General features: G+C 62.8%; 48 protein-coding genes and 2 pseudogenes (2 of these 50 only partly in view). 20 read left to right on the plus strand and 30 right to left on the minus strand.

The window, feature by feature from the left end:
- On the plus strand, window positions 1-275 hold the end of the coding sequence (locus AC3D24_RS08830; RefSeq protein WP_489029894.1) for a hydrogen peroxide-inducible genes activator. It extends 616 nt beyond the left edge of the window; 275 of the gene's 891 nt are visible here — the last part of the coding sequence; its start codon lies off the left edge, out of view; the stop codon is at window positions 273-275.
- Between the two features lie 307 nt (window positions 276-582).
- Window positions 583-2,808, plus strand: a complete 2,226-nt coding sequence (gene katG / locus AC3D24_RS08835) for a catalase/peroxidase HPI (RefSeq protein ID WP_489029896.1) — start codon at window positions 583-585, stop codon at window positions 2,806-2,808.
- A 387-nt stretch (window positions 2,809-3,195) separates the two neighbouring features.
- On the opposite strand, the gene AC3D24_RS08840 is transcribed toward katG, so the two are convergent.
- The 7 genes from AC3D24_RS08840 to AC3D24_RS08870 form a co-directional block, all read right to left on the minus strand.
- Complete coding sequence (locus tag AC3D24_RS08840) at window positions 3,196-4,185, minus strand: amidohydrolase family protein (protein ID WP_489029898.1); 990 nt, start codon at window positions 4,183-4,185, stop codon at window positions 3,196-3,198.
- Window positions 4,186-4,526: 341 nt separating this feature from the next.
- On the minus strand, window positions 4,527-5,696 hold the full coding sequence (locus AC3D24_RS08845; protein WP_489029900.1) for a pyridoxal phosphate-dependent aminotransferase: 1,170 nt from the start codon (window positions 5,694-5,696) through the stop codon (window positions 4,527-4,529).
- Window positions 5,697-5,725: 29 nt separating this feature from the next.
- Window positions 5,726-8,113, minus strand: coding sequence for a TonB-dependent receptor (locus tag AC3D24_RS08850; RefSeq protein WP_489029902.1), 2,388 nt, complete (start codon window positions 8,111-8,113; stop codon window positions 5,726-5,728).
- A gap of 135 nt (window positions 8,114-8,248) precedes the next feature.
- Complete coding sequence (locus tag AC3D24_RS08855) at window positions 8,249-9,478, minus strand: dipeptidase (RefSeq protein ID WP_489029904.1); 1,230 nt, start codon at window positions 9,476-9,478, stop codon at window positions 8,249-8,251.
- On the minus strand, window positions 9,475-9,942 hold the full coding sequence (locus AC3D24_RS08860) for a hypothetical protein (RefSeq protein ID WP_489029906.1): 468 nt from the start codon (window positions 9,940-9,942) through the stop codon (window positions 9,475-9,477). Before AC3D24_RS08860 ends, AC3D24_RS08855 begins: the two co-directional genes overlap by 4 nt.
- A 17-nt stretch (window positions 9,943-9,959) precedes the next feature.
- A complete protein-coding gene (locus tag AC3D24_RS08865) occupies window positions 9,960-12,050 on the minus strand; it encodes a penicillin acylase family protein (protein ID WP_489029908.1) in 2,091 nt (696 codons plus the stop codon).
- Between the two features lie 8 nt (window positions 12,051-12,058).
- Window positions 12,059-14,845, minus strand: coding sequence for a TonB-dependent receptor domain-containing protein (locus AC3D24_RS08870; RefSeq protein ID WP_489029910.1), 2,787 nt, complete (start codon window positions 14,843-14,845; stop codon window positions 12,059-12,061).
- On the opposite strand from AC3D24_RS08870, the gene AC3D24_RS08875 reads away from it, so the two are divergent.
- Both AC3D24_RS08875 and AC3D24_RS08880 read left to right on the plus strand, forming a co-directional pair.
- Window positions 14,846-15,634 carry an RNA polymerase sigma factor gene (locus AC3D24_RS08875; protein ID WP_489029912.1) on the plus strand — a complete coding sequence of 263 codons (789 nt, stop codon included), beginning with the start codon at window positions 14,846-14,848 and terminating at the stop codon, window positions 15,632-15,634.
- On the plus strand, window positions 15,567-16,556 hold the full coding sequence (locus AC3D24_RS08880) for a FecR family protein (protein ID WP_489029914.1): 990 nt from the start codon (window positions 15,567-15,569) through the stop codon (window positions 16,554-16,556). Before AC3D24_RS08875 ends, AC3D24_RS08880 begins: the two co-directional genes overlap by 68 nt.
- 159 nt (window positions 16,557-16,715) lie before the next feature.
- Here AC3D24_RS08880 and AC3D24_RS08885 read toward each other — a convergent pair whose 3' ends face one another.
- The gene (locus tag AC3D24_RS08885) at window positions 16,716-18,326 is read right to left on the minus strand and encodes a M28 family peptidase (RefSeq protein WP_489029916.1); all 1,611 of its coding nucleotides are present in this window, start codon (window positions 18,324-18,326) and stop codon (window positions 16,716-16,718) included.
- 270 nt (window positions 18,327-18,596) lie between these two features.
- Between AC3D24_RS08885 and AC3D24_RS08890 the strand changes: the two genes are divergently transcribed.
- The 3 genes from AC3D24_RS08890 to AC3D24_RS08900 all read left to right on the plus strand — a co-directional run bounded on the left by AC3D24_RS08890 (window position 18,597) and on the right by AC3D24_RS08900 (window position 20,353).
- On the plus strand, window positions 18,597-18,695 hold the full coding sequence (locus AC3D24_RS08890) for a hypothetical protein (RefSeq protein WP_489033112.1): 99 nt from the start codon (window positions 18,597-18,599) through the stop codon (window positions 18,693-18,695).
- Window positions 18,696-18,774: 79 nt separating this feature from the next.
- Window positions 18,775-18,981, plus strand: a complete 207-nt coding sequence (locus AC3D24_RS08895) for a hypothetical protein (protein WP_489029918.1) — start codon at window positions 18,775-18,777, stop codon at window positions 18,979-18,981.
- A 109-nt stretch (window positions 18,982-19,090) separates the two neighbouring features.
- The gene (locus AC3D24_RS08900) at window positions 19,091-20,353 is read left to right on the plus strand and encodes a PQQ-dependent sugar dehydrogenase (protein ID WP_489029920.1); all 1,263 of its coding nucleotides are present in this window, start codon (window positions 19,091-19,093) and stop codon (window positions 20,351-20,353) included.
- Window positions 20,354-20,362: 9 nt separating this feature from the next.
- On the opposite strand, the gene AC3D24_RS08905 is transcribed toward AC3D24_RS08900, so the two are convergent.
- Window positions 20,363-20,602, minus strand: coding sequence for a hypothetical protein (locus AC3D24_RS08905; protein ID WP_489029921.1), 240 nt, complete (start codon window positions 20,600-20,602; stop codon window positions 20,363-20,365).
- A gap of 197 nt (window positions 20,603-20,799) precedes the next feature.
- Window positions 20,800-20,991, minus strand: a complete 192-nt coding sequence (locus AC3D24_RS08910; RefSeq protein ID WP_489029923.1) for a hypothetical protein — start codon at window positions 20,989-20,991, stop codon at window positions 20,800-20,802.
- A 140-nt stretch (window positions 20,992-21,131) separates the two neighbouring features.
- On the opposite strand from AC3D24_RS08910, the gene AC3D24_RS08915 reads away from it, so the two are divergent.
- On the plus strand, window positions 21,132-21,344 hold the full coding sequence (locus AC3D24_RS08915) for a hypothetical protein (RefSeq protein WP_489029924.1): 213 nt from the start codon (window positions 21,132-21,134) through the stop codon (window positions 21,342-21,344).
- Between the two features lie 477 nt (window positions 21,345-21,821).
- Here AC3D24_RS08915 and AC3D24_RS08920 read toward each other — a convergent pair whose 3' ends face one another.
- From AC3D24_RS08920 to AC3D24_RS08945, 6 genes are all read right to left on the minus strand, one after another.
- Window positions 21,822-22,046, minus strand: a complete 225-nt coding sequence (locus tag AC3D24_RS08920) for a hypothetical protein (protein ID WP_489029926.1) — start codon at window positions 22,044-22,046, stop codon at window positions 21,822-21,824.
- A 1,400-nt stretch (window positions 22,047-23,446) separates the two neighbouring features.
- Window positions 23,447-23,581: a hypothetical protein gene (locus AC3D24_RS08925; RefSeq protein ID WP_489029928.1), complete on the minus strand. Its 135-nt coding sequence runs from the start codon at window positions 23,579-23,581 to the stop codon at window positions 23,447-23,449.
- A 115-nt stretch (window positions 23,582-23,696) separates the two neighbouring features.
- Window positions 23,697-24,725 (minus strand): OmpA family protein, encoded by a 1,029-nt coding sequence (locus tag AC3D24_RS08930; RefSeq protein WP_489029930.1) that lies wholly within the window; start codon window positions 24,723-24,725, stop codon window positions 23,697-23,699.
- Window positions 24,726-24,862: 137 nt separating this feature from the next.
- Complete coding sequence (locus AC3D24_RS08935; RefSeq protein ID WP_489029932.1) at window positions 24,863-25,510, minus strand: TadE/TadG family type IV pilus assembly protein; 648 nt, start codon at window positions 25,508-25,510, stop codon at window positions 24,863-24,865.
- Window positions 25,507-26,103 carry a TadE/TadG family type IV pilus assembly protein gene (locus tag AC3D24_RS08940; RefSeq protein WP_489029934.1) on the minus strand — a complete coding sequence of 199 codons (597 nt, stop codon included), beginning with the start codon at window positions 26,101-26,103 and terminating at the stop codon, window positions 25,507-25,509. The genes AC3D24_RS08935 and AC3D24_RS08940 overlap by 4 nt, the downstream gene beginning before the upstream one ends.
- Complete coding sequence (locus tag AC3D24_RS08945; RefSeq protein WP_489029936.1) at window positions 26,100-28,031, minus strand: pilus assembly protein TadG-related protein; 1,932 nt, start codon at window positions 28,029-28,031, stop codon at window positions 26,100-26,102. The genes AC3D24_RS08940 and AC3D24_RS08945 overlap by 4 nt, the downstream gene beginning before the upstream one ends.
- A gap of 824 nt (window positions 28,032-28,855) precedes the next feature.
- Between AC3D24_RS08945 and AC3D24_RS08950 the strand changes: the two genes are divergently transcribed.
- The gene (locus AC3D24_RS08950) at window positions 28,856-29,485 is read left to right on the plus strand and encodes a hypothetical protein (protein ID WP_489029938.1); all 630 of its coding nucleotides are present in this window, start codon (window positions 28,856-28,858) and stop codon (window positions 29,483-29,485) included.
- Window positions 29,486-29,717: 232 nt separating this feature from the next.
- On the opposite strand, the gene rlxS is transcribed toward AC3D24_RS08950, so the two are convergent.
- The 8 genes from rlxS to AC3D24_RS08990 form a co-directional block, all read right to left on the minus strand.
- Entirely contained in the window at window positions 29,718-31,682 is a 1,965-nt protein-coding gene (rlxS, locus tag AC3D24_RS08955; protein ID WP_489029940.1) for a relaxase/mobilization nuclease RlxS, read from the minus strand.
- Between the two features lie 267 nt (window positions 31,683-31,949).
- On the minus strand, window positions 31,950-32,327 hold the full coding sequence (locus tag AC3D24_RS08960; protein WP_489029942.1) for a hypothetical protein: 378 nt from the start codon (window positions 32,325-32,327) through the stop codon (window positions 31,950-31,952).
- Between the two features lie 242 nt (window positions 32,328-32,569).
- A complete protein-coding gene (locus AC3D24_RS08965) occupies window positions 32,570-33,139 on the minus strand; it encodes a lytic transglycosylase domain-containing protein (protein WP_489033113.1) in 570 nt (189 codons plus the stop codon).
- Between the two features lie 23 nt (window positions 33,140-33,162).
- A complete protein-coding gene (locus AC3D24_RS08970; protein WP_489029944.1) occupies window positions 33,163-33,747 on the minus strand; it encodes a S26 family signal peptidase in 585 nt (194 codons plus the stop codon).
- Window positions 33,740-33,973: a helix-turn-helix domain-containing protein gene (locus tag AC3D24_RS08975; RefSeq protein WP_489033114.1), complete on the minus strand. Its 234-nt coding sequence runs from the start codon at window positions 33,971-33,973 to the stop codon at window positions 33,740-33,742. The genes AC3D24_RS08970 and AC3D24_RS08975 overlap by 8 nt, the downstream gene beginning before the upstream one ends.
- 157 nt (window positions 33,974-34,130) lie before the next feature.
- Window positions 34,131-34,430 carry a DUF736 domain-containing protein gene (locus AC3D24_RS08980; RefSeq protein ID WP_489029946.1) on the minus strand — a complete coding sequence of 100 codons (300 nt, stop codon included), beginning with the start codon at window positions 34,428-34,430 and terminating at the stop codon, window positions 34,131-34,133.
- Between the two features lie 974 nt (window positions 34,431-35,404).
- A complete protein-coding gene (locus tag AC3D24_RS08985) occupies window positions 35,405-35,863 on the minus strand; it encodes a DUF2958 domain-containing protein (RefSeq protein WP_489029948.1) in 459 nt (152 codons plus the stop codon).
- Window positions 35,820-36,794: an ArdC family protein gene (locus AC3D24_RS08990; protein WP_489029950.1), complete on the minus strand. Its 975-nt coding sequence runs from the start codon at window positions 36,792-36,794 to the stop codon at window positions 35,820-35,822. The genes AC3D24_RS08985 and AC3D24_RS08990 overlap by 44 nt, the downstream gene beginning before the upstream one ends.
- 412 nt (window positions 36,795-37,206) lie before the next feature.
- On the opposite strand from AC3D24_RS08990, the gene AC3D24_RS08995 reads away from it, so the two are divergent.
- The 5 genes from AC3D24_RS08995 (at window position 37,207) to AC3D24_RS09015 (ending at window position 44,687) form a co-directional block, all read left to right on the plus strand.
- A complete protein-coding gene (locus tag AC3D24_RS08995; protein WP_489029952.1) occupies window positions 37,207-37,458 on the plus strand; it encodes a hypothetical protein in 252 nt (83 codons plus the stop codon).
- Window positions 37,459-37,526: 68 nt separating this feature from the next.
- Window positions 37,527-38,060, plus strand: coding sequence for an RNA polymerase sigma factor (locus tag AC3D24_RS09000; RefSeq protein WP_489029953.1), 534 nt, complete (start codon window positions 37,527-37,529; stop codon window positions 38,058-38,060).
- A gap of 12 nt (window positions 38,061-38,072) precedes the next feature.
- Window positions 38,073-39,077 carry a FecR family protein gene (locus AC3D24_RS09005; RefSeq protein ID WP_489029955.1) on the plus strand — a complete coding sequence of 335 codons (1,005 nt, stop codon included), beginning with the start codon at window positions 38,073-38,075 and terminating at the stop codon, window positions 39,075-39,077.
- Between the two features lie 82 nt (window positions 39,078-39,159).
- A complete protein-coding gene (locus tag AC3D24_RS09010) occupies window positions 39,160-42,249 on the plus strand; it encodes a TonB-dependent receptor (RefSeq protein WP_489029957.1) in 3,090 nt (1,029 codons plus the stop codon).
- A gap of 2 nt (window positions 42,250-42,251) precedes the next feature.
- The gene (locus AC3D24_RS09015) at window positions 42,252-44,687 is read left to right on the plus strand and encodes a S9 family peptidase (protein ID WP_489029959.1); all 2,436 of its coding nucleotides are present in this window, start codon (window positions 42,252-42,254) and stop codon (window positions 44,685-44,687) included.
- Window positions 44,688-44,689: 2 nt separating this feature from the next.
- On the opposite strand, the gene AC3D24_RS09020 is transcribed toward AC3D24_RS09015, so the two are convergent.
- The 3 genes from AC3D24_RS09020 to AC3D24_RS09030 all read right to left on the minus strand — a co-directional run bounded on the left by AC3D24_RS09020 (window position 44,690) and on the right by AC3D24_RS09030 (window position 48,318).
- The gene (locus AC3D24_RS09020; protein WP_489029961.1) at window positions 44,690-46,483 is read right to left on the minus strand and encodes an asparagine synthase-related protein; all 1,794 of its coding nucleotides are present in this window, start codon (window positions 46,481-46,483) and stop codon (window positions 44,690-44,692) included.
- Entirely contained in the window at window positions 46,480-47,154 is a 675-nt protein-coding gene (locus AC3D24_RS09025; protein ID WP_489029963.1) for a lasso peptide biosynthesis B2 protein, read from the minus strand. Before AC3D24_RS09025 ends, AC3D24_RS09020 begins: the two co-directional genes overlap by 4 nt.
- A 282-nt stretch (window positions 47,155-47,436) precedes the next feature.
- Complete coding sequence (locus tag AC3D24_RS09030) at window positions 47,437-48,318, minus strand: GntR family transcriptional regulator (RefSeq protein ID WP_489029965.1); 882 nt, start codon at window positions 48,316-48,318, stop codon at window positions 47,437-47,439.
- On the opposite strand from AC3D24_RS09030, the gene AC3D24_RS09035 reads away from it, so the two are divergent.
- Window positions 48,317-48,883: a helix-turn-helix domain-containing protein gene (locus AC3D24_RS09035; RefSeq protein ID WP_489029966.1), complete on the plus strand. Its 567-nt coding sequence runs from the start codon at window positions 48,317-48,319 to the stop codon at window positions 48,881-48,883. The genes AC3D24_RS09030 and AC3D24_RS09035 overlap by 2 nt on opposite strands.
- A gap of 24 nt (window positions 48,884-48,907) precedes the next feature.
- On the opposite strand, the gene AC3D24_RS09040 is transcribed toward AC3D24_RS09035, so the two are convergent.
- On the minus strand, window positions 48,908-49,417 hold the full coding sequence (locus AC3D24_RS09040) for a DNA -binding domain-containing protein (RefSeq protein WP_489033115.1): 510 nt from the start codon (window positions 49,415-49,417) through the stop codon (window positions 48,908-48,910).
- Between the two features lie 568 nt (window positions 49,418-49,985).
- On the opposite strand from AC3D24_RS09040, the pseudogene AC3D24_RS09045 reads away from it, so the two are divergent.
- Window positions 49,986-50,242, plus strand: a pseudogene (locus tag AC3D24_RS09045) (transposase); the annotation flags it as partial.
- 412 nt (window positions 50,243-50,654) lie between these two features.
- On the opposite strand, the gene AC3D24_RS09050 reads toward AC3D24_RS09045, so the two are convergent.
- A complete protein-coding gene (locus tag AC3D24_RS09050; protein WP_489029968.1) occupies window positions 50,655-51,413 on the minus strand; it encodes a class I SAM-dependent methyltransferase in 759 nt (252 codons plus the stop codon).
- A 666-nt stretch (window positions 51,414-52,079) separates the two neighbouring features.
- Between AC3D24_RS09050 and AC3D24_RS09055 the strand changes: the two are divergent.
- Window positions 52,080-53,318 (plus strand): annotated as a pseudogene (locus AC3D24_RS09055) (IS3 family transposase).
- Between the two features lie 299 nt (window positions 53,319-53,617).
- On the opposite strand, the gene AC3D24_RS09060 reads toward AC3D24_RS09055, so the two are convergent.
- Window positions 53,618-55,030, minus strand: coding sequence for an MATE family efflux transporter (locus tag AC3D24_RS09060; protein WP_489029970.1), 1,413 nt, complete (start codon window positions 55,028-55,030; stop codon window positions 53,618-53,620).
- A 168-nt stretch (window positions 55,031-55,198) separates the two neighbouring features.
- Here AC3D24_RS09060 and AC3D24_RS09065 point away from each other — a divergent pair, with 168 nt between their 5' ends.
- The 3 genes in view from AC3D24_RS09065 to AC3D24_RS09075 are tightly spaced (at most 32 nt apart) and all read left to right on the plus strand, a layout consistent with a single transcriptional unit that may run on beyond the window.
- Window positions 55,199-56,233 (plus strand): STELLO glycosyltransferase family protein, encoded by a 1,035-nt coding sequence (locus AC3D24_RS09065; protein WP_489029972.1) that lies wholly within the window; start codon window positions 55,199-55,201, stop codon window positions 56,231-56,233.
- Window positions 56,226-57,221: a hypothetical protein gene (locus tag AC3D24_RS09070; protein WP_489029974.1), complete on the plus strand. Its 996-nt coding sequence runs from the start codon at window positions 56,226-56,228 to the stop codon at window positions 57,219-57,221. The genes AC3D24_RS09065 and AC3D24_RS09070 overlap by 8 nt, the downstream gene beginning before the upstream one ends.
- 32 nt (window positions 57,222-57,253) lie before the next feature.
- On the plus strand, window positions 57,254-57,671 hold the 5' end (the start) of the coding sequence (locus tag AC3D24_RS09075; protein WP_489029976.1) for a WcaI family glycosyltransferase. The gene runs 842 nt beyond the window's last position; only the first 418 of its 1,260 coding nucleotides appear in the window; the start codon lies at window positions 57,254-57,256; its stop codon lies beyond the right edge, outside the window.

Raw genomic sequence — 57,671 nt, forward strand, 5'->3', positions numbered from 1 at the left:
GCGGCCTGCCAAAGGCCCGTCCCTCGGCGATGGTAGCGACATCGCTTCATACGCTAGTGGAGCTTGTAGAAGCAGGTCTGGGGACGACCTTCCTGCCCCAAATGGCCATAGACGCCGGACTGATAGACGGTCGACGAATTGACACGACGCCACTGCCACTAAGGGCGGACCGGAAGGTCGTACTGGCTTGGCGCGTTGGCAGCGGCCGGGGGGACGACATGCGCGCCTTGACGCAAACGATCCAGAATAGCCTGCCCTTCGATACCAACCGTTAGACAACTGCGTAGGCGTCGCAGCAGCAAATCCGCCACACCGAGTTGGCATGCCAAGGTGGCTTTTGAGAAGGTTCCGAGTCGGCATGTGATCAAAGGTGTCTAGGAGCCTGCAGCGAGACATCCATCGCCTCATTGGTATCACCGCCGACAGCATGGCGGCTGCACGCGCCGTCAAACAGATTGCTAGAAAGCCGTCGTTGATCGAGTAATATGATCGATCTTTCCCGAATAATCGATTGGACAAATGTCCTTAGATTCCTGCATCCTGATCGTAATACTATCGCACCTATCGAGAGAGGACACCGAGATGGCCGATTACGAACAGCCCAAGAGCAGTGGTTGCCCAATGGGTCCGAACGGTGGCGGCCAGGTCAAGGCCCGCTCGCTGCTCGGTCGCACGAACAAGGATTGGTGGCCGGATGCGCTGCCGATCGACATGCTGCACCAGCACGGCGTTTCGCCCGACCCGATGGGCGAAGAATTCGACTATGCCGAGTCGTTCCAGCAGCTCGACTATGCCGCATTGAAGGCGGACCTGACCGCGCTGATGACCGACAGCAAGTCCTGGTGGCCTGCCGATTACGGTCACTACGGCCCGTTCATGATCCGCATGGCGTGGCACGCCGCCGGCACCTACCGCGTGACCGATGGTCGCGGCGGGTCGTCGTCGGGCCAGCAGCGTTTCGAGCCGCTCAACTCGTGGCCGGACAACGGCAACCTCGACAAGGCACGTCGCCTGTTGTGGCCGCTGAAGCAGAAGTACGGCAAGAACATCAGCTGGGCCGATCTGTTCATCCTCGCCGGCAACGTCGCGATCGAGAGCATGGGCGGACCGATCTTCGGCTTCGCCGGCGGCCGCAAGGACGTCTTCGCCTCCGAGGGCGACACGTTCTGGGGTGCCGAGGAGCTGTGGGTCAACGAGGGTGCGCAGACGCGTATCAGCGAAGACATGCCCGAGCTCGAAGGGCCGCTGGCTGCGATCCAGATGGGTCTCATCTACGTCAATCCGGAAGGCCCGGGCGGTGATCCGAACCCGCTCCTGTCCGCGCGCGACATGAAGGCAACCTTCCTGCGAATGGCGATGAACTCCGAGGAAACCGTCGCGCTGACCGCTGGCGGCCATGCTTTCGGCAAGTCGCATGGCGCCAAGCCCGCCCCGCATTTCAAGGCACCGTCTTCGGAATCCGTGCACATGCAGGGTCTCGGCTGGCTGACCGACAGCGAGGAGATTGGCCAGGGCCACATCACGACCTCGGGTATCGAGGGCGCATGGTCGAACAACCCGACCAAGTGGACCGGCGATTACCTGCGCCTGCTGTTCAAGTACGACTATGAGCTGACCGAGAGCCCGGCCGGCGCAAAGCAGTGGCAGCCGGTCAACCCGGCACCCGAGGACATGGCACCCGACGCACGCGATCCCAACAAGCGCGTGCCGACGATGATGACCACCGCCGACATGGCGCTGAAGATGGACCCCGAGTTCCGCGAGATCGCGCTGCGTTTCCGTGACGATCAGTCGGCACTCGACGACGCGTTCGCACGCGCCTGGTTCAAGCTGACGCACCGCGACATGGGTCCCCGGGTCCGCTACCTCGGGCCTGAGGTTCCGGAAGAGACGCTGATCTGGCAGGATCCGGTTCCCGAGGGCACCGCGCCGTCGGACGCCGACGCCGCTGCGTTCAAGGACGCCGTGCTGTCGAGCGGGCTGACGATCGGCGAGCTGGTCAAGACCGCCTGGGCGTCGGCATCGAGCTATCGCCGGTCTGACCACCGCGGTGGTGCGAACGGTGCGCGCATCGCGCTGGCGCCGCAGAAGGACTGGCCGGTCAACGAGCCCGAGCAGCTGAGCAAGGTCCTGACCAAGCTCAACGAGCTGCGCGGCGACATGTCGCTGGCCGATGCGATCGTGCTGGCCGGTTCGGCAGCGGTCGAGAAGGCGGCGCGCGATGCCGGTCACGACGTGTCGGTGCCGTTCCTCGGTGGACGCGGCGATGCGACGCAGGAGTGGACCGATGTCGAGAGCTTCGTATGGATGGAGCCGCAGGCCGATGGCTTCCGCAACTACCTGAAGACGCGTCATCCGGTGAAGACCGAAGAGCTGCTGCTCGACAAGGCTTCGCTGCTCGGCCTGTCCGCGCCGGAGATGACCGTGCTGGTCGGTGGCCTGCGCGTACTGGGTGCGAACTTCGGCGATGCGCCCGAGGGCGTCCTCACCACGCGTCCGGGCCAGCTGACGAACGACTTCTTCGTCAACCTGCTCGACAACGACACCTTCTGGGATCTGGTCGATACGTCGAGCGACGAGAAGTTCATCGGCTACGATCGTGGTGGTCGCGAGAAGAAGTGGCAGGCGACCCGCACCGACCTGATCTTCGGCTCGAACTCGCAGCTGCGCGCGACCGCCGAAGTGTATGCCGAGAACGGCCACGAGCAGAAGTTCGTTCGCGACTTTGTCAAGGCGTGGGTCAAGGTCATGAACGCTGACCGCTTCGACGTCACGGCCAAGGCTGTATCGTCCAACCAGGCGACGTAAACTACGTTGGCATGCGGATAGGCCGTGTTGATCTGGGCAATGTTCCAGAGGACTATGGCTTATCCGCCGCTGGCCGGAGTTACATGATGTAAAATCCCATCATCTCGCTGTTTGTTGCTGCCGGTTTAAATATCCATGCTCCAGCAGATATTGTTACGGTCATTTGTACAATTCACTGTAACCTTGGTCCGCCAGCCCATCGGTAGCTGCGCTCGATTACATTCTGAGCAATACCGCCTACGGCCATAATAGACGTGTACGGTCTAGCCAGGCAGGGTAGGTGACCCAGTTCCGGTCGCTCACCTTGTCCTAGCAGCTTCCTTAAACCCGCCGCCCATTCAGCTTGGCTTGCCGACGTCATGCATCTTCGAATGGGTGCTGTCTGGCCTAGTTGCTTGCCGCCCCAGTCAGTCGTTCCCAGTTTGCATAAGCGAGCCCGCGTCGCGCCGCATCGTCGAGGTCGACGGTCTCGATGAACCGCCGCGGCTCGCCGCCTGGACGATACTGGTAGGGAAAGTCGGTCGAGAAGAGCAGGCGATCCGGCCCGACGATCTCCAGGCAACGACTGAGGTACGGCTCGCTCCACATGCCGCTACCCGTCACATAAAGGTTGCGACGCGCGTACTCGCTAAGTGGCCGATCGAGCTCAAGGGCGCGGCTCAGGACGGCGGCAGTGCGCTCGAGATAGAATAGTACCACCTCGCCCCAGTGGCCGAGGATGATCTGAAGGCCGGGAAGCTGGTCGAAAATCCCTGCCGCCGCTAGTCGCACCCATTCCAGCCCTGCCTCATAATGCCAGCCCAGGCCGAAGGCGGCGAGTGCGAGGTCCGCCCGCTCACCGATCCCCGAGTAGCTGGCCTCGCGGACCGCCGGCGACGGGGTCTGGGGATGAATAAAGAGCGGGACGCCGAGTTCCGCCGCCTTCGCGAGCATAGGCCTGAGGGCGGGATGGTCGAGATGTCGGTCGCGCGTGCGCCCGCACAGCAGTGCACCCTTCAAGCCGAGATCGCGGACGGCACGCTCAAGCTCGCGCGGCGCAGTCTCTGGATCGGAGGTCGGCAAGGCCGCGAAACCCTGGAAGCGACTGGGATGCCGGGCGCACGTCTCCGCAATCAGATCGTTGACGCGGCGGGCCGCCTCTACGGCTGGCCCGGGCTCCAGATTGTGAAGTCCTGGCGTGGTGAGGGAGAGCACCTGTATGTCCACGCCCTGCTCGTCCATCAGCGCCAGACGACCTTCGCCGAGATCGGCTAGACGATCGCCAGTTTCGCCCCCGTCCGCGATGGCAGATACCGGGTCGTGTGGCGGCGGGGCAGACGCCCAAGCCTCCCGGACGTTCAGCGGGAGAATGTGTTCTTCGATCGCAATCAGGCGCATAAATGTCTCGCAGTTAGTCCGCCGATAACTGCTGTCCATGGCGCAAGGTTTCCGAGGTTCGTGTTAGCCTCGCGTGTCAGAAACGGTGGGACATCCCCTCACGGGATCACCGTTGAACCTATCGGTCGTCCTGGCCCATAGTCGGTCATTCGCGGGGCAATTCTCGTTCCCAAAGATCGGCCACTCGTTCATGTTGAGGCGTTCGCTGAATTCGGGGAGTACTGCCAGGGGACCCGGTCCTTGGCAGCGCAGAACGAAAAATTAGTTACGGACTTCTCGGAGGCGACCGTTAGTAAACATGCATGCCGCACGGGGGACGTAGCCCTAATGCATGATGTGACTCAGGCCATCACCTTGTCCAGCGCCATACAGAACGCCTTCATTTCAGGCATCGAGCCGACCGTAACTCGTGAAACCGTCGGCCAGATGGGCCACGACCGCCCAATCTCGATGCTCTGCGTACGAAATGCAGTTTGCACGTCCTTTGCCGAGCGCGTTTTCCAATCGATCATAAACATGTTCGCGTTGGTCGGCTTGACGACGATGTTCCGTGCGCGGAGGTGATCGAGCGCTATCCCCCGCGCCTGGACCATCTCGGCGCGGCGCGCGGCGAGCAGCGGTGCCGCGACCAGGCTCGCCGTGGCGCACGCCAGCGAGGGCAGCGGCAACGCACCCGACTGCATGCCCCCGTCATAGCGGACCATCTTCGCCAGGATGTCCGGCCGCGCCATCGTGAAGCCCATCCGCATGCCGGCCATCCCGAAGATCTTCGAGAAGGTGCGCAGCACGATCACGTCGCGTCCTGCCGTCACCAGCGGCGATGCCACCGGCACGCCCGCAAAGTGCGTATAGGCCTCGTCCACCAGCACGATCGAGCCGGTAGGCTTGTTCGCGATCAGCCATTCGATGTCGGCGATCGGCGTGATCGTCCCGGTCGGGTTGTTGGGCGTGCAGATGTAGTACAGCCCCGCGTTCGGATCCGCCGCGAGCATCGCGCGGACGTCATGTGCATATTCGGCCGTCAACGGCACGCGCTTGACCGGCGCACCGAGCCAGTCCGCGGTTCGCCCGGCAAGCTCGAACGTGGGATCGGCGGTCACCAGACCCCGTTGCGGCGAACAGAAGCTGACGATCGCGCGCGACAGCGGATCGCTCGAGCCCGGCCATGGCGCGATGTGATCGTACGGCACGCCCTCGACCGCCATCACCGCCTTGAGGAAATCGTTGCGCTCGTCCTGCGGCGCATAGCGATTGCTGTTGGCGATGATCTTCTGTGCCGCACGCTGGCCCGGCAACAATGGCCCGGTCCAGCATTCGTTCGCGCCGATCCGCACCTTCGCAGTTGGTGCAGGATCGGGCACGCCGCCCGACGCCCAGGCCGGGCGCCCGAGCGATGCCGCCACCGCGCCTGCGCCGAAAATCCCCGCGACCCGCGCGAGTTGTCGCCGCGAATAGCCGCGGTCGAGCAGGTCGGCGCTGGCTTCGTCGGTGAAAGAGGTCCGTTCGGTCATGGCAAAATCCTCGCTGGTAACGGATCGGGTCACAGATCGACCGACAGGCTGAGCTGTACGGTCCGCGGGCTCAAGGGGCGGAACAGACCATCGCCGGTGATCGCGGGCGAGATGAAGGAGAGTACGTCCTTGTCGAACAGATTGTCGACGTTGACCCGGATCTTCGCGTTCTTGATCGGCCCCAGCGAGAAACCGTCGCCGATATCGGCATAGGCGGAGAATACCGTGAAGCCGGGAACGGACGATCCCGCACTGTTATCGAACGTCGAGAAGCGCTTGCTCGTATATTTCGCGGTCAGATTGGCAACCAGCCACGGCGACGGTTCGACGGTGATGCCGCCCGAGACGATCCACTTCGCGCTGTCGGGCAGGAACTTGCCCTTGGTTCGATAGGTCAGCGTCGGACTGGCAACGATGTCATCTTCGAACTGCGCGTGATTGTACGTCACGTTCGCGTTGAAATACGCGAACCCCTGCAACGCGGTCGGCTTGAAGTTCGCCAGCAGTTCGGCGCCATATGCCTTCACGCTGCCGACATTCTGATAGAAGGTCTCGGTGACGTTGCTCGTGCCCGGCAGGATCGAGGTGATCGACTGGATTCGATTGTCGAACTTGGTGTAATAGCCCGTCAGCGACGCGAAGAACTGCGACCGTGTCGTGCGGACGCCCAACTCGATGTTCTTCGAGCGCTCCGGTGCGGGTGCCGCGACGAGCGCCGCCGAGCTGTTCAGCGACACTGACAGGATGTCGTCCATCCCCTTGGGCAGCGCCATGTTCTCCGCATAGGACGCGAACAGCTGCGAGCGACCATCGGGCAGCTTGAACAGGATGCCGGCGGTCGGCAGGAAATAATCCGAATAATGCGCGCGATTATATTGCGGGCCCCAGCCAGCGACCGCGACACCGTTCACAACCCGCGCATAATCGTTGAAATCGCGGTAGCCGCGGTGCTGGTAATCGAGATCGAGCATCTTGTTGCCGAGATCGAGGATGAAACTGTCCGTCAGCGAAATCCGGTCGCGAATGTAGAGCTGCGTCGTCTGGCGTTCGGTGCGGTAGTCGCGGCGCAGATACACGGGCTCGCTGTAGAGCGGGTCTGCCGCGGGCGAGCCGCCAACCGTGTTGTAGCGCAGCTGCGTGCGGCGGTATTTGTCCTGCTCGGCCCAGATTCCTGCGTCGAGCGCATGACGACCGACGTCGGCGTGAAGCGACTGGACAATCCCGATCCGGTCGCCACCGACGCCCGATACGCCGAACTGCGTACCCCGCGGTGCCGTGAGCGCGATCCCTACCGCGGCTTGCTGGCGATAGCGGGTGAGCGAGTTGGCGTAGCTGTCCGGCGACACGCCGTAGCCGTCCTTGTCCTCCCAATAGAGCGTCGTCTCGGCATACACGTTGTCGGCGATCCCCGCGTGGAAGGTCGCTCCGTACAGTTTGTCTTTCCGCACGTTGATCGCGAGGTTGGAGACGTAGGTATAGTTCGCGTTGGAATATTGCGGACCGCCCGCGACCGGCGCGTAGACCGGCACCGTCCCCAGATAGCCGCGATACCGTCCGACATGGCCGGCGAGATCGGGCGTGGTGGAATTGTATTCGGCGCGGGTCAGCGACGGGGAATCGTAATCGAAGAAGTCGTTGGCGACGAACTTGAACCGGGCCCAGCTGGAGCCGCCGAGATCGACGTGCGCCATCGCCTCCCAATGCTCGCGGTCGACCGAGCCGGCCCCGCGCCAGAGATCGGTATCGAGCTTGGTGCGGCTGACATACGCCTTCAGCGGACCGACGCGGCCGGTGCTGACGCGCACGAACGTCCGCTTCATGTCGAAGTCGCCGAAGCTTTGCGACACGAACACGCCGAGGTCCTCCTGCGGCTCGATCGAGCGGTAATTGACGATTGGACCAAGCGAGGAATAGCTCGGCATCGTCACCCCGCCTGCGCCCGGCGAAGCCTCGACCACGCCCAGATTCTCGTTGTCGACATAGCGGAATACCGGGCTGCCACCGAATGCGTCGCTGCGCCCGGTCGGGATGCCGTCGACGATGAAGCCGATCTGGTCGAGGTTGAACGCGCGCACCTGGACGCTGTTGCCGAATTCGTAGAGGCCGAGCGCACCATCGGTCTGGACGTTGAAGCCCGGCAGCGACTCCAGCATCTTGAGGCCCGAGATCCCCGAGGGCGCGGACAGCAGCGCCTCGCGCGTGACCGCCACCGTGCTGGTGACCCGGTCCTGCCCGACCGCCTCGTCCGCCTGCGAGATGCGACGTCCGCTGACGACGATGTCCTGGCCGGCCTCCTCCGTCGTCGCCTGGGGCTCGGCAGTCTCGGCCGATGTCGCCTGAGCCTGCGCGGTCGTTGGCACGGCGAAAGCGATCAGCAGCGCGAGGGCGGTACCGGTGGAATAGCGGGCTGTGTTCACTGCAAGGCTCCCTTTATGGCCGGCGAACCGGCCGTTGAGTGCCTTCAGACCGACCGGCCACCGTCTAACGGCGTCCCGGTCCCCTCCCCTTAATTCAATCCGCGGCGGCCTTTCTGCGGCTCGCCGGCCTTGCGATCACTGCGTCACGGGTATTACCGGTTTCACACCCGGCTCGGCCAGCCGCTGCGCCGCATCGAGCACGCGCAGCGCGTTGCCGCCCCACACTTTCGCCACGTCCGCCGCGCTGAACCCGCGTGCGAGCAACGCCGCGGTGATCTTCGGATAGTCCGTCACGTCGTCGAACCCCTCGACTCCGCCGCCGCCGTCGAAATCGCCGCTCATCCCGACATGGTCGATCCCAGCCACCTCGATCGCGTGGAGAAGGTGCTTCATCACGTCGTCGAAATGCGCTTTCGGCACCGGCCATTTCGCGTCGATTGCTTTCCGCCCCGAGACCAGTTTTCGGCGATCCGCATCGGTCATCTTCTCGAAGTCGATGCCGGTCATCAGCGTCTTAATCGCCGCATCGCGCTCCGCGATCTTCGGCTGCGGCACCATGTAGCCGTTGAACGCATTGACTTGGACCACGCCGCCCTTCGCCGCGAGCAGCCGGAGGTCGGCGTCGGTCACGTTGCGTGGATGGTCGAAGATCGCGCGGACGCCCGAATGCGACAAGATGATCGGCGCCTTCGACAGCGCGATCATCTGACGCAGCGACAGGTCCGAGCTGTGCGAGGCGTCGATCACGATCCCCAGCCGGTTCGCCTCCGCGACGAACGCGCGCCCCTTCTCGCTCAGGCCGTTCCATTCGGGCGTGTCGGTGGCGCTGTCGGCGAGGTCGTTGTTCTTGAAATGCGCGGGGCTCATCATCGTCACGCCGAGCCGCTGGAACGTCCGCATGAGGCTCAGGTCCGCCTCGAACGGATAGCCGTTCTCCATGCTCATGAACACGAACCGCTTGCCGCCCGCGACCGCCGCGCGCGCCTCGGCCGAGGTCGTCACCAGCCGGAACACAGTTGGGTGCGCCGCAACCATCTCGCGGATCTGGACGGCACGGACCAGCCCGGCATCGCGCGCGGCGCGGTCGCCGTCGGGCGTGCGCGGCCCCTGCCCGATATAGATCGCGAAGAACCCGCCATCGACGCCGCCCTCCACCATCCGCGGATAGTCGACCTGATCGCCCGTCACCGCGACGTCGTGGCGATCCATGATGCTCCACCCCGCGCGCCCGAGATTGGCCGGCGTATCGAAATGCGTATCGAGCACGATCGCGCGCTCGTGCACCGCGCGAGCCGTCTTGGGATCAGGCGCCGCGCCGACGATCAGCGGTGCGGCAAGGAGAACGGTGACGATCTTGCGCATCATTTTACCCGATCGAACCATTCGAGGAACGCCTTCGACTTGCCGTCCGGCGCCTTGCCGATGCCCCAGCGCACCAACGACTTTCCGTCCTTTGCAAACCGCCAATATTGCCCGACGATGACGTCGCCGTTCTTCTGCTCAAGCACCTGCAGCGTATCCGCATCGAGCGGCTTGATGCGGATCTCGTTGAAGCGCGCATTGTCCATCGGGCTGACGCTATCGTCCAGCGTCGCGACGAAATCGTTGATGTACGGCGTCTCGGGCCGGGTCGTGTTGACCGCGTGATAAATGAGCTTGTTCGGCTCGAATTTCATCTCGATCGTCAGCTTGAAGCCCTTGGGAAACTTGCCGTCGCTCCAGTAGCTCTTCGCCTCGTTCGATACCCAGGTCCCACTATGCGCATCCTTTGCCATCGCCGGGGTCGTCATCACCGCGGCCAACACCGCCGCCATCCAGAATTTCGTCATTCGCCGTCTCCCCAGAGCTAGAATTTGGTCGTCTCTTCGACATGCTTCTCGACTTCCGCGCGCGTCGTCCAAAGCGTCCGGAACGTCTTGTTCGCGAGGTAGGGAAGCTGGTCGGCCTTGTGCCTCGACCCAGGCTGGCTCGAATTGCCGTAGCTCATCAGCCCGACCGCCTTCATCGGCGTGCCGAACTCGACCATCGAGACCCAGGTCTCACCATGGACAGGCGTGCGCTGGCCGTTCTTCATCGGCCCCCACGTCATCGTCCGGAACACGCCGGTATTTCCGAACCCGCCATTCCCCGGTAGGTCGATCGCGCCGAGATGGAAGCGCGAGACCTCACCGAACGGCCGATCGACCGCGCCGTACAGCGTCCGCGTCTTCGCCACCGCCGCCTTCAGCATCGCCAGCGCCGCCGTCGGATCCTTCAAGCCCGTCGGCGTCTCGAGCGGCCGGTCCGCCGACCACGTCTCGCGGTAGTTCTTGAGCGTCGTGAAGTTGGTCGGCGAGAACAGCAGCGCCCAGGTCTCGAACAACAGCGCACCGCGCGCGTCCGGTTCGAACCGGTGGTCCCAGCCTTTCAGCAACGCCGCCGCGCTTTTGAGTTCGGGGTCGCCGCTCGCTTCCGCCAGCGGCACGAGTTCGGGCAGCAACCGGTCCGCCATCAGCGACCGCGTCGTGACCTTCTTGGCGACGAAATCATCGAAGCTGATCTTCGGCCCCTCGGCGAGCAGCTTGACCGACATCTGCGCACGCTGGCTCATCGGCCCGCGCACCGCGACGTAAGCAGGGAACTTGGCGGGATCGAGCACCTGCGGCCATGTCGACACCCACGGCGGATCGTTCGCATTCTGGACAAAGCCGGACGCCGGATCGAGCACCTTGGGCAAATCGTCATAGCCGTGCACGTCGGTCCACAGGGTCTTCGACGTATCGCCCGCCACCGGCCGCGACCATGTCCTGAAATCGCCGTCCGGATGCTTCGGCAGGATACCATTGTCGAGATACAGGATGTGCCCAGCACGGTCGCCGTAGACGATGTTGAACATCGGCACCTGCACACGCCGCACCGCCCTCTGGAACTGCGCCCAGTCACGCGCGCGGCCCATCTCGTAATATTGCGAGAGCACGCCCGGCCGGCCGAGTCCCGCCACCTTCAGCGCGATCGTGCGCCCGTCTGGGGTCGCGAACACCGGACCCTGCACGCTCGATCGCTGCTCGAACGCGACCGTCTTCAGCGTACCGTCGGGCTGGCGCACCTTGAAGCTCTTGCCCACCGTCTTGAACGGCAGCGTCTTGCCATCGAAGCTGTACCCGCCGTCCGCCAGCTTCAGATTGTACGCGGTAAAGCCGAGGATCGTGTTGACCGTGTTGGTGAACCCCAACTGGTCGTTGAATCCGAACCGCAGGATCGGCAGCCCGACCTGCGTCGCGCCGTACAACGACAGCCCCGGCCCGTTCAGATGCGCCTCGTAATAGGTGAGTAGGCTCGGCGACCACGGCAGATGCGGGTTGGCGAGCAACAGGGTCTTGCCGCTTGCCGAGCGCGACGGCGCGACCGCCCAGGCGTTCGACCCGCCCGCCTCGTTCGCCTCCGGGTTCGCCAGCACCTTCTGTTCGGACGCGATATAGACGTAGTTCATCAGGCGGTGCGCATGCGCCATGACGTCGACGCCGCGGATCGGCAGCACCTGCAGCACGGTCGGATCGAGCGTCTCGCGGTGCGCCTCGGCATAGGCGTTGATGCCCGCAGCGAACGCATCTAGGTCAGCGCGGAACTGCGGCGTCTGCTGCGCGTACCAGCGCGCCGATCGCTCGGGCACGTCGTTGGCGATCAGCCATTTGTCCGACGCCGCGTATTTGTCACCCCAATATTCCGCCGCCCGCGCGCGCGCCTCGCCGTACAGATGCAGCAGCAGATTGCCGTGGCTCTGCGCCTGCGCATAGCCAAAGCCGTGGAAGATCCCCGCCTCGGTCTTCGCATAGACATGCGGCACGCCGAAGCTGTCCCACAGGATCTCGCCGCCTTTCGCGACAGGCGTCTTCGAGGTTGCGGCGGGTGCCGCCAGGCCAGCCGCGATCACGGCACTCACGATCATAAGGTTGCGCATGCTCATCCTCAGAACTCGACCGACACGCGGCCGTAATAGAAGCCGCCGGTGAATCCGTAGGCGCCGCCGGTGGAATAGAAGCCCGCGCCGGTATTGACGTTGGTCGCGGTGTCGTTGCGGTCGGGGTAGGTATTGAACAGGTTGTTCGCGCCGACCGCGAGGTTCAGCTGCTCGGTCGCCTGCCACGCGACTTCGAGGTCGGTGATCCACTTCGCGCCGAACGACCGATCGCTGACGACCGCGTTGCCATACGCCTTGAACCCGCCGTAGCGGACGACGCGCGTGCTCAGCGAGAAGTCGCCCGCGGTCGCGACGTTGCCGATGAACAGCTTGGTCCGCGGCAGGTTGACCGTCAGGTTGCTCCGCGACAGCCGGTCGAACAGCACGTAATCCGCGCCGAGCGACGCCAGCGCCGCCGGGTTGTCCTTCACCCCGGTGATGATCGTCTTGTTGTAGTTGTAGCCGAGGTTCCACGCCAGGTTCGCGACCTCGAACAGCGGATGGCGATAGGTCGCGACGACGTCGATGCCGCGCGTCCGGGTGTCGATCGCGTTGGTGTAGTACTGCGCGCTGATGTCCGGCGACTGGCCGTTCGTGACCAGGATCGCCGACACGGCCGAGCCGGTCAGCGTGCTGGTGATCGCGATCCGGTCCTTCACCTTGATCTGATAGCCGTCGATCGTCACCGTGAGCCGCTCGAGCGGCTGCAGGACGATCCCGCCGCTGAAGTTGGTCGATTTCTCCGGCGTGAGCGGTTCGGCCCCCAGCGCGACCGCGGCAGGCGATCCGACCGGCAGCGTCTTGATCTGCAACAGGTTCAGCACCGGCGGATTGCCAAGATTGCGGAATTGCCCCGTCGTCGACGCATAGATCTGCTGTGCGAGCGCCGGCGCGCGGAACCCCGTGCTCACCGCACCGCGCAACGCCACCCACGGCGTGATCGCATAGCGCGCGTTCAGCTTGGCGATCAGCGTATCGCCGCTTTCGTCGTCATAATGCTCGTAGCGCACCGCGCCGCCAATCGTGATGTCGCGCGTCGGATCATAGGCGACGTCGAGATAGCCGGCGAAATTGTTGCGCTTGATGAAGCCTGCATCGTCGGGCGTGAACCCGGCCGCGCCCGACGCGCCGGGCGATGGTCGGCCGAGGCTGCTGGTGTACGTTCCCGCCGCATAGCTCGCGGGTTCGCCCTGCTTGATCTGATAGCTCTCGATCCGGTGCTGGATGCCGGTCGAAACCTGTAGGTTGCCGCCGCCGACCTTGTAGCCGCGCGTCAGGTCGAGCGAATTGACCGCCTCCTTCGACACCAGCGTACCGACATAGAATTCGGTCTGGCTGGTCGGCCCGAGCGAGGCGTTGATCGTGTTGTCGGCATTCTGCCGCGAGCGGTTCTTGCCGAGCGTGCTGCTGAAATCCCAGTGCCAGCCGGCGACGACGCCCTTCGCGCCGACCGCGAACTCGTAATCCTCCTCGGCGATCACGACGCGGGGATAGAAGCCGTTGGGGTAGACACCCGGCAGCGCGTTGGCGTTGGTTGCCGGGCGGTACGTGTAGTTCAGGTCCGACTTGCGCTGGCCGTACGTGCCAAACGAATAGAGCGTGATGTCGCCCAGATCATAGCCGGCATTGTAGCTGCCGTTGATGCTCTCCTGCGGCATTGCGCCATAGTTCGACGTCACCTGACGATCGATCGTCGCCTCGCGCGGATCAAGCTGGCCACCGACCAGGGGGTAGAGCCGGATCGTCGAGGCGATCGGCTCGGCGCGATTGGAAGCGAGCTGCTTCTTGGCGCCGACCGCGACGTTGAGAAAACCGTTTTCCCCCAGCTTGGTGCCGATATCGAACTCGGCACGGTAAAGTTCGCCGTCACTGCGGTCCATGTTCTGGCCTGCGCTGGCGGTCGCGAAGCCGCCGCTCGACGACTTCTTCAGAATGATGTTGATGACGCCGGCGATCGCGTCCGAACCATATTGCGCCGCCGCACCGTCACGCAGCACCTCGATATGGTCGACCGCCGCGGTCGGGATCATGTCGAGATCCGCCGGTACCGAGCCGTTGTAATATGTCGACACCGCGTTGATCAGCGACGTCTTGTGGCGCCGCTTGCCGTTGACCAGGATCAGCGTCTGGTCGGGGTTCAGCCCGCGCAGGCCGCCGGTCGAGATCACCGTGGACGTGCCGCCGCCCGCACGAGACGGCAGGTTGAACGACGGGATCAGCGTATTGAGCGCGGCGAGCACGCCAGACCGTCCAGTGCGTTGTAGGTCGGCGCCGCCGATGACGTCGATCGGCGTCGGGCTGTCCGCGACCGTCCGCGGCTGGCCGCGCGATCCGGTGACGACGATATCGCTGCCGGCATCCTCCTGCACCTGCGTCTCAGGGCGCGCGGGCGGCGTCGGCGCGGCATCGCGACGCTGCACGACCTGCCCCGCCATTGGCCGCGTCATCGCCGCCGCCAGCGCGACCGGCCGCACTGCAGCCGTGTCGGCGCGCAACGCGACATAGCCGTCCTTGATGACGACGATCTTCAACGAGGTGCCGCGGATCAGCCGTGTCAGCGCATCGCGTGGCGACATCGCTCCGCTGACGCCCTGCGATCGCAGTCCGATGACCTGTTCATAGGGGTAGAGCAGACGCAGCCCGGATTGCTGCGAGAATTGTGCGAGCGCGGCCTGCACCGGCTGCTCGGCAATCCTGAAGCTGACCTCTTGCGGCTTGGCGATTGCGGCGGTCGGCAGTCCGACGACGACAGCACATCCGGCCAGGCTGCGTGCGACAATAGAGAAGGCTGGCATGTGGCGAAGATCCCCCGATCCGTAGCGTCCTGCCCCTTCGAACGAGTTGCCGATAAAAACCCGCCACCCGTCGTTCACGAAATTTTCAGACTGTCTCGCCGCCTTTCACGGGTCTCCACGCACTGGACAGGATCGCGGCGGCGTGGTTTGTTACGAATCGAAGACGCTTTTAGGAGAGGCAACTCGAACGCCCGGGAGTGCGTCGTGGCTGCCGATATCGATCGATATACCTGGTTCAAGACCGTCGTGCTGCCGCACGAACCGGCGCTGCTAGCACGGTTGCGCCGGATCGTCCGCAACCGCGACGACGTCGAGGATCTTGCCGCCGAGACGATGGCGCGTGCCTATGCCTGCGCCGATTTTACGCGGATCGACCGCGGCCGCGCCTTCCTGTTCCAGATCGCACGCAATCTGATCATCGACATCGCGCGGCGCGACAAGATCGTCTCGTTCGACGTTGTCGCCGATCTCGACCTTCTTCATGTCGACAACAGCGTAGAAGCCGGGCTTCATGCGCGCGACGAACTCCGCCGGCTGAAGGTGATCGTCGACACGCTGCCCCCGCAATGCCGCCGCGTGTTCCTTTTGCGGCGCGTGCACGATCGTTCGATGACCGAGATAGCGGAAGAATTGGGTCTGTCCGTTTCTACAGTCGAAAAGCACCTGACCAAGGCGATCACCCGCATTATGCAGGCGATCAGGGACCGCGAGGAAGTTGCCGTTGAACGTTACGACCGCGCAATCGAAGAGGTCCGAGATCGACGCGGAGGCGGCGCGACTGGTCGCTAGCCTCTCATCGACCCCTGATCCCGCGCGCGAACGGATCGCGATGGATTGGGCGGGCCAGAGCCCTCTCCACGCGATCGCCCTAGCCCGGGCGGAGAGCGCGTGGGAGACCGCAGGTCGGCTACGCGCGGTCGCTCCGCAGGGCGACGCCGTGCGCGAAAGCTCGCACCCTACCGGCCACTGGATCGCCAGGCCGACGCATCGACGTACGCTGCTCGCCGGCCTGCTCGCCGCGAGCGCGGTAGGCGGTATCGCGACGACGCTCGCACTCGGATCACGCGACGAACGCTACACCACCGATATCGGCACGCGCCGATCGGTATCGCTCACCGACGGCAGCCGGATCGACCTTAACACCGGCTCGGTCATCGCGGTCGCGTTCGAAACCAGCCGCCGCGTCGTCCGCCTGTTGCAGGGCGAGGCGATGTTCGATGTCGCGCATGACGCGGAACGCCCCTTCTACGTGCAGGTCGGCGGCAGCCTGCTCCGCGTGCTGGGCACCGCGTTCAACGTACGGATCCGCCCCGAACTGGTCGAGCTGACCGTCTCCCGCGGTGCCGTCGGCGTCAGCTACGGCGCGAAGATGCTGCGCACGGTAGCTGCGGGCTACGGCGCCGCCATCCGCGGTGGGGTCGCGGAAACCAACCATCTGGGCGAAGCCATCATCCAACAACGCACTGCCTGGCAAGAAGGCGTGATTGAACTTGACGGCGATACCCTCGAACAAGCCATCGCGGAATTTAACCGGTACCGGCGTGCGCCGATAGTTCTTAGTGATAATCGCCTTGCCGCACTACGCGTCGGAGGACGTTTTGGCACATCCGATTCGAAGCAGTTCATCGACGCCGTTCAACAAAGCTTTCCTGTTCGAATGATCTCAAATAACGATGGCTCGATACTTCTCACCCCACTACCAATGAGTTAGGTGCAACGTCCCATCGCTTGTAATTTTAACTTACCTAATTTCCTATGCGACCCAATACCGGAATTTAACGCGAGTCCACGCGCTTACTAACAGCAGACACTCGTTCAACTTGCCAGTTATGCGTCGCAAGCAAGCGTGGCTGCGAGATTCTTCTTTTAATTAAGGCTGTCGGGCTGCTTGCGACTTTGCTCGTTCCGCAGCAAACAGCTCAGCCGCGGACCAGCTGGGCCAACTGCGTCCCGTGGCGATTTCGCGACCGAGCCCATAGGCAACGCTGCCCTCCTGCGCGGCGCCCGTCATGTCCCAGCGGGGATCGAATTCGTCGCAAGTCTGATGATAGCATGCCGCGTTGTAGCGCGCGCGCACCCGCTCCCCGGCAACCAGACCACCATTGATAAGATCGCGGCCTGCACGGAAATACACACCGGGCACGCCCTTCTGCGCCAAGGCGTAGTGATCAGACCGGTAGTACCAGCCTGCCTCGGTGTTCTCCTCGGGCACGATCTTGAGCCCTTGTGCGGCAGCGACGCGCGCTAGGTCGGTTTCCAGCGGCGTCCTGCCGACACCGATCAGCTCGAGATCACGCGTCCGGCCCAAGACCACATGCGGATCGAGATTGAACTGCGCCGCCGTGATTGCGAGCGGCAGTACGGGGTGATCGGCATACCAGCTTGCGCCGAGCAGCCCCTTCTCTTCTGCCGTCCACAGGGCGAATACTACCGAACGCCGGGGTCGCTTCGCATTCGCGAAGGTGCGAGCGATCTCCAATAGTGTCGCTGTCCCAGTACCATTGTCGATTGCGCCGTTGCGGACGCGGTCCGCGGGCGGATCGAAGGCGTTCTCGCCATATGCATCCCAATGCGCGCCGTAGAGCACACTGCCAGCGGCAGGATCAGTGCCGGGCAGGATACCGACGATGTTATGGCTGACGACACGGTCAAGCGAGACAGTCGTCGACGCGGTGAGATACGCGCCCTTGAGTTCGACTGCCCCAAAATCGGCCTTCTGAGCGGCGAGCTTTGCGGCGGCGTAATCGAGACCACCCTGTTTGAGCAGCGCGATGCCGATGTCATTGCGCATGGTTCCACGTAAACCAAATGCAGCGGGCACGCTGCCGTTGTCGAGCGCATATCCCGGGACGGCATCGCCCTTTGCAAGTTGAAGCCAAGGGTAGCTCGACGGGAACGTGTCGTGGATCTGGAAGAACGCGGCAGCACCGCGTTTCTGCGCCTCGGCAAGCTTAGTACGCGCTGCGGGAGATGAAGCCCGGCCACCGAAGCCGAGATCGCGCCCCGCCTCGACATCCGGATCGCCCGCGAGCGCCACGACCACCTTACCGCGCACATCCACGCCGCGATACGGATCATAGCCGAGACGCGGTTCGACAACGCCATAGCCAATGAAGACGATGGCTGCGTGGTCCAACCCGGCGGTACCGACGATCCGCGAACTGGCCGCGACGTCGGTGCCGGGTGTGAGCGCCCGCTTGGCGCCTCCCAGATCAAGTGTGAAACTGGCACGATCGCGAGTCCAGCGGAGCATCGGTACGGTCTGGCGATATCCCTCATCGCCGCCCGGCTTCAGGCCAAGCTGCTTGAAGCGAGCATCAAGGAACGCGAGCGTTACTGTTTCGCCCACCTGCGTCGGTCCACGGCCATGGAAATCATCGGCGCTGAGCGTGCGAACATCCGCCTTGATCCGGGCGGCGGACAGGATCGGTGGTGCCGGATCGGTCGCGGCGGTGAGGCTGAGGAGGACGAGGGGAAGCAAGCGTTTTATTACAACAGGATGACCGCGAGCCGGCACTGACACAAGCGCGAGACGACAATGAATCGGACTTCATCACCGCGCCGTTCGTTCGGCACATGAACTTTGCGAGGTACGCAATCATGGACTACACCAAACTCGGTACCACCGGCCTTGACGTATCGCGGTTGTGTCTCGGGTCCATGACCTTCGGAATCCCCAGCCGCGGCAATCGCCTGCACACTCGACGAGGAAACCAGCCGCCCCGTCCTACCGGCAGCCGTCAACGCGGGGATCTACTTTTTTGACACTGCCAACGTCTACTCGGATGGTACGTCGGAAGAGATCGTCGGTCGCCCAGCGCACATCTACTCGTCCCCCGGTTTCACCTGAACCGGCATGACTGTGCGTGCCGCCACCCAGCACCCCCCCCCCAAAAAAACCCGACGCAGCATGGACGCCGGAGCAGGTCGTGGCGCTGCTGTTCGAGCGGGTCGCGGCAGCTGATTTCTACATCCTTTGCCCGGACAATGAAACCATGCCCGAACAAGATGCGAACCGTATCGCCTGGGCGGCCGGCGACCTGATCGAGAACCGTCGGGCGTTGTCGCGGTGGCGTTCGCCTGGAAGGACGCATTTGAGCGGTTCATGCAAGACTGACCGGCCGTCGCTTTCCTGAACCGGTCAGAATTTGCCAGCCGACGAACGCATACTACAACACCCGCGGAACCCCCTGCCCGTTCCTCGAAACCGATCGCCATAACAGCCCCCCTATCGAAAGGTCGACGATGCTCCGTCTCACTCTGATCGGTTTCGCCCTGGTATCGCTCGCGGGGTGCGGCTCGTCCGCCACGACCGCGACGCCCGAAGTGCAGCCGGCTGCCCCGCCGGTAAACTATGGTGCATCGACGCCCGCCAAGGTCAAGCCGTTCAAGGCGACACCGGTCGCGACATTCGACACTCCCTGGGCGCTCGCGTTCCTACCCGACGGCGCGATGCTCGTCACCGAGAAGCCCGGTTACCTTTGGATGATTCAGGCCACCGGTACCAAAACCGAAGTCCGCGGCGTACCGGCGGTGCATGCCAAAGGCCAAGGCGGGCTGCTCTTCGTCGCGACCGCGCCGACCTTTGCTCAGGACCGCAACGTCTACCTTACCTATTCCGAGCCGGGCGAAGACGGGGACGGCCTCGCGCTTGCGCGCGCAACGCTCGGAACTGTGGCTGGCAAGCCGGTGTTGCAAGGACTTCAGGTGATCTGGCGCCAGCTTCCTCGCGGTGCGGGCGGCCAGTTCGGCGGGTACATCGCCTTCTCGCCCGACGGCCAATGTCTGTTCCTCACCTCGGGCGAGCGCCAGCGCTTCAGTCCTGCGCAGGACCCGGACCAGGCGCTTGGCAAGATCCTGCGCCTGACGCTCGACGGCAAGCCCGCACCGGGCAATCCCGGCGCGGGCAAGACCGGCAGGACGACTATTCCCGTCTTCGATCCACCGGCCAATACCGGATCGGTCGCTACAGCCCCAACCCATAATGTGACGATCCCCGCCCTCAATCTGACTCCGGCAGAGACCTGGTCGACGGGTCATCGCAACGCCTACGGTCTCGCCTTCGACGCACAAGGACATCTGTGGGAGACCGAGATGGGACCACAGGGCGGAGACGAACTGAACCTCATCGAACCCGGCAAAAACTACGGCTGGCCGATCGTGTCCTACGGCAAAAACTACGACGATACGCCCATCACGTCGCCCGCCGGCCGGCGCGAGTTCCAGGAACCCGCGCTGTACTGGAACCCGGTTATCGCGCCCGCTGGCTTCACGTTCTACTCCGGCAACATGTTTCCTCAGTGGCTCGGGTCGGCCTTCGTCGGCGGCTTGGCCAGCACCGCGCTGATCCGCATCGCCTTCGACGGCACGACGCCACGTGAGGCCGAGCGCTGGGACATGGGCGCACGGATTCGTGCGGTGATGACTGGCCCCGATGGCGCGCTCTGGATACTCGAGGACGGCACTGGCGGCCGGTTGTTGCGGCTTACAACGACGCGGGGCGCGTGATTAACTGAGTCACGTCCGCCCCGAAAAGCGCAGGTCCGACGCTGCCAGGTCGCTGCGAATTTGGGTCAGCCCCTGCAATCGGCCGTACAGCCCGATGTTCGCAGCCCCGAGCGATCCGCTCGGGTTCAGTTCGGTTTCCCAGCGGGGCCGCTCGCGGGTGCCGGTCAGCGTGTCGCCATCCAGAAAGTCCAACGCCGGTAAATCACTCCGCAACGACAGGCGATCGTCGAGCCGCCACGTAGTGGTCATCAACACTAGATTTGCGGCCTTCGCTTGGGCGCAGCAGGCGGCGGGCTGTCATTCGTTGCCGCGCTACGGGCGGCTGCGGCGGTGGGCCTCGCCTGGCGCACCTGTAGCTTCATCCGTGCCGGTACCGGCCACGTCGGTCGCATCGGCTGCGAAGAAGTAATCCAACGCCGCGAGCCAAACAGCCCGCGCCAACGCTCTCAGATTGGCTTCGCACCGGGCGTGCCGCACTTAGCGAACTTGCCGTTGGCCGCCTTGCACCGAACCGTCTTGGCTGGGTCTCGGCGCGGGCACTTGGTGAAGCGGCCCTTTGCGTCCTTACGCGGCGCGGCGAATGACGGCGCGCCAGCTAGCAGCGACAGCGTGGCGGCAGCGAAGAGCAGTTTACGCATCTGGCATTCTCCTGCCCGAGTACCGGGCTAGGTAAAACTGCGTCGCTCGGTGCCGGCCGTCATCCGTCGCGGCCGAAACACCGTGGACACTTATACTTCCGTCGGCCGTTGCCACCATCCACGCCGGGAGAGCGACGTTGATGAAAGATCGGATTGTAGCCGTAGGCCTGCTGACCCAGCGGGATCTGGACGTTCTCGGCGCTGGGTTTCACCGGCTGTTTTCAGTCGCCGATGATAACGACGAAGAAGACGGATTTGCTGACCTGCTAGCGCAACTCGACAAGATCGACGCGATAAGGCTTGATCGAGAGGCGCCCAACGAGATCAAGACGCATTTACCCAACAACCGATAGGCTACTCGACCGACGGCGCGAGGAGCTTCGTCGGTTGCACCTCTGGTCGCCGGGGGTCTTTCAACAGCTCAACGAGACCTTGGCCTTCGAAGATGAACGGAGGAACCCGCCGGTCTGGCATCGAAACCCGCACTCCATTCAGCGCGCCAGTCCGGAGGGTTCGCAGCCCGGCAACTAGCGCTGCTAACGTGCCCTCGCCGATGATGACGGTCTCACCCTGCCGGCGTTCGACAGCGACTGCGTTCTCGTTCCACAGCGGCATATTGATCCCCCAAACCGATTTTCTGATAGGTCCGAGGTCTAGTCGAAACGGAGCCGGAATGGTTTTAATTCGTGCTGATCTGTAGCAGGTCCCGATACTGTCATCTCGTGGTGCACGCGCGTCTATTGCTGCGTCTCATCCGACGGGACCGCACCCATCGTCATCGCCAGCAGCGACGGGCCGCGTTGTTCGTCATCCAGCTTCAAGGGCCGAACTCAGTGCGAGATGTGTTTCCCGGCGGACTCCACGCGTTTGCGCTTCAGCTGTGGGATCGTCAGGTTGGTGTCGTTCTGGATTACCGACGCGATCGACAGCGCGAAGAAGTCGATGATGTCGCCCGCGACCAGCTCTTGGTCGGCCGATTTTGCCGCCAAGTACTGCATCACGATGGGCATGATCTCCTGAAACAAGTCGATCTTGGCTTGGTCGTCTACGGTCATGATGGTGCGGGCATGCTAGCGTCCTGCGTTCATGAGATGTATTGCTCAACGCGGGGAAGCGAAAGGCGCGGTCGATCGGTCCCGCCAGTATCGGAGCCACGATGAACCACCCTCGGGAATGGTTTCGGCCCAAGGTCGTAGGCATCGGCTGGACATCGCGCACTTGGGAGGGCTGGGCGATCATCGTTGCCGTGGTTGCAATCGGTGTAATTGTCGGGCGATTAGATCCGTGAGCCAGAGACCTGCGTCGGCGCGGCTGTTCCGACTCTTCCTCATCAGGACAGAGCGATAGGGCCATCACATGTCAGTTCCGACCAACTCTGCGGCGCTCCGGGTCCGAACCAGCTTCAGCCGCGTTCGGTGATTGATCGGAAATTGAATGGCGGACGACAGCGAGCGCAGAGCCACGAACGTTGTGAGCCAGAACGGTGTGGTATTCATAAGCGGGGCCGTCATCCCCTTATCGATGTCGCCAGAAGATGCTCTGGCCCTGTCGGATCAGTTATTCAACGCGGCCACTACAGCTGTTGGGCAGCAAGCGATTGCCAAGCTTCGTTCCGGCGTAGAGTGGATATGATCAACCCTCGGTCGGAGCCAGATTAAGTTCACGGTGACCCAGTCGCGCATCATCGGCAAGCGCTAGCAGCGCGGCTCGCATTGATTTGACTGCCTCGCGCTTCCCGGTAGCGTTGTCGCGCGCGCCCAAGACACTAACCAATTCATCGCTCGTCAGAGCACGGCCCAACAGGCGCTCATAGTGCGGAACGAATTTGCTCGGCTTCATCGCCGTGACATATGTCAGCGCCGCGCAATAACCTAATGTTACGCGCCGAACTCAGGCCCTCCTTGCCCGGAATACAACTGGCAAAAAAATGGCCGGATTCACCCGGCCGAAGTTCTTAGGAGAGGATGCCTGAAAGGCCTCACCTTAATGCTGCAACGCAGTACGTCGCACAAACGCAGAAATTGAAACCGAGCGTTGCTTTTTTTCGTTTTGCCCCAAGTGATTGACCTGTGGGTCTGTCCGTGCGTTCGTCGGATCGTCGCGGCGAGCTTTCTCTTTCGTGCTCGTCACACGCGTTCGTCGCGACAATGTTTCAATCTGGGATTCCTGGGTATTGCTTCCCGCACAGGTAACTGACAATAATCAGTCACTGCAGCGGGTTGAGCTTTCCCAAGACGCCTCCCCGCTGCGGTGCTCCCATTAGCTGGCTTCCTGCCGGGCATCGATCGCGGCAGTCGTGGAGTCTACCTGCTCCAACGCAGCGAGTCGCTCAGCTGGCGTTGGTGCATACGCGCTGCCAGTAGATCGCGTTCCGCCGGCGACATGGTGAGGCGCGCGCGCGGCGCGTTCCGGCGAGAGGAACGGGAGCGCTGCCTCGGCAGCCCCGGCGATCTGGTCATACGTGGCCTGTGCCCGATCGATCGCCGCCCCGATCTCCCCCAGAATGCCCGGTCGACGCGGTCGGCATCGTCGCGCAGCTAGCGAGCATCATCGACGCCGCGCTCAAGGCAGCGGTCAGTGATCTGTTCATGGCAATCCTTAGTGAGCTTGAGCGCGCTTACAAAAAGACTGGGCCTCAAGCAGTCCGCCGCGCATCCACGCGGCAAATACGCAGGCAGCAACTACCGTGACAATGCTGCGAGATGTCAGACCTTGATCAGCTCGACGCGACGATTGGCAGCCTTGCCGGCCTCATCGGTGTTCGCGGACGCCGGGTTCAAGCGCCCGAAGCCCTTAGCCTGAAGCCGGTTCGGCGCGATGCCACTTGCGACGAGCGCGGCCAGCACGGCCTTTGCGCGACCGTCCGACAGCGTGACGTTGTGGCCGTCCGACCCGGTGTCGTCGGTATAGCCGTTGATTGCAAGCTTCAGCGTCGGATCGGCCTTAAGCAGCGCGGTCACTGCATCCATCTGGTCTTTCGAGGTCGGGAGGATCTCAATTCGGTCGGTCGCAAAATTGACGTGGATGATGGCCTTTCCGGTCGTATCCAGCGCGGTCTTCAACTGATCCGCGGGCAACAGCGCCGCGGTCGTCACGAAGGGCTTGGTCTGGACGACGGCCAGCGACCCTTGCGCGGTGTTGGTCGTATAGTGGATCCAGATCGCACTGTTCGGCCGGCGGATCACCCAGGTCTCGGCCGGATCGTTCCAAACGTCGCCGAGACCCATCGCCATCTCCTGGCGGGTGGCGCTGGGCAGGCCGTCGAGAAGCGTCTTCGGGATGTCGGACTCAGTGATTTTGACCGCACCGGCCTGCTGAAACAGCGCTTCGAGATTGCGCTTCAATTCGTAGGTCGAGAACGCCTTTTCGTCATGATTGACGATCGTGGCCATATAGGTTCGACCTTCGACATCCTCGAACGCGGTGCCGGTCCAGAACAGGAAATGCCCGAAATCGAGCGACCGGGCCTTGTTCTGCGGTTCGTATCCGGCGGGCAAGCCGAAGAACGGGAACTTGCCGAGCGGTGCGTTCGAAATCGGGACATTGTCGATCGAGAAGCCCGCCTTGGTCGGCGCAGGCGCGGGGACGGGGACGGAGTCAGCGGTTGCAGTGGCGTTGGCCGTTGCCGCCGAAGCACCCGCGGTGTCGGCGATCTGAGCGCTATCGGACGCCTTTTGTCCGCAACTGGCAGCGAGAAACGCAACAGGTAGCAAGGCGAATGTAATCTTGTTCATACGGCTCCACCTTGTTCGGACGCCGGTAAAGCCAATAACTAAGCGGCGAGCAAGCCGAGAAGCTCGGTCGTTGCTCGCCGGTTTCGATCATGAAGTGCTTCTGCCGCCGTGCAATACGGCGAAGCCGCAGGTGAGATCTAAAGTCCGCTTTGCGTCAAGCAATTGCTTTTGGCAGGGAATTTCGTGTCCGGCGTCGGTGTCTGGAAGTCCTTGCTGCGCGCCTGGAACATCGCGATGCGGGTGAAGTCGACCGGCAGCGACAGCATGCGGAACGGGATGTCGCTGAAGATCGGGCGGTATCGGTATGTCACCTGGACGTGGAACAGGATCTCGTCGAGCAACAGCTTGCGGTCATTCGGCAAGGTTGCGAGCGCGACAGTACGGTTGCAGCCGACCTGAGGGCTGACGATGTACCCACCGTCGAAACGCTGCCACAGCATGCGGTTCTCGATCGTGCCGTCGTTGTTCGTGTCCGTGCCGCGCACGCCGGTGATGACGATCCGGCCGTAATTGCGCAGGTCGAAAGGGCGCGCGGTCAGATCCAGCGCGCTGAACAGGTCGTAAATCTGCGCTTCGCCGATGCCGACGTCGCCAGTGCCGCTCTGCGCGACCAGATCGGCGCTCATCGCCGCCAGCCGCTGCACGCGGTTGTTGGCCATAATGTAATTGGCGAACTCCACCGCGGTCAGCACGAAGCCGAGGAACAGCGGCAGCATCAGCCCGAATTCGATCATCGCGACCGCACGGCTGTCGCGGACCGCACGCAGGAACGAGCGCCGAATCACGACGCCGCCTGTACGACGGCCTCGTTGCGGACGACCGTCGACGCGGACAGCGGGATCACCCCGCCGCTATAGCCCATCAGATTGCCGACGAACCCGAACAGCACGCGCTTGGGAAATCGCACCGTATAGCTCACGACGTCGCCCGGACCGCCGAGCGTACTCCCGCTGACGGGCTTCGCGGTATCCCAGCTGCCGCTCTTGTTGCGATCGACATAGGGTTCGCCGAAATCATAGCGACCATTGCCGTTGGTGTCGGTGTAGATCTCGGGAAACGCGGTGCTGAAATCGCGGTACACGGTTGCCGTGATCGTGATCGCCTGGTTCGGCGCAGTGCCGAAATCGCTCATCGTCTTGGCGATGCTGGCCCGCATGACGGTGTCGCGCTTCGCTTCGCCGGATTCTAGCGACGCCGTCGACAGCCGTGCTGCCTCGGTCACCGCGCCCTCCAGGACGACGCGGGCGAACAGCATGTGGCCGAGCTCGATCGCGCCGCAGATCAGCGTCAGCATCGCCGGCAGGATCACGGCGAACTCGACGATTGTCACGCCGCCGCGATCTCCGCGCAGCCGATCGAGAATGGCTAAGCGGGTCATTGGACGAGATGCAGATCGACGAGTTCGGACGCGATATCGTCGAACGCGGCCTTCAGCGTGGCGGTATCGGATGTCCGGTAGACATGGCCAGGCGCGCACTGCTCGAACAGTTTGATGGTGTTCGTGTCGGTCGTCGTAAGCGCGACGATATACACCTTGGGCGGGTTCTCCTCGGCCTGCAGCGACGCGCACGTCTTGGCAAAGCGCCGTTCCGACTGGCCGGTCAGGCCGCCCCTGCTGCTGGAGATCGGCGAGTCCCCGTAATTGCCGTAGAACGTCCAGGTTCGATCCTCATAGCCGTTCTGGTTGGCGCCGAGCGCGGTCTCGCCGTCGGTCATGAACACCAGCGCACGCTTCGGCGTATCCTGGCCGCGCGGCGGCGTCCGGCTGAAGACGTCGTCGCGCACCAGCAGACGGTAGCCCCACAGCAGCCCGGCATGATGCAGCGTGCCGTTGGCCGGATAGATCGCCGCGTTATGTGAATCGATGATGTCGTTGTAGAATTGCTTGGTCCGGCCGTAATCGACCTTGGTCGCGGCGTCGGGGCACTGCCAGTTGGGCGACGGAAACTCGGTCTTGTTCTTGGTGCTATTGTCTTCGCTGCCGCCGAGAGGATTGATTGAATATTCGGTCGCGTCTTTCCACCAGCTTCCGAACTGGGGGATCTTGTCGTAGCGCACCTTGAACTGCGTGCCGGTCCGCGCCGCGAAGTTCCATGCCATCGTCGTTGGATCGTAATAGCCCCCGTTGTCGGCACGCACGATGACGTCGTCGTCCATCGAGCCCGCGCCGTTGTTCAGCCCAAGATATGCGTCGTAGAACGACTTGCGGTACGGGTTGTTGGCGAACTGGTTGGCGTAATAGTCGTAGTTCAACATCTGATCCGAATAGCTCGGGTGCAGCTTGTAGAGATTGTTGTTCGGCTCGACACTCGCGACCTTGTAGTACGCGCTAGCGGCATTGGCCTTCGCGTTCCCATCGGCGCCGTTCGCGGCGAGCGCAGGCACGTACATCGGCGGAATGAAATAGGGGCTGACCGGCGGATGCGCGCCTTCGCCCGGTAGCGTGCGATCGATATCCCATGCACCGGCTTCCTTGAACGTCAGCGTCGAATTGAGATCCTTGACGGTGTCGTCGTCGAACACGCAACCCTTCCAGCCCAGCTTGTTGCTCGGCCAGGTCCCGCCATAATAGTTCGCGATCGGATCGTTGAAGCCGAACATCTGCCGCACCGAAGACGGCCGCCAGTCGGTCAGAAGCTTTCCCACGTTCACGGTAATGTCGTACATGATGTACCCCATCGCCAGATCGCTTCGCGTGTTGCTGCCCTGGAACAGGATGTCGTTGAAACTCTTCGCCGCGTCCTTCAGCGCGGTGATCCGCGTCTTGACAACGCCGTTGGAATCGCGCGGCAGATTGGCCTTCAGCGATCCGGTATTGTCGAGGACCATCATCACTTCCAGCGGATGCGGCTGGATCGCAGCCTTCGCGGTCGCGCGGATCGGTTGTTGCAGGAACCCGAACAGCCGCATGAACGACATCGGCAGCGTCGCGGTCGCGACGACGGTCGTGGTGTTGATATCACGCACCACGGTGAAAGTCGGCGCAAGCGCCAGGTTCGACACGCCCATGTAGCTGTCGGGAAAGTTACCGCTGAAATACGCTTGGACCTGATTCTCGCGCGAATTGGCGGCGGTCCCCGAAATCGCGAACGCCCGCGCGCCTGCCAGCGCGGCGGCATCGACGCCGGTCTGGAGCTGCGATTTGACGATGTAGATCCTTCCCGCGTCGATCGCCGAGCCCAACGCGGCGATCGCCGGAATCAATCCTGCAGCCATCATCGCGATCGCCGAGCCCCGCCGATTGAACGCCAATCGCGACAAAATCCCTCGGCACGCCTCTGGCGCCCCCTTCCGGCTGATTTGCACCCCATCCCCCTGCGATCGTTCATTTTTAGTCTATTAAGACCCGAAATGGATCTATCGCAGGCGTTGGTTAATTTTCTTGGCTATATTTCGAATTATTACAGTGTGGCCTGCCAGGTGAGTTGATGGTTCCGCTACGGAAGTTGCGGCCCCGCGTGGTTACGGCGGCGTCTGAGATGGCCCGATCGAACCGACGCGACATTGCGATCTCGAAGAGTGGCATCAAAGGATGATTGCCATCGGATCTTGCCGAAATTCCGCTCACATCGAATGCGGCTCCCGATTCGGTTTCCGGCTTTGCCATTCTCGTCGATGTGCTGCTATCGACGGCCGATGCTCAAATCACGGAGCAACCGGCGATGCGCCCAAGCTTAGAAGCAGAAAGATTGCGTCGATCGCTAGCGCGGCGGTCGAAAGTACCGACCGGTAGGGGCTACCGAGCCCCCTGCCATGTTGCCGAGAAAGCCGGCGATGCCGTTAGAGAGGAAAAGCGGTGCTGAAGACCGCACCCAAGACTGTTGCAAAAAATGATAGGTGCATTTTAGGCAATCTATGTCGTGAGTTTAATATTCAACACTAATACAATTCGAACTACCTAGTGCGATATATTATGGAGATTCCGTAACGAAATGCTACGATCTCCTCAGAAACACTTTCGAACGCCTAGTGTTGCGAAGGACAATGCGATACGTGCGAACGGGGAGAAGCAACAACCGCGTCGTTGCGCGATGCACTGTACCTGACGGCCGCTCACTGGCCCACGCGGCGGTCGCGTCCGGGGTGGTTGTCCGGCGGGATCGATATTGGCGTCAGTATCGCACGGGTGAGTGCCGCCCACTTTCGAAGTTGCCCACGACACGGTATCGATCGTCATGGCCCGGGCGCAGAAATTGAAAGTTTACCGAACAGCTGCAGGCTTCGATGACGCTTATGTCGCCGCGCCCAGTCAGAAGGCCGCTCTGGCTGCATGGGGAAGCGAAAAGGACCTGTTCGCGCGCGGTGTAGCGGAGATCGTCACAGACCCCGCCTTGACAGCGGAACCGCTGGCATCGCCGGGCGTGGTCGTGAAACAGTCTCGCGGTACGACAACCGAGCAAATCAAAGCCATGCCGGATCGCCCGGCGCCATCATCGCGCAAAGACGCATCGGATGACGGTGCGAGCCTAAAGCGGTCTTGCAAACGCACGCCAGCGGCAGCCGTAACCTCTGCACCCAAGCCGAAGCCCAGCAGTGGCAAGCGCGACGCCGCCGAACGGGCGCTCGATACGATTAGAACTGGGTATGACCGCAAGCTGAAAGCGCTGGCGGATCAGGAGGCAAAGCTGGCGCGAGAGCGACGGAAGATCGAAAGCGCGCGACGCGACGACATGGGAGCGGCCGAAACGGCCGCCGAAGAGGAACGTCGAGCCTATGACGACGCATTGCGCGAATGGCGAAAGTCAAAGAGCGCCACGTAGATCCCCGAGATCCGTGGCCATGTCATATGCCATCGGGCATGCTGTGCTCGATGCGCACTGGCAGGACGGTTGCCCATTCTCACTGCTGGCGTCGGTCTTATCGCGCCTATGATTACAGGCAATCTATACCTTGGTACGTCCAGCGAGCACTAAAAATCATAGCGATACATCGAGCGGCATGCACCGCGGGTTTGAAGCCAATCACACCTGGGCGGGCCCTGTGCAGACACGATCATGAAATCTCAGGCCCGGCCCGGTCACGACCAAATCGCCAATTGATCCCGTCCGCGCGCATGATCCCGCCCACCTGGTGGTCCAACTGCTTTTCGAGCGCCGGTCGCCAAGGCACGAGCGTGAACTCCCGGCTCTTCTCGACCAGTGCGAACTTGCCGCTGATCAGGTCAACCTTGCGCGCGAGCCGCCCCTCGATCCTATCGCCGGTACGGGCCTCAGCGAACGTCTTGCCTAACTCCTCGGAAAGCTGCCCGGCCACGCGTAGCAACTCGCGGCGCTGGAGGACCGCGAGCGCGTTTGCGCGCAGCCTGACGGCGTCACCATCACGGTCCGCCAATTGCTGCTCCACCAGCCACTGCCGTCGCACCGTTACGACGGAGCGTACCTCATGCCCAAACCCCGCATCGCGGAGCGGCGTCGGCATGCCCGATGCGAGTTCTCGGTCCAGCCATGTTACGGCATCGATGCGGCCGAGACGTTCGATGGGGATCGTGGACACGGTCTCGATCGCCATTGGCTGGTCGCGCAGCAGGCGCTGCTCATAGGCCGCAGCGCGATCGACATGATCAGCGGCGATGATCCAGGTGCCGTTCGGTTCGCGGTCCACACCCGCGCCGGAGCGACGCATCGCTTCAAGCCGCCGCACATGCGTTTGTGCAAAGGTCTCGGTGGCCGAGGGATCGTGGCGAAGATGCAGGTCGACCGAATAGCGCCCCTCATGCGCCGCCGCGATGGCCGCGACGGTGCTATCAGCCTGACGCGCCCCAGCTTCGTGCGCGCTGACACGCACGATCGAGCCTTCTGGCGTCGCACCGGTCGCGTCGCCACGACCGATATCGATATAGTGGACGCGGCCATCGACACCGTCGACCATGAGATAATGGCGGTCGCGATGCTCGTCGGAAAAGCCCCGATTGATGACGCGCCCGACGATCGGCTTTGCGTCGCTGCCGGTGATCACCTGATCGCCCCAGGCGCGGTCCAAGCGGCGGCGGGTGAGTTCGCGCTGCATCGTGCGAACGATGTCGCCGCGCTCGCCCATGTCGCGCAGCGTATCCTCCAGCCCGTCGGCGAACCGGTAGCGGCCACCGCCAATATCGTCGGCAAGGCCCATGGTTTCCAGCCTGCGCAACCGGCCCACCTGGATCGACTGCTGGAACGGGTCACGGTCGGCGGCTGTGACGATCCGATCGGTATCCATGCGCCGAAGCAGGCGACGGTCGATCGCGGTCAGTCGCTCCTGGCCGACGTCGTGACGCAGTCGCTCTTCGATTTCCCGGTCGGTACGCGGCCCAAGATCGAGCGTGACCAGCTCGGCGGCACGCTCGCGGAAGCCGTGCGAAATATACTCGCGTGCGATGATGAGATTTTGCCCGCGATCATCGACCCCGCGGAGCATGACATGGGTATGCGGTCGCTCGGTATTAAAATGATCGACCGCGACCCAGTCGAGCTTCGTCCCGAGGTCTGCCTCGACCTGCGCCAGCAACCGGCGCACATAGGGTTTGAGGTCGAGATATTCCGCGCCATCTTCTGCCGAGACGATGAACCGGAACTGGTGACGATCCCCATTGCAGCGTTCGAGGAACGCCTTGCCATCGGCAGAATCGCGATCGGATGAATAGAGTTCACCAGGCGCGCCATCGCGGGTCACGCCGTCGCGCTGGATGTAGCGAAGATGGGCCTTCGCCGTTGCCATGCCCTTGGTCCCCAGTCGCACCAGTCGCGTCTTCACCACCGCGCGGCGCGACCGGAATCCGGCGAGCCGATCGCGACTGGAGAGAAGCCGGCCAACGCTTGCCCCGCGCCCGATCCGACTGCCATCAAAACGGCGCGCCTGCACGCCGGTTTTTGTGCCTGCCAGTCGGGCTGCGACGACGACGCGACCGACATAGTTGGCGGTACGCTTGCCGTCCTTGCCACGGATGCGGCCAAGGCGGGGTTCGAACGGATCCTCGATCATGACGTCAGCGCGGGATCTAGAGCCGGAGTCTCGCGATTTGCGAGCCGGAACGGCGGAATTCGGCCATTCGCCATACCCGCGTCTCCCAGCGGGAGGTCGATATCTCGCGCAAAAACGATGTGCAGACAAAGACTTGAGGCCTGTTGCGAGACAGTGCCTTTATCTTGTCCTCCCTGCCCCCTTTCCCAAACCGCTCCCCGACGCGCGAAGACAGCCGGAACACGATGCCTGTCCGGCACCGCATCACGGCCTGAACGATCATGCCGATCACGCATCCGCGAACGCCTTGCGTGCATCATCGGCACGACCGAAGGCGTTTTTGCCTGTCATGTCGTGCGCGTTTCCATCGCCATCGACGCTCATCACCGCAACGAACCACACGTCGTTGAGCGTGCCGAGAATACGCACCCGGTCCAGCTCTCGTCCGTCGTCATCGGGACTTTCAAAGGCGCCGATCCAGCGTTCGCGCACCCTCGCCTGCCAGTGAAAATCGCTCTGTTCCGCGTCGAAGTAGCGATGCGCCAACGCCGCGCCGGCGCCCGGTCCAAACTCAATGTCGAGCGTAAACACCAGCGCAGCCATCGTTCGATCCGACGCGACCGAGATGGGATGAATCATGGTCATGAAAGCCTTCTTCTTCGTCATCCTCCGATCGAGGACGTGTTCTGGAGGACGGCCGGCGGGGCGGTTGTCAGGGCCGCGAAACGCAGTGAAGCGCCGCGTCAGCGGCGGCGGAGGAACCGATTTTGTCGCGTTGGCAACACATAGGAATGCGCGCGCAGCGCGCTCCCTTCCGCGGCAAAATTGGAGGGGCCGCCGGCCTTGAGAACCGCTCCGCCGGCCGTCAGGATAGGACGACCCAAGACCAGCCCTCCCCCCGCCCGCGATCATGGCACGACAGCCCGCACCGCGAAGAGCGATGGTTGTGACACGCCATCCGCCGTCGGTTGAGGACCCGCAGACCCAGCATGACGGATCGCGAACAGGATCGGCGGCGGCAGGGCTGTTGGCGCCAAACGCAGCGGATCGCCCCCACTGACCGTGTCGAGGTAGGCGATCGTTTCGCGCGGCAATGCCGCCCGTCCGGCAAGATAGGCAGCATAGCGGCGTGGCCCGGCATTATAGGCTGCGAACAGCCCGGGGTAGCCAAACCGGTCGTACATCAGCCGCAAATAGAGCGTGCCGGCGAGGATATTGTCGCAAGGGTTGTCGGGATCGATACCCAGAGAGAGCCGATCGCGCATATTAGCCCAGGTCTTCGGCATGAGCTGCATCAGGCCGATCGCGCCTGCGCGACTGCGGATCGGCTGGCCACCAAGCGTGGTCCTGCCACCACTTTCGGCGCGCATGACACGTTCGATCCAGCGCATCGGCACGCCAAACCGGGTCGATGCAGACGCGATACAGGACTGCCAGCGATCGACGTCGTGCGCATGCGCCGGTGGGACTGTCAGCATGCCTGTGGCAACGACGAACCGGGTCAGCGCGCCCATAGCAAGCGCGCCTTCCCGATCACGTCCTCGCGTTCGGTCGACCCGAAATAGCGCCCGTCGAACGACGCTGGATTGTCGGTCATCAGCAGAAAGAGCTGGTGTCCCCTGAGGTGAACGCATCCGCTCCACCACGGCATGGCGCGGCCGTGTCCGTCGGCGATGCGGCGCTGGGCGATCCAGTGCCCGTTGAGGAATATGGTCTCGCCCAGCGCGCAAATCTCGTCCCCGGCAGAGGCCGCGACATGCTTCACCAACGGGACGTTGGCGGGGAGATAATGGCGGACGGCTGCGAGCATCCGGTACCGCGCAGGCATCCGTGCGATCACCATGTCACCGCGGTTGATCGATGCGCCGGGCGTTACGGCATAGAGCCCCAGCGGGGCGCTGGCACTTGCGTTCCAGACAAGGCGTGGCCGCGGCGGCGCGACGATCGTGAGGCCGAGCGCCACGATCCCGGCGGTGCTGACGACGACCCAACACTTGCGTTTGCGATGCTTCAGGCGCGCTGCGCGCACTGCGTCGCCCCAGGCGAACAGCGGCGCATCGGACGCGGGGGCGGTACGCTTAGCCATGCCGCACCTCCCGTGTCGCCTGCTCAGCCGACCAAGCGTCGAGGTCGTCGATATGATATTGGACGAAGCGGCAATGGCGGCGAAAGATCGGCCCCTGCCCCTTCACGCGCAACCGTTTCAGCAGCCGACTCGATATCTTGAGATAGGCCGCTGCCTGATCGGTGTTGAGAAAGGGCGAGCCGCGTTTGGCGCGGTTCGCCCGTTCGATCGTATCATCGCTATCCATCATGCGTACCTCCAAGCGACGGCGGCGTGCCGTCGGCGTCCCTGGGGATGGCGTGCGCGACACCGGTTGCGGAGCGTCGAAAACCGGCATCCCCGTTTTCGACACAGCCACAATGGGAAGAATGCCCCGCGCGTCGGCGCGCGCGGGGCACTCGGGTTCAGCGCGACCAGATGAGCTTGTGCTCGCCGTCATCGCTCTGGATGAGCGTCGCGTAGATCGGTGCCGGGAACGACGGATCGTCAAGCTTGAGGCTCAGATATTGTGCGCCGGTCTCGCGCGCCGTCTTCGTCCAGGCTGCCCCGAATTCGACGCCATTGGCGCTGACACGGTGGTCGGGGGACTTGTCTGTGTCGTGCTCGCAGGGGCGGATCGTTGCCTTGACGCGGAGCGTCAGGGTCCGGATTTCGCCGGTGTAGACGCCGTTTTCGCCGCGGGTGAAGCTGCCAATCTGTGCCATGTTAACCTCCTTCATGTGGTGCGATGCCGCCCGATGCGGCCTCGACAGGCGGTCGATCAGGCGGGCGGAGGACGGTCCCGCACCCCGTTCGGGGTCCCCATCGCCTCTGCGCGATGGGGTGGGCGAAGGGCCGAAGCACAGCGGAGGACGGCCAAAGCCGGGCTTCTTGTCTCGCGAGGAAGGCGAGGGGTAGCCGAGCCGGGGAAGAAGGTCGGCGACGCCGTTGCGGGACCGGCAGACCCCGCCAGACCCGCCGAAAGAGAGGTCCGTTCAGGGCGGCAGCCAGGCATGCAGGCAGGAATGGCAAAGGCGCCTGCCACGCGCGACACACGGCCCGGCCACACGCGAATTGCATCGATGCTGAATGCGCTTGGCGTGCCCGCCCCCAATTGCCGCGATACTGTCACCAACCAACGCCGCGGACCCTGGCTGTGCGAATGACGTGACCGTGGGACCATCGGCGCCAGGTCCGACTGGCCGGTGGTGAGCGAACCTTGATCACGTAGCGTCGTTGTCCGGGAACACACCGCGATCGGGCCTATGCGGAACCGCGATCGTTTCGGAATTCTGGCCGAAGGACCAGAACCTATCACGCGTCGTGCGGGGTGTTGTGACCGTCCAGCACGGCGGCCGCCGTGACGGCAGGACCAGTGCTGTATCGACCGTCAATGGCAACGATTTCGGCAGCGACATCGTCCGTTCAGGGGTGACTTATCGTGCCTTGGCGGGCGATCCAAGCCGACCTGGAGCGGGCCGATACAGCGAAGGGCATCGCGGTTGAGGTCGAGCGCGTCGGCTGCCCGACAAATGCGACCGAGGCGCAAAAACGACGATTGGTTAGGAGTCCTCAAAGCCGCGCGCCGCTGCCATCCCGGCAGCGGCGCGCGGCCGAAATTCGAGGCACCGCTGCCGTCGATCTCGAGCGTCGGCGGCACCGGCATGTTGACGTTCCGACGGTGGCGGCAATGCCTGCGTCATCCACCGCCAGGCGAAAGGTCGGGATGAGACTCGATCTGGTCTGCACCGCGCAACAGCGATTCCGCCCTCAGGATTGAGCCGGCGTGCCGCGCGGTCTCGAGCCAGACAGTCAGGGGATGGACGCTTTCGAACGACAGGTCGCACTCGATGAACAGACCGAAGGACAAGCATATGCTGGCGATTTCGGCCAAACGGAAATAGCCGAATTCCGGGCAGCCGCAGCCGAGGTCGGCCAGCCCGAACAGGGTGTCGCCATCCTCGCCCAGTTCAGTCGCCAGCCATGTCGCCGCGCCGACCGGCGAAAACAGTTCGACACAGGTGACGGGTCGAACCGTTCGCCGTTCTGGTCGTAAACGTCGTGGAACATAGCATTGGCGCGCAGCGCGAAACGATCGTCGGGGGTCAGGCGGATCATGCCCCGATCCTCCCGCCCTGCCCGGCTGCCTGCGCCTCATGGTGCCGCGCCAGCAACCAGTCGGCGGCCTTGGTCGCGGCATTGGCGGCGCGGAAGATCGCGCGGTTGTCCTCGCGCAGCACCTCGAGCCATGATCCGATATAGTCGGCATGACGGACGGTGGGCACGATGCCGAGCGTGGCGCAGAGGAACGCCGACCCCATCTCGGCGATCAGTTCTTCGCGCGCGTAGTCCTTGCTGCCAAAACCGTTAGTCAGGTCGCGCCCCAGCCGGCTGGCATGGCCCGTGGCATGCGTCAGTTCGTGCAGGCACGTCCGGTAATAGTTCACCTGATCGAAGAAGGCGGGCTGTGGCGGAACCCGCACGACATCGAGGGAGGGCACATAAAAGGCCCGCGTTCCACCAATCCGGAAATCGACACCCGATGCGGCAATTACCTCTTCGGCGACCGGCACGATCTCGCGCTCGGGCAAGGGTACCGGATCAGACGCCAGCTCGGCGCGAAGCCCCTCGCACTGCGCGACATTGAAGACGGTAAACCGCTTGAGGAACGGGATAGCCCTGGCCTCGTCGCCGTCGCGCGCGGCGCGTTCCTTCTCGGTCTCGGGGGTGAAGCGGTCGGCATAAACGACAGTGGTGCCCCGCTCGCCCTTGCGTACGCATCCGCCGGCCTCCTGGGCTTGCCGGAAGGTCAGCCAGGATTGCGACGGCCAGCCATGCGCGATGACGGCACCCCACAGGATCAGGATGTTGACGCCCGAATAGGCGCGCGCGGTCGACGCGTTGCGCGGTAAGCCCGGCCCGGGGCCTGCCCCGGCGCTCACACCCCACGGCTGAACCCAGGGAAAGCGGCCGGCTTCCAGCTCTGTGATGATCCGCCCGGTCACCTCGTCGTAGAGATTGGCGCGATCGGTTGGAGCTTGGCGCTGTCCGCGCTGTCCCGCGGCACAGTTTTCGCGTTTCGGACGCATGACTATCCTCCTGCCTGCCCCAAAAAGCACCATGGCCTCCCCGGAAAGCGGGGGTGGGCGGCAAGATGCGACCAGAGAGGTCCGCAGGAGCGGACGGCGGCACCCGAAGGGGCGTAATGCAATGGAGCACCCCAAGCTGGGCGCCGGGGTTGCCGCCGGCCGTGGCGGACCTAGCCGGGAGCGCCGCCCAGACCCGCACCACCGGGAGAGGCCCGATCCAACGCCGCCGCGCCCGGCGCGGCGACTGCGTTGGGCCGGCCCCTGGCCGGCCCGGATGCGTCAGCGATCGCGACCTCTGGCCGAGACTCGCTTCGCGAGGCTTGGTGGCGAAGGCCTGGCCGAGCCATAGAGCGCGGTCGCGCGTCAGCGCGAGGCGTCACGTCGAATTTCACCGAACATAATGAACAGCAGAATGCCGCAGCAGTATCTAACTGGGATGTTTGAAGAATTCGATCGGCGAGACTTGGAAGCACTCCGCCAGGTCATTCAGTCGAAGAAGCGTGAGATTGATCCGGCCATTCTCGATCTGGCTCAGATACGACTGTGTAAAGCCAGCAACCTCGGCGAGAGGCTCCTGCTTGAGCTCCCTTTCCTTACGGAGCCGGGCCACATTGAGGCCAACCAGCCTGCGGATATCCACGATTCCTCATCAAGGATTTCGTGAGATAAGTTTATTCGTTACAACGAATATGTTATTGGTGTGCGCCTGAAGGATTGGGACGGAGCGGATTAATGGCCGAACCCGGGCATTTTATCGGTCGGCAAATGATTGCGGCGCAGCGTGATCAACCGATCGAGGACCTGTTTCGTCTTCACGCGGGCTGGCTGCGCGGGTTTCTCACGCGACGCCTGCGCGCTCAGCCGGCCGATGTGGAGGACATCGTACAGGACACCTATCTGCGCGCGGCGCGTCAGCCTGCCACGGTCATCGTCCATCCCCGTGCCTTCCTGTCGCAGACCGCGATCAACCTGTTCCGCGATGGGAAGCGCCGCGCGGCAGTTCGCGCACGGCATCACCAGTCGGTCGTGCCATCAGGGTCCGCAATGGAGGCGGGGTCGCCCGGGCTGCTAGAGCAGGAAGCCGCGCTCGAACTCGAACGTCTTATCCTCTTCATGCCCGACCTGTACCGAGACGTCTTCGCTTTGAGCCGCTTTCGGCATATGACGAACGCAGAGATTGCCGTGCACCTTGATATTTCGGTGAAGACGGTCGAGTGGCGGATGGGCAAGGCTCTGGAATTCTGCACGAGCAGGCTACGAGGCTAGGTGGCGCCGGTCATGACTGGAACCGATCAGCAGGGTGAGGATGCCGTCGAGGCGCAGGCAGCGCAATGGTTCGCGCGCCTGAAATCGCTGCCAGTGTCCCACGAGACGCTGCAGCAGTTTTTCGCATGGCACCGTGATGAGACGCACGCGGCAGCGTTCGACGCAGTCGAGCGACTCTGGTCACGCGCGGGTGACCTGGGCGATCGGCCCGCCATGGTGGCCGCGACGCAGGACGCGCTGTCCCGCAAGGCAAGACGGCGATCGTCGTCGTGGTCGCTACGCCCGGCCTTGGCGGCGTTGGCCGCGATCGTCCTTCTGTTGCTCGGCAGCGGCGCAACCTATTGGGCGCTGCGACCGGGCGCGAACGCCTATGCGACCGGGATCGGTCAGCAAAGCGTCGTCGCGCTGGAGGACGGCTCGAAGGTGACGCTCGACACCGACACGCGGATCGTCGTGCGTTTCGATGGTGATGGGCGGAGCGTCATCCTGAAGCAGGGCCAGGCCTATTTCACCGTCGCGCATGACACAGCGCGTCCGTTCCGCGTCGAGGCGGGCGACACCGGCGTTCTCGCAACGGGCACCCAGTTCTCCGTGCGCCGCGATGGGGCGGCGGTCGACGTGACGTTGGTCGAGGGTAGCGTGCGGGTCGCCGCGCGGGGCGCGCCACCGGCAACGCTCCGAACGGGGCAGCAGCTTGTGCTGCGTCCCGATCGTGCCGCTGTCGTGCGGGCGGTGGATACCGGCCCGGCGACCGCGTGGACGCAGGGCCGGATCGTGCTGGACGGCTGGACGCTGGCGCGCGCGCTGGTCGAGGTGAACCGCTATACGTCCAGACCGGTCCGGCTCGGCGCGGCGCGCTATGCCGATGCCAGGTTCAGCGGCACGTTCGATGTCGGCGATATCGACAGCTTCGTCGCGGCAGCGACCGCCCTGCTGCCGCTGACCGCGCAGCGGAACGCGGACGGGTCGATCCGGCTAATCGAGCGCCCTTCGCAAAAACCGCCGTCGCCGGGTTAGGGTCGTCACCATGCCGGCGCGTCTCTTGTTCCGAAGCCCCGGCACACGCCGGGACTTGGCGGATCAACAAGGGGCACGAGGCATGACGGGATTTCGAACGGGGCGGTGGTCGGGTCTGCGCGGCGGCACCGCCGCTTTGCTGCTACTGGCGGCGGTGCCGTCCCCGCTACAGGCGCGATCGGGCGCGCCCTCGTTCACCTTCAGAATTGCGGCGGGTCCGCTCGACCGGGCGCTGGTCGCCTTCGCTGCCGTGACGGGCGAGCAACTGCTCTATTCGACGGACCTCATCGCAGGCCGCAAGGCCCCCAGGCTGGACGGCCGGCTTCCGGCGGACCTGGCGCTCGGCCGCCTGCTGGACGGAACCGGGCTTGCGGCGCACCGGGTCGGGCCGCGGATGATCGTGCTACGCCCGGTGGGTGCACTCGATCATGACCGCCCCCCGACAGCAGGCCAGCCGAGCGCCGGTGCGGCGTCATCGGCCTGGCAAGGCGTCGCGGCACAGCGTGGCCAGAGCCAGACGTCCAAGGCGGATCATGCGACGGCAGAGGAACCTGCGCGCGAGGAGATCGTCGTCACGGGCACGCATCTGCGCGGCGGCGCAGCGGGCTCGCCCCCGGTCGACAGGCTGACACGTGAGGATCTGGACAGGCGTGGCTTTGCGACGGTCGCACAAGCCTTGCAGGCACTGCCGGGCAATTTCGGGGGCATGGCGACCGAACAGAGCGCGCTTGCCTTTGCCGATACGACAGGCAGCAATGGCGGGTTCGCGACCGGCGTCAATCTGCGCGGTCTGGGCGCCGGTGCCACTCTGGTGCTGGTCAACGGCCAGCGGCTCGGGGGGTCGGGTACCAAAGGCGCGTTCAGCGACGTGACCAGCATCCCGACCGGCGCGCTCGACCGGGTAGAGGTGCTGATGGACGGCGCATCGGCGATCTACGGGTCCGACGCGGTCGGCGGCGTGGTCAACATCCTGCTCAAGCGTCGTTTCGAAGGGGCAGAGACCCGGGTGCGGTTCGGCAGCGTGACGGATGGCGGCAAGCGCGACGTGCAGCTCGACCAGACGATCGGCAAGCAATGGACCACGGGCGGCGTCATGCTGTCCTATGAATATGACCGGGCGGGTCGCCTGGCGAGCGCCGACCGGGCGTTCGCGCGCTCGACCGATTCCCGCAGTCTTGGCGGGACCGATCATCGCTATATCTTCGGCCTGCCGGGCAATGTGCTCGGCATCAATCCCGCGACAGGCGCGCTCGGGGCGGCTTCCGCCATTCCGAGCGGCCAGGACGGCCGATCACTGACGCCCGGCGATTTTCTGGCGGGCACGACCAATCTCCAGAATTCCCGGACCGATACCGATCTCATCCCTCGCCAGGAACGCCACAGCCTGTATGCGACGCTCGACCAGGATCTCGGCTCCGCGCTCCATCTGACCGCAGATGCACGCTATTCGCACCGGTCGTTCGACGCGCGGCTGCCGGGCTCGGCGGCGATCGTGCAGATCACGGCCGCCAATCCGTGGTTCGTCTCGCCAACGGGCGCGTCGTCCGACCTGATCGCCTATTCGCTCGCGCCGGAACTCGGCCCCATCGACACGCACGGTTATGCCGAGGCGATGGCGACGTCGATCGGGATCGATGCCGATCTTGGGTCCAGCTGGAAGCTGCGCAGCTACGGCGCGTTCGCGCAGGAACGCGAATTCAACGAGTCGCGCAATCTGGTCAATACCGCCGCACTCGCCGAAGCGACGGGCGCGATACCCGACAATCCCGCCACTACGTTCAGCACCGCCACGAGTGGCTTTTTCAACCCTTACGGGACGGGCAACAGCAACGCCGCCGCGATCCTCGATTTCGTCGGTGCGGGCTATTCGCGGTCGCGCACGCGCAGTCAGGTGCTCACGGGCCATGTCGATGCGGATGGTTCGCTCCTGTCCGTACCCGGCGGCATGGTCAGGCTCGCAATCGGCGGCGATGTGCGGCGCGAGACGTTCCGGCGAAGCGGGGAAAGCCTGTTGTCGAGCGCACTGCCGGTGGCGACCGGCACTGTGCACGCGTCGCGACTGATCACGGCCGGCTTTGCCGAGATGCAGGTGCCGATCGTCGGCACGGCCAACGCCGTGCCCCTGATCCGCCGGCTGGACGTGTCGCTCGCGGCGCGGATCGAGCATTATGACGATTTCGGGACGACGACCAACCCGAAGGTCGGCGTCTCCTGGGTGCCGCTGCCGGGTGTGACGCTGCGCACGAGCTATGGCACGTCGTTCCGTGCACCGAACCTGCGCGAGCTCCAGGACCGCGAACAATATTCGGTCACGACGCTGTCGCGCGGCGGCACGAGCGTACCGGTGATCCAGCTTTCGGGCGGGAATCCCGATCTGATGCCGGAAAAGGCGCGCAGCTGGACCGCCGGGTTCGACCTCGATCCTGTCGCCGTCCCCCGCCTGCATATGAATGCCACGTGGTTTCGGACCGTGTTCAGCCAGCGGGTCGCGACACCCGCGAGCGCGAACTTCGCCAATGCGCTGACGGACCCGACCCTGTTGCCGTTCGTCCGGTTCGTCTCACCGATCGGCAACGCCGCCGATCTCGCCACCGTCACAGCGTTGCTGAACGACCCGGCCTTTACCGGCGGCAACAGCTTTCCGCCGAGCAGCATCGCCGCGATCGTCGACACGCGCTTCGTCAACACCGGCAAGGTCAATGTGAGTGGGATCGACCTGTCCGCCAGCTACACGCTTCTTGCCGGCGCTAACGCGTTCACCGTGTCGGGCAATGGCTCCTACCTGCTGCACTACCGCGAACAGGTCACGCCGACCTCTATAACGGTCGACCGCGTCAACCGCGTCGGACAGCCCGTCGATTTGCGGGGCAGGATGAGCCTTGGCTGGCGCCGCGGCCCGGTCAATGCGCTGGCTAGCCTTAATTATGTCGCGCCGTACCGCGATCTGCTCGGCACCCGGATCGACGCCTGGACACCGGTCGATCTGCAACTGGGCTATACGGTCCCCGACGGCCGTGGGCCGCTGCAGGGCGTGGCGATCGCGCTGTCCGCGCGGAACCTGTTCGACCGCCCGCCACCCTTCTACGATTCCCCGGTCGGGGTCGGGTATGACGCGGCGAATGCCGATGCGCTCGGGCGCTATGTGTCGGTGCAACTCACCAAGCGCTGGTAATCATGCCCCCGCTCCTGCTCTGCGCCATGCGGCGCCTTGTGGCGCTGTGCCTGCTGGGCGTCGCGGTGCCGCTCGGCGCGCGGACCTATAGCGTCGACGACATGCTTAGGACCGAAGGGTTCGGCAGAATCGAGGTTGCGCCGGGCGGCCGTTGGCTTGTGTTCGAACGGCACATACCGTTCGAGACAGCCGCGCGCTTCGACCTCGATGCAATGGAGGTGCTGCGCGCCCGGCTCTACATCGTCGATCTCGCGCATCCGGCGAAGGCCAGACCGCTCTTGCCGCCGGAGCACAGCGCGGGACTCGTCATGCTCGCCTTTTCGCCGGGTGGCACGCGGCTGGCGATCGGACGGCTCGACGGACAACGCTGGACCCTGGGCGTCGTGACCCTGGCCACCGGGGCGGTGCGCTGGTTCGCGGTTGCCCCCGACTATTCGGACTTCCGGCCGACGCTCGCCTGGGCGTCGGACGATACGCTCGTGATGCTGGCCCAAGATGGCGATACGCCGCCCTGGGTCCTGCGGCGCGACGCGCAGGACCGGACAGCGGTATCGAATGCATGGGCGCTGGCGCAGGAAGGCCGGATGCCGACGGTCACCGCGATCGGCAGCGGACGGTTTGACGGGATCGCGGCACCGGCACCGCCGGTGCACCTGATTCGTCTCGAAACAGTGACGGGGACCACAAAAATCCTGGCGCGCGGCGCGTTCGAGACGATGCGTCTGTCGCCCGACGGACGGCATGTCGCGTTGACGGTGCCCAGCGAAACCATTCGCGTTACGACGCCGTCACCGATCCGGCAGTCCGCCGACCTGCGGCGGCGGCGGCTGCGCATCGTGGGCATGACCGATGGACATGTCTGGACACCTTGCGCGGCATGCGACCTGCCGTTCGATCCGCCGACCTGGTCGCCAGACGGGCGCAACCTGCTCTTCTACGCGCGGCATGGTGGTGGAAACTGGTCGACCGGACAGCCGTGGGTGGCGGACGTCCGGTTGCATAACGCAAAGCCAGTCCCGCTTGGCGGGGTCCGGCCTGCGGTCATCATGAACAGGGGCGCGTATGACGCCGTCGCTATGGCCTGGCTCGGGTCCACGCCGATCCTATTCGGCCGCATGGATGCTGCCGCCACACGCGCCGACTGGTATGCGTTGGGACGGCGTGGATCCGCGGTGCTGACGGCCGCGATCGCCAGCCCATCGTCGACGCTGGCGCCAGCGACGGGTTCGGCCCCCATCATGCTGACGGCAGATAGTGGCTGGCGTCTGGGGACGCACCGCGTGCAGTCAGTGCTGTCGGGCATGGACGGCGTCATGGCACTCAGGACAGGCGCGGCGAAGCGGGATCCGGACGCAGCCCTGGTGGGTTGGCGACGAACGGCGGACGGGATACTGATCGACCTGCCTACCCGTCGTGCGCATCGGTTGACGGTTCGCACGGCCGGTACAACCCGTCCCGTGGCCGTCAGCCTGCAGACCAAAGTCGCGATCGTGACCGAGACGCTACCGAATGGCGTCGCGCACCTGCTCGTCGTAGCGGCCGATCGCCCGCCGCTGGCCGTTGCGACGATCAACGCAGGCCTTGCCGCCGTGTCGGTGCGGCCACCCCTGCCCGTACGCCACCGGCTTCCCGACAGGCGGACTGTCACGAGCTGGCTGTACCTGCCGGCCCCTACCCCCTCCGGCCGGAGGCCGCCGCTGATCGTCATCCCCTATGCGGGCACGGTGTATGGCGACACGGCACCAGCGCTCTGGAATCCAGGGATCGGGCGCACCTATACCAATGTCCCCGCGCTCGTCGGGCATGGCTATGCGGTGCTGCTGCCGAGCATGCCCGATCTTGCGCCCACCGATACCGCGCCGTTCGACTTCGCAGGACAAATCCTGTCGGCCGTCGACGCGGTGATCGCGCGCGGTGATGCCGATCCCGCCCGGCTGGGGCTCTGGGGCCACAGCTATGGTGGCTACACAGGGGCGACGGTCGCCACCGAGACCGATCGCTTCAACGCGATCATCGTCTCGAGCGGCATTTATGATCTGACGAGTTTCCAGGGGACATTTGCCCCGACGGCACGCATGAACCCGGGCTATGGCTTGGGAATCCTGCCATGGGCCGGCTGGACCGAGACGGGGCAGCCCCATCTCGCGGCGAGCCCCTGGACCAACCCCGCGCGCTATGTCGCGAACAGCCCGATCTATCATGTCGGTCGCATCACGACACCGATGCTGATCCTAGCGAGCGACCGCGACTTCACGCCGCTCCAGCAAGGCGAGCAGCTGTTTTCCGCGCTTTACCGCCAGGGCAAGGACGCCGAACTGATCAGCTATTGGGGCGAGAACCATGTGCTGATGAGCCCGGCCAATGTCCGTGACGCCTATGCACGCGTGTTCGCCTGGTTCGATTCCCATTTCGAAGCACCGCGCCGGCCCGGCCCATGATATCAAGCGCGCGCGGCATCGATCGCCGTAATCCGATCGCACCAGGCGCGTGCCCAGCGCTCCATCAGTAGGACGACGAAGATTTCGGTGTAGCAGTTCGTCCGCATCACGTGCTCGGGATCGAGCACCACCGCCAGCGTCTTGCGGTCGAGCAGATGATGCTGATCAAGTACGCCGCCGATCAGATAGTCGCGCAGGAACGGCATGCTCGCTGCGAGCATGCGGCCGAAGAACGGCGTGAGGCAGCCCTTGCCGCGGCGCTCGAGCAGGATCGGCGGCAGCCGCCCCGCATAGGCCTGCCGGATCATCGCACGATCGCGTCTGCCCTGCGTAAGGTCGAGCGCAGTGATGGGCAGGACATGCTCGAGCAAGGGTTGCGACATCAAAGGATGCCGGACGGTCATGGCCGATGCACACCAGGATCCGCCGAACGCCGCCCGGCAGGCCGCAAGGGTGAGGATCTGGAGCTGCTTGGCAGGGGCGAGGTCGGCCGTGTCGTCGAGCCAGCGCAGCGGATGATTGTCGCATGGGATGTCGCGGGACACGAGGTCGAACCTGTAATCCGGCATGGCGACTGCGCTCGGGGCGATACGCGCGTGCAAGGCAGTGCCGAGGACCGACCAGATCGATCGTCCGGTCCAGCCAGCGAGCTCGGCGATCGTCGCGGCCTTTGCCGGCCAGGGGCGCGGATCGCGCCAGAGATCCGCGGCGATCAACGGCGTTGCGGGCTGGAAGAAGAGTGCGTCGCCGCCCTGGCCCGTGAGCAAGGTATCGGCGCCCAGCGCCCGTCCACGCGCGGCAAGGTCGCGATCGTGAAATACACTAAGGCTGGCGACATTCGGGCGCAGCGTCACCGGCACGTCGGCCATCAGCGTCGCGTCGATGATACGGTGATCCTGAAGGGTTTCGTGGAGCGGCAGGCCAAGATGCGCGGCGACGGCACGCGCATAGGTGCGTTCGTCGCCCTCGCGGTCGATGGCATGATAATGGAACCAGCCGGCGACATCGCGACCCGACCGGACGAGGCCCACAGCGACGATGCCCGAGTCCAGGCCGCCGGACACTTCGGCGATCGCGATTCCTAACGAGGAATGCCAGGCGCCGATGCAGGCATCGATCATGGCGGGCAGCGATGGCGGCGCTGACGGCACAGTCTGTCGCGCGAACTTGGCCGGTGTCCAAAGACGCGTCGTTCGCCGTGTGTTTCCGGCGAGCGCCAGTCTTACCCCTGGAGGGACAGCTTCGACACCGACGATCGGCAGCGCATCACCGACCGAGCCGGGAAACCTGAGAAGGGCCGCCAGTCGCATCCAGTCGATCGCGAGTCCGACCGGCGGCGCGGGGGCGATGAACGGCTCGGGCATGGACGTGACGATATGCACGCCTTCACTGTACCAAAGGACGCAATCGAGCATGCCGACGGGATCGCGGAAGATATCGAGAGAGGCCGGATCATCTGGCTCGATCTGCAACGCGACATACGCGCCCCAGCACCGCGTCGTTAGGTGATCGCACAGCATGGCGAAGTCTTGGCTGTCATCTAGAACGGCACCGTCGGCGACGCGTCCCTGTTCGGTTGCGCTACGATCGAACACCGAACCGATGACGACCGTACGATTGTCGACCATCCTGTACGTGGGAGCGGGACCAAGCGGCGCTTCCGCGAGCACCGTCCATCCAGGCCTGTCCTGGACAACGTGCCAACCCCGGTCGAGCGCTACGGTACGAAGATGTGCGGCGGACCGATCGGCAGGCAGATCGTCCCCGCGCCAGCGATACGCGATGAAGCCGATCATGCGCTGGCGCGCTCGATCTGGAATATCGTTGTAAACGCTTCGACCTTGCCGATGCGTTCGCCCAGCAGAAGATCGCCGTCGGCCAGCCAGCAATGGGCGTGGAAGGGGAAGAGCGACACGCCGAAGATCCAGTCGGCGCGCAGCCCGTAACAGCGCAGGAAATGCAGCAGGAAGAAGGACCGGAACAGGCACTGGATGCGAAAGGGCAGCCAGAGGCAAAGGCGCTCGAAACAGGCAGTTGCACGCGCTGGGGACGATTGCGGGACACGCGCGGTACCCCGCTGCGCATGCGCGATCATCTGGGCGAAGGACGAACGGCGAAAGCGCCAGGCGGCGCAGACAAGGGCGTGAAGAAAGCGGGCGATATCCCGGACGCCGGGCGAGCAATGGTCTATCGGCGCTTCGCGCCAGAACGGCGTGATCGGTCGCACCGAAGAATGTATCCCATCCTGCCGGGCATCGGCCACAAGGCCTTGTTCCAGCAATTGGCTGCGTATCGCCTCCAGGGATATGGGACCGCCATCGCGGCATGCGGCGTCGCAAGGATCGTACACGCAGAAATAGGCATCGCGGTCGATATCGAGAAAGACGATGCCATCCGACGATCGGACGGCATGGACACCATCGGCGAGCGCCAGGGAGTCGAGAAGATCATCGGATCGGGGCGCCATGGCGGTTCCTCGCTATGCGGCACCGGCCTCGAGACCAGTGCCGCAGCCTTGGTCAGTCGTAATAGCCGACCATCAGCGATTCCTGCCGGGCGCCGATTGGCGTACCCTTGGTCTGACGCCGTGCAGACCCGAGCACGATCAGTTTCGGCGCGGATTGTGGTTCTTTCGTCATGATAACTACCTTTCCTCACTTGTGTCTCCACTGCGACTCGGCAGTGGCATTGACGATCTCGCGCTATCGGGAAGACTCATCCAAGCTATATCTGAGATATATTTATGACTTCAGAGTCTACGCCCAAGAAACAGCGCGATGTCGGCCGCCATGCTGATCCGCTGCTCATAGATTTTACGGATCTTGTCTCTGAAGATATTGATATCTTGCGCTGTAAGAGTTCGAGAAATCTCGACCAAAATGGGTTCAGCGCTGCCCAGCACGGCAATTTCGGCACGTCGGATCAGTTTGAGACGACCATCCAGATAGCGATACACGTCGGACAAGATTGTGTTGCCGGACGCGTCCACGATCGCGCAAAGCATCTCCCATATATCCGCCGACGGCAGGGCGGACATCATCCCTGGAGCGGCATCCAATGCTCGTTCGATGCAGGCAAAATGGAGTCGGTACAGATCTGCAATATCGCGTGCATCAAACCGCGCCAGATAATAGCCCTCGGATCGACGTTCCGTCACGATGTCGCATCCGACAAGGCGAGACAGGACCTCGCGAAGCGGAGTCACGCTGACATGAAGCTGGGACGCCAGATCTTTGAGCCCGATGCGATCGCCGGGGCGGTAACGACCGTCTGCCAGCATGGCTGACACCAGCGCATAAAGATCATCGAATTTCGCGCGCTCCACCCGATCCGGCATCTCCTGGCCTCCCTTCGCGACGATCCTCAGTGATCGCACGGCGGCATGTCGATTCAGGGGAGCCAAATCGGCACGGCATGGCTGCATCTCGCTGGTTTGTTGCGGCGCGGCGGCGACCGCGCGGCGGACAGACCACGTCGTATCAGCACATCCCCCGCACTCTTGCCGAACAACCGTCAATCGATCGCCAAGGACATGAAGGTAGCGCGCGGAACAGTTTGATGACAGATCGGGTCTAATTGTAATAAACGCACGCGGCTCGCGATACGTCTCGAAGACAATGCGCGGGTGCATGGCCGAATTGGCGCACGGGGTCGCTGGTATGAAACACTCTCCGATCGAGATCGACGGTGGCGCGCGAATACTGACGCGATCGTTGCGTGCGATCCGCAAGAAGCGAGGCATGACAGCGGGTGACATTGCAACCGCGCTGGGGATGCCGTTGCGCACCTACCAAGAGTTCGAATCTGGCCGCGGGCCGCTTACCCACCAACGACTCTTCGCTTTCGCCGAGGCAACGGATGCGGACCCCTTCGCGCTGCTGCTTGGCGCCCTATTCGGCCAACCCGACTTGGCGATTGACTGCGCGGACACAAAATTCTGTATGATCATGATGATGTATTTCGAGCAATTCGCTGACGAGCGGCGCGGCGACATTGCCTATCTCGATCCCCCCAATTTGGCGGGCGGCTTCGACAGGCTATTCAAGGAGTTCGGGGCCAAACTCGATGATCGCGAACGCTTCTTGCAGAATTGGCTTGCAGGCCGGACCGGTTCCATCGGTTTGAGCGCGCTGCGTCAGCGCATGGTCAACCGAAGTGATCGCAAAGCCGAAGGATCGCGCAAGGAAGAATCTTGAGCGGCTGCGTAAAGCCGCGGGTATTCAACGGCGGACCAGATCGATATAGCCACCGGCTGCGAGTTTGCGCGCCCGACAGATCAAGCGGTGGGTACGGGTGCGCAAATAGTCCGAACCGCCGGTCCAGTCTCGGCTAACGAGCCGCTCGCCGAACAGAATTTGCGCGATGGCGCGATGAGGCAAACCGTGGGCCAGCGCATCGAGCACGGCGATGATATCCATCCAACGCCGCGTTTTGGCGCCGACCGGGTACAGCGTCGCCGGTATGCGCCGCTGTCGCAGAAACCCCGCGAGACGGCGCAGCGCCAGCAGCCGGATCTCCAGTCGGTCGGCGTCGCCGAGCTGGTACGCAAGCCTGACGGGGCCGTCGAGCAGCGTTCCTTGAGCGATATTGAGACGGATCGACCGCGGGCCTCTACCTAGCAGCAGCTGTTCGCCTGAAGACGGTATCGTGAGATGCGTGGCTGGAAGTGGCAACGCCATAAGGTCAAAACCCTTAGGGCCGCCGCGCATCACAGGCACCGCATGCGCCACGATCGCCAATGGATCGAGATCCGGGCGCCAGAAGAGACGGGCATCGCTAGCAGGGCGGTCGGGGTCCTCCGCGAAACTGTAATCCCCATAGTGGGTCCGGCGGAGATCCGGTCAGAAGTTCGATCGGGTGCGGCCCCCTTTTTACAAGTTTTACGGCAATATCAGTGCCACTTGGCCGATATTCTGCGCGTCGGCGCAGGATTTCCCAAGCAAACACCGCGGGATCGCACACGCTGTCGAACGGAGGCTTGTCGCGCGCAACAAGCGGCGGGAACGGGAGATGCGCTGTCATGACGACGCTCCTGCTAACCAAGCAGAAGTCAGACAGCCTTTGCGCCATCTGTCATATATTCAGCATATTTCCGGTGGCGAATACGACGATTTCTTGCGCGTCCGCGACTGCCCTGCCTTTTCCGCGCCGACGCAGCGAGCAATGCCCGCAGATTTCCCGCGCGTACCACGCAATAAAGATGATGCCATGAACCAGCTGAATCTGACACGTGTTGATGGTGACCTGCTCCCCAGAAATCAGGACATTGGTACGTTAGCTCGTCAGGGGAGACGCGTGATGCGGCGAGGCCGATGTACCGAGGATCAGATCATTGGGTGCCGCGCGAGCATGAGGCTGGCATGCAGACCGCGGACCTGTGCCGCAAGCACGGGATCAGCGATGCGACATTCTACAACTGAAAGTCGAAGTATGGCGGGGTGACGGTGTCGGAGACGGCCCGGCTGCGCACGTTGGAGGACGAAAACCGACGGCTGAAGAAGCTGCTGGCGGAGTCGATACTCGACGTGTCAGCGCTGAAGGATCTGCTGGGAAAAAACTGACCGGTCTGCAAAGCGCTACGCTGCGGTGGAGAAGCTGATGGCCGATCACGGCTTTGCCACGTGCTCGGGATCGCGATGCCCGACTTCCTACGTATGCAACTGCTCGTACCGGCACTAGTCGACACGCGCGACCCGGCCTCCGAGGGTGTGAATTCGCGGCACGCTACCGCCCTAGAGCGGGAGCGCTGCCGAGGCCTTGTCCTGTGGGCGATCAACCGTGAACTACCGACCAAGGTTGTACGCGGGATAAGTTCAATACCCCGGGCACAAGCGAATGAGTTACGAGCAAGGCATCAGCTGCCATTCGACTTCGCTCAGGACAGGATCAAGAAGACACCCTATTGGTTTAAGCGCGTTGCACGTTTTTTATAGCGACGCTCGACTTCAATATAGGCAACGTAGCTTGTTAGTTCTTTCGGACCATAACCATCAGAAATGGCAAAAAAGGCGACGGCGTAAGCTCGTGTAAGGCTTTCATCATGCGAAATACCAGATTACTCCCAAAGAAGTAGGTCGGCTCGGTTTTCATCGTATGAACAACAACCATTCCACTTTCGTTAAATAATCTAGCCAGCTGCCGTTTCGAGTTCATTTCATAGCATTTAGGAAATACATCCTCATCTAATCTTTCGGGTTGTATGTATTTCAACAAGGACCCCGGAAGAAACCGCGCCGCAAATGACACGTATCCCCATTTGTTTGGTGTGCGGGCAAAAATGCAACCTCCCGGTTTCAATACTCGCATCAGCTCCGGGATCACATTCTCCGGTGTTTCAATATGTTCGAAAACCCAGTCAGCAATGATCAGATCGAATGATCCGTCGGGGTATTGCAATGCCCCGTCCTGAACAAGGGATGCCCCGTCCAGCAAAGGATTTTTAAATACTGCCCGGTCTACATCACAGCCTTCGACATGGGCACAACGCCCTCGTAACTGGCGGAGGCTCCGGCGATACGCTGATGGATCTTCTAGACCGCATCCTCGACCAGCGCCATAATCCAGGACGTGGTCGGTCGATTTTAATATTGAAGCAATGCGAGTGTAGAATTCAACAGTTCCATCATACCGCGTATACCCACCAAAGTCACATTCCGGAAAGTTCTCTACAACGACTTTATCGGACGAACGTGATGATTGCGCCGGCGCGCGGCGGATTTGGCTCATGAAACTCATGCGCCATTATTACCAATACGAATTAGTTTATTCAACAGGACGAAACATCGCTTGGCCTCGATCTGAGACCACAAGAGCGCTTACTGCTTTGCGCACGAGCTCCATCAAACGAGATCATAGGTGAAGCAATGGCCGGGAATTCGGGTCCATGATCGATGTCGGCTAAGCCCACGAGTCCGAAGGCAACCAGCCTTCAGTTGGTCGTCAAATTCCAGACATTGCAGCTGACAAGAACCGCGCCGGTGATCACGGGCAGTCAACGCTCGGGCCGGCATGGTCACATGGAGGCACTACTACTCACACAGCTGCCAGCGAGGAGGTCGCCGGATGAATGTAGGACGGACTCGGCTTGAGCATGCCCAATGGCCGGCTCACGAGGTTGCAAAGCTAACACGGGAGAGACATGCGCCATCGAGCGCCGGGCGAACCAACCACTATATGTGTCAGCCCCAGGGTAATACGCATCCCGAACCATGGAAGTCGGGCGAGGAAATTCATCGGCCGCCACAATAACACCGCTGATCGATACCAGCAGCTCCACGAGGTTCGAATTCCATGGCAGCGTTATGACCAGGCCAGTATAACGGGGTATCGTAAAACTGAGGTGGCCCTCTAAATGACCCGACAGGGCCCCGCTCTTAGATAAGAGTGAGGCATATGACTGACGGTACGACCAGGCGTTACAACGATGGCGAGGTTCTCTCCGGTGTTCAGCGCCGGAGGCGGTGGACACCGGAGGAAAAGGTCCGGATCGGCGAGGAGACGTATCTGCCGGGGATGAGCCTCTAGCTCGTCGCCCGCCGGCACGGCATCGGTGGCAATCAGATCTTCACCTGCCGGTGCCCGATGGCGCAGGGGTGCGCTGACCGCCGCGACAGCGGGCGAGGAAGTGGTGCCGGCGTCCGATTACCGTGCGCTCGAGGCGCAGGTGCGTGAACTACACCGGCTGCTCGGCAAGAAGGCCATGGAGAGCGAGCTGCTCCGCGAGGCCGTGTGCCGGGACGCAGGCCCAAAAAACTGCTGTTGCGCTCGACCTCGTTGCCGCGGGATGGACGGCGAGGACGGTCGCAGAGGCGGTCCGCATCGCTCGTCCACACCTGTCCGCAATGCCATCGCCCAGCGCCCCGATCACGCGGATGACCGCCGCTGCCGGATGCCGAGCTGGTCGCCGACATCCGCGCGCTCGTCACCGATCTGCCGACCTATGGCTATCGCCGCGTTCATGCTCTGCTCCGCCGGCAGGCCGAGAAGACCGGGCGCGAAGCGCCCGATCCGAAACGCGTTTACCGGGTCATGAAAGTGCACGGGCTGCTGCTACAGCGGGACGGCGAACGCGGCGACGAACGGCGTCACGATGGCCAAGTCGCCGTCGATCTGCGCAACACCCGCTGGTGCTCCGACGGGCTGGAGATCACCTGTGACAATGGCGAGAAGGTACGTGTCGCATTCGCGCTCGACTGCGGCGACCGTGAAGCGATGGGACACGAGGCGACGACGGGCGGCATCACCGCAGAGGACGTCCAGGACTTGATGGTCGCCACGGTCGAGCATCGCTACGGACGGGTGAACCGCGTGCCCCAACCGATCGAGTGGCTTACCGACAACGGAAGCTGCTACACCGCACGCGACACACGTGCGCTCGCCCAGGACATCGGATTGATCCCGCGCACGACCCCAGTCAGCAGTCCTCAATCGAATGGTATGGCTGAGGCATTCGTTCTCACCCTCAAGCGCGATTATGTCCGTGTGAACCCCAGGCCGAATGCGCAGAGCGTCATCGACCAATTGTCCGGCTGGTTCGACCATTATAACGAGGTGCATCCGCATCCCGCTTTGCGCTATCGATCCCCACGCGAGTTCATCGCGCAAACCTGCGAGGCTCTGTCAGGCCTTTAGGGGGCAACAGCAAAGACCAACCTCACGACGGCGTTGAACGACCGCAACGCCGGTCCGACGGTCCGACGGTCCGAACTTCGCAAGCGACTTAGGATAATATTCAATCAAGTGCATCAACTCGGGGGCTGCGTATTAGCCGTCCCTAACTATTTCACTAAGTGTGTGCTCGGCTGCCACAACCTCACTGATACCGCAGCCGCTTTACAGACAGCTTTGCCTCGAAGAGCATACAATGCGGAATGTACGCTAGACGCGTCCGGACAAGCATACCGGACGTCTAGGTCAGTGGGTTAATCTGTTCAGGCCATGATTGGACGGAACAACAGCTTTAACCCTCCAGGGCGACGAAACTGACCAAGCAGGCGCCTGCTTGGTAGCATGTTGACGCCGATGACTCGTGTGTTCGCACGTGACTGAAACAGTGACGCCGCCATATAAACGCAGACAATCCCACTGAGGGCCACCCACGGTCCGTGAACGACGCCGAGTATTGTTCCTATTACTGCAGCGCCCGTCAACTGACCAATATTGCCTATGATGTTGTACCGCAACCGACCCGACGCTGGCCCAAACAACATTCCTGGAATGCACAAGACATATACAAATGTTGCCGCCCAATCGATAAAAAATACTGTAAGAAAATTCGAGTCGATCCGTTTCAAAAGTACATACGAGACGAGTGGTGAGGCAACGGCAACCGCAGCGTACACGACGATCGCTGCGACCGCGATGAGCACGACTTGACGCTCGTAAATGCGTCCGATCGCGCGCCAGCGTCGGCGTGCGAACGCTCGTGCCAGTACGGGCACGCTTAAAAAGGCAGGACCTATGAGCAACACGCGGACTGGCTGAAACACCCGCTCGACAAGCTCATAAACGGCTGTGCTAGCCGTACCGCCTGCGCGCGTGAGCAAGAGACGCACCACTACATCATAGATCTGAGCCATCGCTGTATTTGCTTGAGTAAGCAAAGACAGTCCAATGGTCTCCTTAATAATTGCCGAGTTGAATCTCAGTGAAACTCGGAAGTTAACTGCGTTCAAGCGTCGCGATAAACACACCCATGCTGCTATAGTGACAAAGAAAAATTGTACCGCCTGAGCAAATACTAATGCCAAAACCTGAAACCGCGGCGCAAGCAATGCTGCAAAAAGCAACATGGCGCATGAACCTGCGACGTTAATTGCGCTTTTACGCGTCCCTTCGCGGATACCAACTAAGGCCGCTATCGGAACAGTACTTATGCTCCACAATATAGCGTTTCCCAAGACAAGGGGAAGCATGGTCCGAGCTAATGACATTTGTTCGACTTCAAGATTGCGCTGCAACAGTAGACTTAAAGGATAATAGGCAACCCCGGCGACTACAACGTAAAAGACGAACGTGAATATTATCGCGGTGTCAATGTAAGGCCAAATCTTTTTACTCCGGTCCTCCTTGCTCATTTGACCGATAAATTTCGGCAGTGCACCAGCAATTCCCACATCCGCCATTTTGATGACAGATGTTAGCGATTGAATCAGTGCCCAAACACCGAACTGCTTTAGCGATGAGGACGAGATCACAATCCGGAACGCGAGTAACAATATACCGCCCGTGACGAGAACTTCGATAACTGATGCGGCTGCGCCGTTATTAGCGAGGCGGCGTAAGACAGTTTGCCGGCCGATTTGCGCTGCCGCGACCTGCGCTGCGCCTGGTATATCTGTCATTGCCAACAATCTCGCTATGCGGGAGCGGCGATTGGCGCGCCTGCCAAGGCAAGTCAACCATCTCAATGAACGGTTTTGATGGCGTTAGTACCGCTTCGGGATCGAATTGAGGCTGGCCAAGCCGCCCCTTGTCCCGCTAGACGCCAACCAAACCATATTGGAAGAACCATGGCAGAGACAAATCCAGCCCCCCACCGTCCGGAAGCCGCAGTCGTGCTTACCTCGATCGCCGCACCCAACGCCGTCATGCGCGCGATTGCAGCAGATTGCGCTGAGCGAGGTCTGGACTTTTACGTCATCGGCGACACCAAGTCTCCAGACAAGTTCGAGTTGGAGGGCTGCCAGTTTTACGGGTACGATACGCAGCTTACACTGCCGTACGAAACAGTGAAATTATGCCCGACACGGCATTACGCCCGGAAGAATATCGGTTACTTGTTGGCGATCCAGAGCGGCGTCGATCAGATTATTGAAACCGATGACGACAACCTTCCTGGCCCTAACTTTTACGAAGCCTTGCCGCTAGAAACGACCCTGCCAGCGGTCGTTGATGGCGGATGGGTCAACGTATATCGCTACTTTACGGACGCTTTGATCTGGCCTCGCGGCTTGCCGCTCGATGAAATCAACACGGCATTGCCTGCGCTATCAGAACCCCAGACGGTGCGGATTCCGATTCAGCAGGGGCTCGCGGACGAGAATCCAGATGTCGATGCGATTTATCGCCTAGCGCTTCCTCTTCCATTCTATTTTGATAAATCGCTGCGGGTTGCGCTGTCGAGTGGTTCGTGGTGCCCATACAACAGCCAGAACACGATCCATTATCGTGAAGCTTTTCCGCTTCTGTATCTCCCAGCCCATTGCAGCTTCCGCATGACGGACATTTGGCGCAGCTTCGTCGCTCAGCGCATCGCTGGCGCAAACGGCTGGTCGATCTTGTTTCGCGAAGCGACGGTTGTCCAAGACCGTAACGACCACAGTTTGATGCGCGATTTTGAAGATGAAATCAGCGGATATCTTGGAAATCGTAAGATTGCAGAAGCGCTTGACGCTTTAACGATCCTCCCCGGCACAGATCTTCCGACGATGGGTGAAAATCTGCGGCTTTGCTATCGCGCCCTGGTCGAAGGTGGGCACGTTGGCGAAGCAGAGCTTCCGCTGCTTGACGCTTGGCTAGCCGATTTGGCGACTGTTCTTGCGTAATATCGATACGACGGAGATCGAGGCGGCGCAGAGCGTTCCGGATAACGCAAGTGCCGTCTTCCTCTTTAATCATCGTTTCGAGCGTAACCTCGACAAGCTCGACGCGCTTTATGCAGACCGCTTCCCACGACGAACGTATCTTATGCCGTTCGCCAGGTCGGAGCGTGCTGACGTGTGCGCCGTTCATGAAACAAGCTGGCATTTCAGCGGCCATGTCGCGCAGGGTGCAGCCTCGTTTATCGACGACACTGCCACGCACTATGTTTTCATTTCCGATGATCTCATCTTAAATCCGCGGTTCAACGCGGACAACATCATTCGTGAACTCGGATTACCGTCTGGCGCCGGATACATTAAGTCGCTCGCGCCTCTCGATGCCAATCGCTACGCTTGGCATCGAGCACTACCTGCTACAATTGCCTTGAAGCGCAATGGAGCGGGATTTGATTGGCGAGCTGAGCTGCCACTTGAAGACGACGCTCGGGCAAAGTTTGCGGCAATGGGATTGGCCGATCACGTTCCGTCTATTCAGTCGGTCGCGCAGGCACGCCATGTACTCGGCGCCGTCCTTCCGGCTGCGGGTTACCTAACCGCCCCATGGATGGCAAAGTTGCGCGGTAAACCGAGCGATTATCCGCTGCTCATGGGATACGCCGACTTTTTCGTCGTTCCGGCGTCTGCCATTCGGCAGTTCGCCCACCTATGCGGCGTATTTGCTGCGCTGGATATCTTCGCGGAGGTAGCGGTTCCTACCGCTTTGGCGCTCGCTTGTGATACCGTTATAACAGAAATGATGCCTGGTGCCCGGTTTGCTGAGGCTGACGCACCCAGGCGAGCGGATTTCCCATGGCAAGGCACTGAGTTTTGGGATCCGGCGGAAACTCCCGCGTTTGCCGCACGTTATGGCAATGAATGGCAGCGCCTCATGAAGGAATTTCCGGAACAGTGGCTCTACGTTCATCCTGTAAAGCTTAGTCAGTGGCGGTAACCGTCAGGAAGGCGCCGCTTGGCGCATAGCTCATGCGAATTTTAGTTTTAGGCATTAATTACCCGCCCGAGAAAATTGGTATTGCGGTGTATACCGGTGATCTGGCCCAGGCGTTCGTACGCGCGGGTCATCAGGTTCGCGTCGTTACGGCAAAGCCGTATTACCCCGATTGGCATGTACCAGACCGGTATAAGGGATCGTGGTGGAAACGCGAACAGGAGAATGGCGTCCGCTTGCTGCGCTGTCCCCTATATGTTCCTCGTAAACCCAGCGGAATACGACGCCTGCTTCACCATGTAAGCTTCATGCTCTCGTCGTTCACGCCGATGGCCTGGCAAGGGCTGACGTGGCGCCCAGATGTCGTCCTGTGTATCGCACCATCCCTTGCTGCCGCCCCTGTCGGATGGATGGCAGCAAGGTTAGGTGGTTCGGTCGCGTGGCTGCATGTGC

The organism is Sphingomonas sp. SL1004, from assembly GCF_057815015.1.

Excerpts from the sequence above, each read along its gene's own strand:
- katG (WP_489029896.1), top strand. The coding sequence starts at position 583 with ATGGCCGATTACGAACAGCCCAAGAGCAGTGGTTGCCCAATGGGTCCG.
- AC3D24_RS08840 (WP_489029898.1), bottom strand. The coding sequence starts at position 4,185 with ATGCGCCTGATTGCGATCGAAGAACACATTCTCCCGCTGAACGTCCGG.
- AC3D24_RS08845 (WP_489029900.1), bottom strand. The coding sequence starts at position 5,696 with ATGACCGAACGGACCTCTTTCACCGACGAAGCCAGCGCCGACCTGCTC.
- AC3D24_RS08855 (WP_489029904.1), bottom strand. The coding sequence starts at position 9,478 with ATGATGCGCAAGATCGTCACCGTTCTCCTTGCCGCACCGCTGATCGTC.
- AC3D24_RS08860 (WP_489029906.1), bottom strand. The coding sequence starts at position 9,942 with ATGACGAAATTCTGGATGGCGGCGGTGTTGGCCGCGGTGATGACGACC.
- AC3D24_RS08865 (WP_489029908.1), bottom strand. The coding sequence starts at position 12,050 with ATGCGCAACCTTATGATCGTGAGTGCCGTGATCGCGGCTGGCCTGGCG.
- AC3D24_RS08870 (WP_489029910.1), bottom strand. The coding sequence starts at position 14,845 with ATGCCAGCCTTCTCTATTGTCGCACGCAGCCTGGCCGGATGTGCTGTC.
- AC3D24_RS08900 (WP_489029920.1), top strand. The coding sequence starts at position 19,091 with ATGCTCCGTCTCACTCTGATCGGTTTCGCCCTGGTATCGCTCGCGGGG.
- AC3D24_RS08905 (WP_489029921.1), bottom strand. The coding sequence starts at position 20,602 with ATGACCACTACGTGGCGGCTCGACGATCGCCTGTCGTTGCGGAGTGAT.
- AC3D24_RS08910 (WP_489029923.1), bottom strand. The coding sequence starts at position 20,991 with ATGCGTAAACTGCTCTTCGCTGCCGCCACGCTGTCGCTGCTAGCTGGC.
- AC3D24_RS08915 (WP_489029924.1), top strand. The coding sequence starts at position 21,132 with ATGAAAGATCGGATTGTAGCCGTAGGCCTGCTGACCCAGCGGGATCTG.
- AC3D24_RS08920 (WP_489029926.1), bottom strand. The coding sequence starts at position 22,046 with ATGACCGTAGACGACCAAGCCAAGATCGACTTGTTTCAGGAGATCATG.
- AC3D24_RS08925 (WP_489029928.1), bottom strand. The coding sequence starts at position 23,581 with ATGAACAGATCACTGACCGCTGCCTTGAGCGCGGCGTCGATGATGCTC.
- AC3D24_RS08930 (WP_489029930.1), bottom strand. The coding sequence starts at position 24,725 with ATGAACAAGATTACATTCGCCTTGCTACCTGTTGCGTTTCTCGCTGCC.
- AC3D24_RS08940 (WP_489029934.1), bottom strand. The coding sequence starts at position 26,103 with ATGACCCGCTTAGCCATTCTCGATCGGCTGCGCGGAGATCGCGGCGGC.
- rlxS (WP_489029940.1), bottom strand. The coding sequence starts at position 31,682 with ATGATCGAGGATCCGTTCGAACCCCGCCTTGGCCGCATCCGTGGCAAG.
- AC3D24_RS08960 (WP_489029942.1), bottom strand. The coding sequence starts at position 32,327 with ATGACGAAGAAGAAGGCTTTCATGACCATGATTCATCCCATCTCGGTC.
- AC3D24_RS08965 (WP_489033113.1), bottom strand. The coding sequence starts at position 33,139 with ATGCTGACAGTCCCACCGGCGCATGCGCACGACGTCGATCGCTGGCAG.
- AC3D24_RS08970 (WP_489029944.1), bottom strand. The coding sequence starts at position 33,747 with ATGGCTAAGCGTACCGCCCCCGCGTCCGATGCGCCGCTGTTCGCCTGG.
- AC3D24_RS08975 (WP_489033114.1), bottom strand. The coding sequence starts at position 33,973 with ATGGATAGCGATGATACGATCGAACGGGCGAACCGCGCCAAACGCGGC.
- AC3D24_RS08980 (WP_489029946.1), bottom strand. The coding sequence starts at position 34,430 with ATGGCACAGATTGGCAGCTTCACCCGCGGCGAAAACGGCGTCTACACC.
- AC3D24_RS08985 (WP_489029948.1), bottom strand. The coding sequence starts at position 35,863 with ATGAGGCGCAGGCAGCCGGGCAGGGCGGGAGGATCGGGGCATGATCCG.
- AC3D24_RS08990 (WP_489029950.1), bottom strand. The coding sequence starts at position 36,794 with ATGCGTCCGAAACGCGAAAACTGTGCCGCGGGACAGCGCGGACAGCGC.
- AC3D24_RS08995 (WP_489029952.1), top strand. The coding sequence starts at position 37,207 with ATGCCGCAGCAGTATCTAACTGGGATGTTTGAAGAATTCGATCGGCGA.
- AC3D24_RS09000 (WP_489029953.1), top strand. The coding sequence starts at position 37,527 with ATGGCCGAACCCGGGCATTTTATCGGTCGGCAAATGATTGCGGCGCAG.
- AC3D24_RS09005 (WP_489029955.1), top strand. The coding sequence starts at position 38,073 with ATGACTGGAACCGATCAGCAGGGTGAGGATGCCGTCGAGGCGCAGGCA.
- AC3D24_RS09010 (WP_489029957.1), top strand. The coding sequence starts at position 39,160 with ATGACGGGATTTCGAACGGGGCGGTGGTCGGGTCTGCGCGGCGGCACC.
- AC3D24_RS09015 (WP_489029959.1), top strand. The coding sequence starts at position 42,252 with ATGCCCCCGCTCCTGCTCTGCGCCATGCGGCGCCTTGTGGCGCTGTGC.
- AC3D24_RS09020 (WP_489029961.1), bottom strand. The coding sequence starts at position 46,483 with ATGATCGGCTTCATCGCGTATCGCTGGCGCGGGGACGATCTGCCTGCC.
- AC3D24_RS09025 (WP_489029963.1), bottom strand. The coding sequence starts at position 47,154 with ATGGCGCCCCGATCCGATGATCTTCTCGACTCCCTGGCGCTCGCCGAT.
- AC3D24_RS09035 (WP_489029966.1), top strand. The coding sequence starts at position 48,317 with ATGGCCGAATTGGCGCACGGGGTCGCTGGTATGAAACACTCTCCGATC.
- AC3D24_RS09030 (WP_489029965.1), bottom strand. The coding sequence starts at position 48,318 with ATGCACCCGCGCATTGTCTTCGAGACGTATCGCGAGCCGCGTGCGTTT.
- AC3D24_RS09050 (WP_489029968.1), bottom strand. The coding sequence starts at position 51,413 with ATGAGCCAAATCCGCCGCGCGCCGGCGCAATCATCACGTTCGTCCGAT.
- AC3D24_RS09060 (WP_489029970.1), bottom strand. The coding sequence starts at position 55,030 with ATGACAGATATACCAGGCGCAGCGCAGGTCGCGGCAGCGCAAATCGGC.
- AC3D24_RS09065 (WP_489029972.1), top strand. The coding sequence starts at position 55,199 with ATGGCAGAGACAAATCCAGCCCCCCACCGTCCGGAAGCCGCAGTCGTG.